General features: G+C 57.6%; 52 protein-coding genes (1 of these 52 running past the window's edge). 30 read left to right on the top strand and 22 right to left on the bottom strand.

The window, feature by feature from the left end; translation table 11 throughout:
- The 3 genes from ACR0MI_RS20630 to ACR0MI_RS20620 form a co-directional block, all read right to left on the bottom strand.
- Positions 1-333, bottom strand: partial view of a carbohydrate ABC transporter permease gene (locus ACR0MI_RS20630; RefSeq protein ID WP_170611510.1) — the beginning only. It extends 699 nt beyond the left edge of the window; only the first 333 of its 1,032 coding nucleotides appear in the window; its start codon is at positions 331-333; the stop codon falls past the left edge of the window.
- Between the two features lie 71 nt (positions 334-404).
- The gene (locus ACR0MI_RS20625; protein ID WP_170463833.1) at positions 405-1,649 is read right to left on the bottom strand and encodes an extracellular solute-binding protein; all 1,245 of its coding nucleotides are present in this window, start codon (positions 1,647-1,649) and stop codon (positions 405-407) included.
- Positions 1,650-1,747: 98 nt separating this feature from the next.
- Positions 1,748-2,794 carry an ABC transporter ATP-binding protein gene (locus ACR0MI_RS20620; RefSeq protein ID WP_170611512.1) on the bottom strand — a complete coding sequence of 349 codons (1,047 nt, stop codon included), beginning with the start codon at positions 2,792-2,794 and terminating at the stop codon, positions 1,748-1,750.
- Between the two features lie 162 nt (positions 2,795-2,956).
- On the opposite strand from ACR0MI_RS20620, the gene ACR0MI_RS20615 reads away from it, so the two are divergent.
- From ACR0MI_RS20615 to ACR0MI_RS20585, 7 genes are all read left to right on the top strand, one after another.
- Positions 2,957-3,958, top strand: a complete 1,002-nt coding sequence (locus ACR0MI_RS20615; protein ID WP_170817121.1) for an ester cyclase — start codon at positions 2,957-2,959, stop codon at positions 3,956-3,958.
- Positions 3,955-4,845: an amidohydrolase family protein gene (locus ACR0MI_RS20610; protein WP_170817120.1), complete on the top strand. Its 891-nt coding sequence runs from the start codon at positions 3,955-3,957 to the stop codon at positions 4,843-4,845. Before ACR0MI_RS20615 ends, ACR0MI_RS20610 begins: the two co-directional genes overlap by 4 nt.
- The gene (locus ACR0MI_RS20605) at positions 4,842-5,318 is read left to right on the top strand and encodes a thioesterase family protein (protein ID WP_170611517.1); all 477 of its coding nucleotides are present in this window, start codon (positions 4,842-4,844) and stop codon (positions 5,316-5,318) included. Before ACR0MI_RS20610 ends, ACR0MI_RS20605 begins: the two co-directional genes overlap by 4 nt.
- A gap of 502 nt (positions 5,319-5,820) precedes the next feature.
- On the top strand, positions 5,821-6,303 hold the full coding sequence (locus ACR0MI_RS20600; RefSeq protein WP_480492140.1) for a paraquat-inducible protein A: 483 nt from the start codon (positions 5,821-5,823) through the stop codon (positions 6,301-6,303).
- Positions 6,264-6,914 (top strand): paraquat-inducible protein A, encoded by a 651-nt coding sequence (locus tag ACR0MI_RS20595; RefSeq protein WP_170817119.1) that lies wholly within the window; start codon positions 6,264-6,266, stop codon positions 6,912-6,914. Before ACR0MI_RS20600 ends, ACR0MI_RS20595 begins: the two co-directional genes overlap by 40 nt.
- Entirely contained in the window at positions 6,911-8,992 is a 2,082-nt protein-coding gene (locus ACR0MI_RS20590; protein WP_170611521.1) for an MlaD family protein, read from the top strand. The genes ACR0MI_RS20595 and ACR0MI_RS20590 overlap by 4 nt, the downstream gene beginning before the upstream one ends.
- Before the next feature lie 2 nt (positions 8,993-8,994).
- Entirely contained in the window at positions 8,995-9,558 is a 564-nt protein-coding gene (locus tag ACR0MI_RS20585) for an ABC-type transport auxiliary lipoprotein family protein (protein ID WP_170611523.1), read from the top strand.
- A gap of 182 nt (positions 9,559-9,740) precedes the next feature.
- On the opposite strand, the gene ACR0MI_RS20580 is transcribed toward ACR0MI_RS20585, so the two are convergent.
- From ACR0MI_RS20580 to ACR0MI_RS20565, 4 genes are all read right to left on the bottom strand, one after another.
- A complete protein-coding gene (locus tag ACR0MI_RS20580; RefSeq protein ID WP_170611525.1) occupies positions 9,741-10,991 on the bottom strand; it encodes an aminotransferase class V-fold PLP-dependent enzyme in 1,251 nt (416 codons plus the stop codon).
- A gap of 211 nt (positions 10,992-11,202) precedes the next feature.
- Positions 11,203-11,790 (bottom strand): TetR/AcrR family transcriptional regulator, encoded by a 588-nt coding sequence (locus ACR0MI_RS20575; RefSeq protein WP_170611527.1) that lies wholly within the window; start codon positions 11,788-11,790, stop codon positions 11,203-11,205.
- Between the two features lie 304 nt (positions 11,791-12,094).
- Entirely contained in the window at positions 12,095-12,616 is a 522-nt protein-coding gene (locus ACR0MI_RS20570; protein ID WP_170619649.1) for a DUF2141 domain-containing protein, read from the bottom strand.
- Positions 12,617-12,620: 4 nt separating this feature from the next.
- The gene (locus ACR0MI_RS20565; protein ID WP_170611531.1) at positions 12,621-13,529 is read right to left on the bottom strand and encodes a sterol desaturase family protein; all 909 of its coding nucleotides are present in this window, start codon (positions 13,527-13,529) and stop codon (positions 12,621-12,623) included.
- A gap of 238 nt (positions 13,530-13,767) precedes the next feature.
- Between ACR0MI_RS20565 and ACR0MI_RS20560 the strand changes: the two genes are divergently transcribed.
- Positions 13,768-15,519 carry an adenylate/guanylate cyclase domain-containing protein gene (locus ACR0MI_RS20560; RefSeq protein WP_170611533.1) on the top strand — a complete coding sequence of 584 codons (1,752 nt, stop codon included), beginning with the start codon at positions 13,768-13,770 and terminating at the stop codon, positions 15,517-15,519.
- Between the two features lie 57 nt (positions 15,520-15,576).
- Here ACR0MI_RS20560 and ACR0MI_RS20555 read toward each other — a convergent pair whose 3' ends face one another.
- From ACR0MI_RS20555 to ACR0MI_RS20540, 4 genes are read right to left on the bottom strand one after another with little or no spacing between them, the layout of a single operon-like run.
- Entirely contained in the window at positions 15,577-16,557 is a 981-nt protein-coding gene (locus ACR0MI_RS20555; protein ID WP_170611535.1) for a C45 family autoproteolytic acyltransferase/hydrolase, read from the bottom strand.
- 5 nt (positions 16,558-16,562) lie between these two features.
- On the bottom strand, positions 16,563-18,014 hold the full coding sequence (locus ACR0MI_RS20550) for a biotin carboxylase (protein ID WP_170611537.1): 1,452 nt from the start codon (positions 18,012-18,014) through the stop codon (positions 16,563-16,565).
- Between the two features lie 18 nt (positions 18,015-18,032).
- Positions 18,033-20,777, bottom strand: a complete 2,745-nt coding sequence (locus tag ACR0MI_RS20545) for an aminotransferase class I/II-fold pyridoxal phosphate-dependent enzyme (protein WP_480492146.1) — start codon at positions 20,775-20,777, stop codon at positions 18,033-18,035.
- Between the two features lie 50 nt (positions 20,778-20,827).
- Entirely contained in the window at positions 20,828-21,796 is a 969-nt protein-coding gene (locus tag ACR0MI_RS20540; protein ID WP_170611539.1) for a carbon-nitrogen hydrolase family protein, read from the bottom strand.
- A 479-nt stretch (positions 21,797-22,275) separates the two neighbouring features.
- Between ACR0MI_RS20540 and ACR0MI_RS20535 the strand changes: the two genes are divergently transcribed.
- Positions 22,276-23,331: a tyrosine-type recombinase/integrase gene (locus ACR0MI_RS20535; protein ID WP_170817118.1), complete on the top strand. Its 1,056-nt coding sequence runs from the start codon at positions 22,276-22,278 to the stop codon at positions 23,329-23,331.
- A gap of 66 nt (positions 23,332-23,397) precedes the next feature.
- Here ACR0MI_RS20535 and ACR0MI_RS20530 read toward each other — a convergent pair whose 3' ends face one another.
- On the bottom strand, positions 23,398-24,504 hold the full coding sequence (locus tag ACR0MI_RS20530) for a ParB N-terminal domain-containing protein (RefSeq protein ID WP_170817117.1): 1,107 nt from the start codon (positions 24,502-24,504) through the stop codon (positions 23,398-23,400).
- A complete protein-coding gene (locus ACR0MI_RS20525) occupies positions 24,501-25,808 on the bottom strand; it encodes an AAA family ATPase (RefSeq protein ID WP_170611545.1) in 1,308 nt (435 codons plus the stop codon). Before ACR0MI_RS20525 ends, ACR0MI_RS20530 begins: the two co-directional genes overlap by 4 nt.
- 462 nt (positions 25,809-26,270) lie before the next feature.
- On the opposite strand from ACR0MI_RS20525, the gene ACR0MI_RS20520 reads away from it, so the two are divergent.
- The 6 genes from ACR0MI_RS20520 (at position 26,271) to ACR0MI_RS20495 (ending at position 32,302) form a co-directional block, all read left to right on the top strand.
- Positions 26,271-26,954: a DnaA N-terminal domain-containing protein gene (locus ACR0MI_RS20520; RefSeq protein WP_170611547.1), complete on the top strand. Its 684-nt coding sequence runs from the start codon at positions 26,271-26,273 to the stop codon at positions 26,952-26,954.
- Between the two features lie 714 nt (positions 26,955-27,668).
- Positions 27,669-28,760, top strand: coding sequence for an ABC transporter ATP-binding protein (locus ACR0MI_RS20515; RefSeq protein WP_480855456.1), 1,092 nt, complete (start codon positions 27,669-27,671; stop codon positions 28,758-28,760).
- Complete coding sequence (locus ACR0MI_RS20510) at positions 28,760-29,689, top strand: ABC transporter permease (RefSeq protein ID WP_170611550.1); 930 nt, start codon at positions 28,760-28,762, stop codon at positions 29,687-29,689. The genes ACR0MI_RS20515 and ACR0MI_RS20510 overlap by 1 nt, the downstream gene beginning before the upstream one ends.
- Before the next feature lie 3 nt (positions 29,690-29,692).
- The gene (locus ACR0MI_RS20505) at positions 29,693-30,502 is read left to right on the top strand and encodes an ABC transporter permease (protein ID WP_170611552.1); all 810 of its coding nucleotides are present in this window, start codon (positions 29,693-29,695) and stop codon (positions 30,500-30,502) included.
- Between the two features lie 19 nt (positions 30,503-30,521).
- On the top strand, positions 30,522-31,559 hold the full coding sequence (locus ACR0MI_RS20500) for an extracellular solute-binding protein (RefSeq protein ID WP_170817116.1): 1,038 nt from the start codon (positions 30,522-30,524) through the stop codon (positions 31,557-31,559).
- Positions 31,560-31,939: 380 nt separating this feature from the next.
- Positions 31,940-32,302 carry a cupin domain-containing protein gene (locus ACR0MI_RS20495; RefSeq protein ID WP_170817115.1) on the top strand — a complete coding sequence of 121 codons (363 nt, stop codon included), beginning with the start codon at positions 31,940-31,942 and terminating at the stop codon, positions 32,300-32,302.
- A 17-nt stretch (positions 32,303-32,319) separates the two neighbouring features.
- Here the strand turns inward: ACR0MI_RS20495 and ACR0MI_RS20490 are convergent, their stop codons facing one another.
- The 8 genes from ACR0MI_RS20490 to ACR0MI_RS20455 all read right to left on the bottom strand — a co-directional run bounded on the left by ACR0MI_RS20490 (position 32,320) and on the right by ACR0MI_RS20455 (position 39,906).
- On the bottom strand, positions 32,320-32,580 hold the full coding sequence (locus tag ACR0MI_RS20490) for a CBU_0592 family membrane protein (protein WP_170817114.1): 261 nt from the start codon (positions 32,578-32,580) through the stop codon (positions 32,320-32,322).
- A gap of 8 nt (positions 32,581-32,588) precedes the next feature.
- Positions 32,589-33,737 (bottom strand): acetylornithine deacetylase, encoded by a 1,149-nt coding sequence (gene argE / locus ACR0MI_RS20485; protein ID WP_170817113.1) that lies wholly within the window; start codon positions 33,735-33,737, stop codon positions 32,589-32,591.
- Between the two features lie 117 nt (positions 33,738-33,854).
- On the bottom strand, positions 33,855-34,793 hold the full coding sequence (locus tag ACR0MI_RS20480; protein WP_170611565.1) for a LysR substrate-binding domain-containing protein: 939 nt from the start codon (positions 34,791-34,793) through the stop codon (positions 33,855-33,857).
- Positions 34,794-34,818: 25 nt separating this feature from the next.
- A complete protein-coding gene (locus ACR0MI_RS20475) occupies positions 34,819-36,315 on the bottom strand; it encodes an aldehyde dehydrogenase (protein ID WP_170611566.1) in 1,497 nt (498 codons plus the stop codon).
- 15 nt (positions 36,316-36,330) lie between these two features.
- The gene (locus tag ACR0MI_RS20470) at positions 36,331-37,005 is read right to left on the bottom strand and encodes a DUF1028 domain-containing protein (RefSeq protein ID WP_170611568.1); all 675 of its coding nucleotides are present in this window, start codon (positions 37,003-37,005) and stop codon (positions 36,331-36,333) included.
- Positions 37,006-37,089: 84 nt separating this feature from the next.
- Entirely contained in the window at positions 37,090-37,506 is a 417-nt protein-coding gene (locus tag ACR0MI_RS20465; protein WP_170611570.1) for a RidA family protein, read from the bottom strand.
- Positions 37,507-37,523: 17 nt separating this feature from the next.
- Complete coding sequence (locus tag ACR0MI_RS20460; protein WP_170611572.1) at positions 37,524-38,801, bottom strand: flavin-containing monooxygenase; 1,278 nt, start codon at positions 38,799-38,801, stop codon at positions 37,524-37,526.
- Positions 38,802-39,102: 301 nt separating this feature from the next.
- Positions 39,103-39,906 carry a helix-turn-helix transcriptional regulator gene (locus ACR0MI_RS20455; RefSeq protein ID WP_480441542.1) on the bottom strand — a complete coding sequence of 268 codons (804 nt, stop codon included), beginning with the start codon at positions 39,904-39,906 and terminating at the stop codon, positions 39,103-39,105.
- 167 nt (positions 39,907-40,073) lie between these two features.
- On the opposite strand from ACR0MI_RS20455, the gene ACR0MI_RS20450 reads away from it, so the two are divergent.
- The 6 genes from ACR0MI_RS20450 (at position 40,074) to ACR0MI_RS20425 (ending at position 46,268) form a co-directional block, all read left to right on the top strand.
- Complete coding sequence (locus ACR0MI_RS20450) at positions 40,074-42,143, top strand: oxidoreductase (RefSeq protein ID WP_170611575.1); 2,070 nt, start codon at positions 40,074-40,076, stop codon at positions 42,141-42,143.
- Between the two features lie 195 nt (positions 42,144-42,338).
- Complete coding sequence (locus ACR0MI_RS20445) at positions 42,339-42,701, top strand: nuclear transport factor 2 family protein (RefSeq protein WP_170611577.1); 363 nt, start codon at positions 42,339-42,341, stop codon at positions 42,699-42,701.
- A gap of 343 nt (positions 42,702-43,044) precedes the next feature.
- Positions 43,045-44,529, top strand: a complete 1,485-nt coding sequence (locus ACR0MI_RS20440; RefSeq protein ID WP_170817111.1) for an FAD-binding oxidoreductase — start codon at positions 43,045-43,047, stop codon at positions 44,527-44,529.
- Complete coding sequence (locus tag ACR0MI_RS20435; protein WP_170817110.1) at positions 44,526-44,936, top strand: DUF4383 domain-containing protein; 411 nt, start codon at positions 44,526-44,528, stop codon at positions 44,934-44,936. Before ACR0MI_RS20440 ends, ACR0MI_RS20435 begins: the two co-directional genes overlap by 4 nt.
- The gene (locus ACR0MI_RS20430; protein ID WP_480855448.1) at positions 44,933-45,985 is read left to right on the top strand and encodes a hypothetical protein; all 1,053 of its coding nucleotides are present in this window, start codon (positions 44,933-44,935) and stop codon (positions 45,983-45,985) included. Before ACR0MI_RS20435 ends, ACR0MI_RS20430 begins: the two co-directional genes overlap by 4 nt.
- Positions 45,975-46,268, top strand: a complete 294-nt coding sequence (locus ACR0MI_RS20425) for a hypothetical protein (protein ID WP_170611585.1) — start codon at positions 45,975-45,977, stop codon at positions 46,266-46,268. The genes ACR0MI_RS20430 and ACR0MI_RS20425 overlap by 11 nt, the downstream gene beginning before the upstream one ends.
- Positions 46,269-46,321: 53 nt before the next feature.
- Here ACR0MI_RS20425 and ACR0MI_RS20420 read toward each other — a convergent pair whose 3' ends face one another.
- Positions 46,322-47,362: a LacI family DNA-binding transcriptional regulator gene (locus ACR0MI_RS20420; RefSeq protein ID WP_170611587.1), complete on the bottom strand. Its 1,041-nt coding sequence runs from the start codon at positions 47,360-47,362 to the stop codon at positions 46,322-46,324.
- Positions 47,363-47,475: 113 nt separating this feature from the next.
- Between ACR0MI_RS20420 and ACR0MI_RS20415 the strand changes: the two genes are divergently transcribed.
- The 9 genes from ACR0MI_RS20415 to ACR0MI_RS20375 all read left to right on the top strand — a co-directional run.
- Positions 47,476-48,987: a tripartite tricarboxylate transporter permease gene (locus tag ACR0MI_RS20415; protein ID WP_152459976.1), complete on the top strand. Its 1,512-nt coding sequence runs from the start codon at positions 47,476-47,478 to the stop codon at positions 48,985-48,987.
- Entirely contained in the window at positions 48,984-49,439 is a 456-nt protein-coding gene (locus tag ACR0MI_RS20410) for a tripartite tricarboxylate transporter TctB family protein (RefSeq protein WP_170611589.1), read from the top strand. The genes ACR0MI_RS20415 and ACR0MI_RS20410 overlap by 4 nt, the downstream gene beginning before the upstream one ends.
- 43 nt (positions 49,440-49,482) lie before the next feature.
- Positions 49,483-50,442, top strand: coding sequence for a Bug family tripartite tricarboxylate transporter substrate binding protein (locus ACR0MI_RS20405; RefSeq protein WP_152459978.1), 960 nt, complete (start codon positions 49,483-49,485; stop codon positions 50,440-50,442).
- A gap of 60 nt (positions 50,443-50,502) precedes the next feature.
- Positions 50,503-51,924: an acylating sulfoacetaldehyde dehydrogenase gene (gene sauS / locus ACR0MI_RS20400; protein WP_170611590.1), complete on the top strand. Its 1,422-nt coding sequence runs from the start codon at positions 50,503-50,505 to the stop codon at positions 51,922-51,924.
- Complete coding sequence (locus ACR0MI_RS20395) at positions 51,921-53,432, top strand: AMP-binding protein (RefSeq protein WP_170619641.1); 1,512 nt, start codon at positions 51,921-51,923, stop codon at positions 53,430-53,432. Before sauS ends, ACR0MI_RS20395 begins: the two co-directional genes overlap by 4 nt.
- Positions 53,433-53,727: 295 nt before the next feature.
- Positions 53,728-53,940 carry a hypothetical protein gene (locus ACR0MI_RS20390; RefSeq protein WP_170817108.1) on the top strand — a complete coding sequence of 71 codons (213 nt, stop codon included), beginning with the start codon at positions 53,728-53,730 and terminating at the stop codon, positions 53,938-53,940.
- Between the two features lie 251 nt (positions 53,941-54,191).
- Complete coding sequence (locus tag ACR0MI_RS20385) at positions 54,192-54,989, top strand: inositol monophosphatase family protein (protein WP_170611596.1); 798 nt, start codon at positions 54,192-54,194, stop codon at positions 54,987-54,989.
- Positions 54,990-54,993: 4 nt separating this feature from the next.
- Positions 54,994-56,694: a Na/Pi cotransporter family protein gene (locus ACR0MI_RS20380; protein WP_170611598.1), complete on the top strand. Its 1,701-nt coding sequence runs from the start codon at positions 54,994-54,996 to the stop codon at positions 56,692-56,694.
- 330 nt (positions 56,695-57,024) lie between these two features.
- Positions 57,025-57,671 (top strand): DeoR/GlpR family DNA-binding transcription regulator (locus ACR0MI_RS20375; protein WP_480855442.1); only part of this gene is annotated, 647 nt, incomplete at its 3' end.

The following is a 57,671-nucleotide window of genomic DNA, read 5'->3' as shown; positions in this document are numbered from 1 at the left end:
GTTATACACCTTAGCCCAAAAATCACCCAGGCTTTCAGAGCTTGCCCACGCTTCTCCGATCTCGGCAAAAGCCAGGTGTGAACGGTTGATGTAAGTGCCCAGACCGTTAAACCGCCCAAGGGGTTGTTCTGCGCGCAGCTTTGCAGTGGCTTCGGTGTCGACCGTGGTGGTCGGGGTACACCCAAATGGTCCGCAGCTTTCAGAAACCAGCAGAACCTGCTCATGCTCGACAAAGAGGGATTGGACGAAAACCGAGACGATCGGCAGAGCGATGAAAAGGATCATCGCGGAAAGCGTGGGCAGAATGAACCAGAAAAAGGTGCGGTGCTTCATGGCGTACGTCCCAGTCTTTAGTCCGGAAAAAGATGAGGGGGGCAGATTGCGCCCCCTCAAGTCGGGGAGTGTTACTTGAGAAAGCCGGCTTCCTTGGCCGACGTCCGGTAGGCGGCTTCGACATCCGCCAACGCCTGTTCAGCGCTTTCGTCACCCTTCAGAAAATCCGCCAGCTCCGCACCAAGTGCCGCATGCAGAAGGCCAATTTGCGGGATCATCGGATAGGGCTTCGCACCACCGCTAACGGTCTCTGCAACCCCTGCTGCAGCCGGTCCGGGCTGGAACCCGTCAAGCAGCCAGACGGCATCATCGTTGTTTGCTGCAACCATTTCCGGGGTCAGCGCGCTGATCAATGCCGCAAAGGATGCCTCGGCCTCTTCGTCCGACACGTTGGATGCGATGGTAATACCGTCCCACCACAGCGTGGCAGATGGAATCGATCCGCCGCCAACGGTTGGTGCAGCCGACAAAACTGTATTCGAGGTCACCTCTTCGGTGGACCCTTCATCGTCCAGAATTGGCGCGCCGCGCGAACCCCACATGACGGCCAGAGCCGCCTGACCGGATTCCCAGAGACCCTGCGTTTCGTTTGACGCGTGGGTCAGGTGGTCGGGATGGGCGTATTCCGCCAGAGCCTTCATGACTTCCAGTGCGGCCACGCCTTTTTCGTTGTTGATCGACGGCTCGGCCGACCCGGGTACAAAGAACTCACCGCCATGACCGAGATAGATCATGTTGAACACCTCGGCCAGGTTCCATCCGGTCTGAAGGTTCATTGCGATCGGATGTTCCATGATACCGGCAGCACGGATTTTCTCAGCGGCTTCAAGAACCTCTTCATAGGTGGCCGGGATGCCGTCGAAACCAGCTTGTTCCAGGATATCCTTGCGCGAGAACAGGTGCTGCGAGTTCGCCATGAAGGCCACAGCCATGACATTGCCATCGATGGTGATCAGCAGGTTCGGCGGGATGCTGTCTTTGTATTTTTCGACCAGATCGTTCAGCGGCCGCACCAGACCGTCGTTCATCAGCTGGGTCAAAGTCGAGTTGGCCAGGATCACCGATGTATATTCCGACGGGTTCGGGGTCAGAGCGGCGTTCATGATCGAGCGCGCTTCGGTGGTGTGGTTGGTGTTGAATTCAGCCGCGGCCCCACCACAATTGGCTTCGGCGGCTCCCGCGACGGCGTGGATTGCCGGAAAGTCACTGGCCAGAATGCGGATCGATTGCCCCTCGGGGCCGCAATTGGCGGCATAAGCTGCCGAGCCCATCAGGCCCACAAAGGCGGTTGCTGTAGCGATTTTTCTTAGGAACATTTCTGTCTCCCTGTTGTTTTGAGAATTTGAGCGCGAGGCCCGTTCGCGCATGAAGTTTTGTTGCCGGGGTTCGCCCCGATCATTGAGCAGGGCCGTGTTCAGATCCGGGCGCCGGTCTTGCCATCAAACAGATGGCAGATTTCGGCCGGAACCGAGATTGAAACCATGTCGTCGATCTCTGCCCGGAAATTCTTGTCTGCCTTCACCGAAATGAGGGCACCGCCAACGCGAACCGAAATCATAGTGGCGTCCCCCAGCAATTCCTGCGTGTAGATCGGGGCGTTGATCTGCCCCTGCCCTTCGGCAGCAAGGCTGGCATCTTCGGCACGGAAGCCCAATGTCAGCGGGCCGTCCGGAGCGTTCAGCCCCGAAATTTCAACGTTTTTGGCCGTGAAGGTGCCGCCCCGTGCCTCGCCTTCCATCAGGTTCATCGCAGGGTTGCCGATGAAGCTGGCGACAAAAGTGTTGGCCGGAGTGTCGTAAATGTCGGTCGGGCTACCAACCTGCTGCACCACGCCCTGTTTCATGACCACAACACGATCGGCCAGCGTCATCGCTTCGATCTGGTCGTGGGTCACATAGATCGTGGTCACCGCCAGTTCGTGGCTGAGGTTCTTGATCTGTGCCCGGGTAGACACGCGCAGCTTGGCGTCAAGGTTGGACAGCGGCTCGTCCATCAGGAATACGTTCGGCTCGCGCACGATGGCGCGGGCAAGCGCGACGCGCTGACGCTGACCACCGGACAATTCCGCAGGCTTGCGATGCAGGAAGTCGTCCAGTTCCACCATTGCCGATGCACGGCGTACTTTTTCGTCATGCGTGGACGGGTCGATTCCGCGGACCTTCAGCGGGAACCGGATGTTCTCGTAGACGTTCATGTTCGGGTACAGTGCATAGGACTGGAACACCATCGCCACGTCACGATCCTTGGGCTCCATGTCGTTCACGCGAGTCCCGTCGATCAGGATGTCACCCTCGCTGGCATCTTCCAGACCGGCGATCATGCGCATGGTTGTCGTCTTGCCGCAGCCTGACGGGCCAAGAAGAACCAGAAACTCCTTGTCGGAAATCGTCAGGTCAAAATTATCAACCCCCACAAAAGAACCCCAACGCTTTCCAACATTGCGAAGTTGAATTTCGGCCATTCTGCCCTCCCAGCTGGACCTAGCGTGCATACGTTTGCAAAAAGCATAGACAGCAAAAGAAACATCTGGCAAGTTTTTTTTGCATGCGCATGCAAAATCGCCCCTTGCCATCCGTGGCATACAGCTCCATCCCAGCGCTTAGAGCACTGAAAGAAATTGAAAATGTCCTACGAAGCCCAAAAAGCCGTCGTCGTCGAGTACTACGAAGCACTCAGCATGAACGGAGAATCGGCCGCCGCTGACGCGATGTCCGAGTTCTGTGCCGAAGACTACTTGTGGCGCGGATTCCATCCGTTTGATGAATTGCGTGGCACCGACGCAGTGGCACAGAGATTCTGGCAACCTCTAAGGCACAGCCTGCGGCATATGCAGCGACGGATGGACGTGTTCATGGCCGGCCGAAACGAGATGGACGGATTTTCCTCGGTTTGGGTTGTTTCCATGGGCCATCTGATGGGGCTGTTCGACAATGCGTGGCTGGGCATCGCCCCCACAGGCAAGATGGCTTTTCTGCGATATTGCGAGTTCAACAAGGTCGAGAACGGCAAGATCACCGAGACGGCGATGTATTTCGATATTCCTCATCTCATGATGCAGGCCGGGTTGCAGCCATTCCCGCCGCAGACCGCAGCTCAGCTTGTCCAGCCGGGGCCGATGACTCACGACGGTCTGATGTTCGGACCCCAACCCGCCGAGGAAGGAGAACGGACCCTGGCGGCCATCAACGCCATGATTTCCGATCTGGGCCAATGGGATAGCGGTCTCAGCCTTGAGGACGAGCTGCGGCGTACATGGTGCGAAGACATGATCTGGTGGGGTCCGTCCGGTATTGGTGCAACCTACACGATCGAGCGCTACGCACAGCAGCATTCAGGCCCCTTCCGCGCAGGCTTCGCGGACCGGTCGAAAACCAAGCACATTTGTCGGATGGCGGAAGGGTGTTATGGCGGGTTTTTCGGATGGCCGAATTTCACGGCCCGTCCCACCGGCGGGTTTATGGGGATGCCTGCCACCGACAAAGCTGCCGAGTTCCGGGTGATCGACATCTATCGCCGCAAGGGGGATAAACTTGCCGAGAACTGGATTTTCATCGACCTTCTGCATTTCTGGAAACAACAGGGTGTCGACATTCTGGGGCGCATGGCAAAGGTGCCGCGAACATGACCGGCTGGATTGACGCGCATCACCACCTTTGGGATCTTACCGCGGTGCATTACCCATGGCTTATGGCGCGCGGGGTGGACAGGTTCTTTGGTGACCCGGCACCCATTCAGCGGGATTACCAGTTGAACGAATTTCGCGCAGACGCTGCAGCCTGCGGCATCCGCGCTTCGGTGCATATCCAGGTGGGGGCCGAGAACGGTCTGGACGAAGCCAGATGGGTTCAATCCGTCGCCGACGCCTCCCCGGACTGGCCGATGGCGCAGGTAGTTTTCTGCGACCTGACGTCGTCCGATCTGTCCGACCGACTTGACACATTTCAGACCCTGCCGACTGTGCGTGGCGTGCGCCAGATCGTCGGTCGCGCGCCCGGAGAGGACGCGCAAACCGGCACCAATGCTTTGCTGGACGATCCACATTTTCTGGCTGGTTTGCAGGAAGCCGGACGACGAAAGCTCAGCTTCGATCTGCAACTTATTCCTGAATTGATGGAGAAGACCGCCCGCGTTCTTGCGCAGGCGCCGGAGACGCCGATTGCGCTCTGCCATGCCGGGTCGCCCCATGACCGCAGCCCAACGGGCCTGAAAGACTGGGCCTTACAATTACGCCGCCTGTCCGACTTGCCACATGTAACCTGCAAGCTGTCCGGTCTGGGCATGTTCGATCACACCTGGACCACCGACAGTATTCGCCCCATCGTGGAAGTCTGTCTTGAACAATTCGGACCGGAGCGGGTCATGTTCGGCTCGAACTTCCCGGTCGACAAACTCTACAGCGATTACGCAACTCTGGTGCAGGCTTACTGTGATCTGATTCCGGCTGAGGTTCAGGCGGCCGTATTCCATGATTCTGCCGCGCGGTTTTATGACCTGAAGGCCCCAGCGGCATGAAATTCACCTTTGAAACTACCGTGAAACCCGAGTGGATCGACTACAACAGCCACATGCGGGATGCCTATTACGGGCTGGTCTTCAGCCTTGCCGTCGATGCAATGCAGGATGAGGTCGGCTTCGATGCCGATTATCGCGCGCGCACCGGATGTACGATCTACCTGCTGGAAGATCACAAGTTTTACCTGCGGGAAGTCAAGGAAGCGGACCGGCTTCGCATTGAAACCCGAGTTTTGGACTGTGATGAAAAACGCTTTCATCTGCACATGCAGATGCTGAACAAAGCTGAGCTATCGGCCGTTTGCGAGTTCATGGAGCTTCACGTCCGGCAACAACCAAGCCCTCATGCTGCACCGATTCCGGCAGACATCCTGCAGCGATTGCAGAAGGCGAAATTGCCAGGTCGGGAAGCGGCAGAGCTTGAGTTCCGTTCACGCCCGATGACAACTGGGCGCATCCCCCGATCAACATGACTGCAACATCAGTAAATCAGCCCACAGAAAACTGAGGATTGGCGAACGACCCCGATCCTAATGAACGAGCACGCATAGTCATATCCGCGGACCTGCGCAAGTCGTCCCGAAGAGAACAGCGGGAAGACGCCGCTCGATTGACAAGACAGGCGCATGGGCCTCATGACAAAGGCATCAGCATATCCACGCAGCCGTGTTCAAAGACGGCTCCGCGAAATCTGACAAAGTGATTTAAGTTGACCGATTTCAAAAAACATCTGTCAGGATAAATCAATATGATCTAAAGCACATCCTAGGTGCACCTTTTTTGGTCCGTCCCAAGGCAAGCATTGGGGGAGAAGGTCAGATAACAAACGCGTCTCATGAACCTGTCACCCCGACGGATGTGATCGTGTGCCCGAACTGTGATGCCGCATTTCGGCTAGTTAAGCCCGAATTCGCCGAGCGTGCCAGATGCGCCAGATGTCACACTGTGCTCATTACTCCGAAGCGGAAGGCCGGTATGCAGATCATTGCCCTGGCTATTTCGGTCGCTGTACTTGTGGTCGCTGCAATGTTCTTTCCGTTTCTCACCGTCAGGGCGGGTGGCGTTCACAACTCGGTGTCGATCATGAGCACCGCGCTGGCGTTCCGGGGCGGCATTTACGGCCCTCTCGTGTTGGCCATGATCCTGCTGATCGTTCTGATCCCGCTGGCCCGCGCAGTCCTCAGCATCTATGTACTTCTGCCGATCGTGCTGGAACGCCCCTTGCTGCCCGGGGCAAAGCCCGCGTTTCGATGGGTCGAAGCGCTGCGCCCCTGGTCCATGGCCGAAATCTTTGTGCTGGGCTGCGCCGTTGCGCTGACCAAAGTTGCTGACGTCGCCGAAATTCAGTTCGGCGCCGCCTTCTGGATGTTCACCGCACTTGTCCTGCTCGTCATCGTGCAGGACAGTCTTCTGTGTAGATGGTCTGTATGGAACTCTCTGATTCATCCCAGAAAATAGTCAGCGCGCGCGAGCTTGGGCTGGTCGCCTGCCGATCCTGCACAAAGGTGCATCGCGTGGGCGAGAGCCGCACCTGTCAAAGATGCGGGCGAAAGCTCCGGTCGCGTGATGAATTGGCGATCCAGCGTGTTTGGGCATGGTGGTTGGTCGGCGTCATGGCGTACATCCCGGCCAATCTGTACCCGATGCTGGAAACACGCACGCTTTTCACCCGGCAAGCAGACACCATCGTGGGTGGGGCCGTGGATCTGATCCATCACGGAGCATTCGGAATTGCGGCCATAATCCTGCTGGCCAGCGTCGCCATTCCGTTGGGCAAGTTTGCCGCTATCGCCCTATTGGCGCTCAGCCTATCCCGCCGGTCTTCACTCTCCATGACGCAGCTCCGACTGGTGCACGAGGTCGTGGAATATGTGGGGCGCTGGTCGATGATCGACATTTTTGTAGTTGCAATCCTGTCCTCTCTGGTTCAGCTCAGCAGCCTGGCATCGATCAGACCCGGCACCGCCAGTCTCTTTTTTGCACTCTCGGTGATATTCACCATGGTCTCCGCCCAAAACTTTGATTCAAGGTTGATCTGGGATTCACGCCAACGTCAGGAAGCCAAATGAACGATGTTCCCGATGTACCGATCGAACGGCAACCGCGCCGGATATGGGACCGTGTATCGCTGATATGGGTCATCCCGATTGCGGCGGTTGCGGTCGCGCTGGCGGTTGCCTGGCAGTCTCTTTCCAGTCAGGGCCGGGTAATTCATGTCACATTCGAGGACGGCGCGGGCCTTGTCGCAAACTCGACCGAGCTGCGCTTTCGCGATGTGGCTGTCGGGTTGGTCGAAAAGGTCGGCCTGACCGAAGGGCTTAAGGCCGTCGAGGCACAAATCCGTCTGAGCAAAGAGATTTCGCCATATGTCGATGCTTCTGCCCAGTTCTGGGTGGTTCGGCCTGAACTCACCACCCAAGGCGTGTCTGGACTCGAAACGGTTCTAAGCGGCGTCTACATCGAAGGCAGCTGGGATGCGAATCCGGGCGAACCGACCAAACTCTTCAAAGGCAGACCGCAGCCGCCATTGTTCCGGGCAGACAAGCCCGGATTGCAGCTGACCTTGCGCAGCTCGGCCCGTGGCCAGTTGACGGATGATGCGCCCATTCTTTTTCGTGGCATCGAGGTTGGGCGGGTCGGCAAAGCCTCGATCGATCCGCGCGGAAACTTTGCCGTGGCCGAGGCGATCATCTACAATCCGCACCAACGTCTCATCAATGACACGACGCGGTTTTGGGATACGTCCGGCTTCAGCATTTCCGTCGGCGCCGCCGGGGCATCTGTTGATTTCACTTCCATAGCCAGTCTCGTGGCAGGAGGCATCACCTTCGACACGTTCGTGTCAGGAGGCTCGGCCGTATCTGACGGTACGTTGTTCCAGGTCTATGAAGACTCCGAAGCCGCACGGGACAGCATCTTCAACCAGTCCCAGGTCGATGAACTGTTTGTCAGTGTGATCTTTGACGACAACATCTCAGGCCTCAGTGTGGACGCCCCCGTTGAACTGGCGGGTCTGAGGATTGGAACGGTGAACAGCGTCATCGGTCTTATTGATGAGGAGGCCTTCGGGGACAACCGGGTGCGCCTGAATGCGGTCCTGGCCATACAACCGACGCGTCTTGGCTTGCCAGATGAAGTTTCACCCGCTGCCGCGCTTGAGTTTCTGAAAACACGGGCCGACGAGGGGATGCGCGCGCAACTGGCTTCTGCCAGCCTGCTTTCCGGTGGCTTGAAGGTGCAATTTGTCGACAACACCGATGATGATCCGTTCGACTGGAATGAAACCGCCGAAGGGATAACAATCCTACCTACCACCCAGAGCGAAATCCAGTCGGGGGAAGCCTCGGTCGAGCGTGTTCTGACGCGTATCCAGGCCCTTCCGGTCGAAGAGTTGATGTCCAGTGCCGTCGCGTTTCTTGACACTGCCCGCGCTTTTGTGGCCAGCGACGCGATCCGGGAAACGCCCGAAGACCTGCGTAAGCTGCTGGCGGCGGCCACGGCGGTGGTTGAATCTGACGACGTTCGCTCGGTCGCGGGGAATATCAACAAACTGCTGGATCAGGTCGATGCAATGTTGACCGAACTCAGGACCGAGCAGGTCACACAGCGCCTGCTCGGCGCCGTGGATGCGGCGACAAACGCCATGGAATCCGTGGACACATCCATTGCCGGCCTTCCAGAGCTGTTGTCGAGCCTGAACACTCTGGCTTCAAGGGCCAGTGCTTTGCCCCTGGACCAGTTGGTCACCGAACTGACCGGGATTGTCGCAACATTGGATGAGCTCATTCAAACCGAAGGCGTTCAGGACCTGCCTGTGCAACTGAATGCGACACTGGCCGAAGTAAACGCCGCTTTGGTCGATTTGCGCGAGGGTGGCGCGGTCGACAACGTAAACGCAACCCTGGCCTCGGCGCGCAATGCCGCCGACGCGATTGCCAGCTCGACCAGCGAACTGCCCGCTCTGGCCGAGAGAGCCAGCAGACTGATGGACGAGGCATCAGCCACCATCAGTGGATTCAACAAGGGTGAAGCACTCAGCCGCGATGCACGAGCGGCGCTGCGCGACATTCAGCAGGCGGCCAATGCCCTTGCGGCGCTGCTTCGAACGCTGGAACGCGATCCTAGCATATTGATCAAGGGACGATAGACATGCCGCTACAAAAATTCCTCACGTGCCTGAGCCTGGTGCTGTTGGCGGGCTGCGGCGGGCTGAACGACCGGGTTTCAGTCAATGAACCAACTTTGGAAGGCCGTGTCAGAATAGGCGTTTCATCGCTTGAGATCAAAGAGCCATCGCTGCCCGGTTACGCCGTGGCGGACGAGATTTCGATCGAGGTCGAAGGCGGTCTGCTGGTTACCGAAGGGTCGGTTCTCTGGGCGGACAAACCACCACGCGCGATTGCGCTGGAACTGACCCGTCATCTTACTGGCCTGACCAGAACTCGGATTGCATCCTCACCGTGGCCATTCGAGGAACCGCCTGCAGGAATTCTGGACCTGCGGTTTGAATCCTTCGTGGCACGGGCCGACGGCACCTTTTTTGTCTCAGGGCAGTATTTCCTGGGTCGGCTCGACGGGGGGCGAGAACGTTCGGGGCTGTTTGAGTTGGTTGAGCCAATCGGCGAACCGCTGAACAGCACCAACATCGCCAAGGCCCGGGGACGAGCCGTCGCAAACCTTGCCCGGTTCCTGGCAAGCAATGCACTGAAATAGTCCTTTGGCCGGGCTGTTGCCCATGGGACAAAGGGAACGCGCAAAGGGGTGAAGGCAGGTCAGATACGGGCGTTTTGAGGGCTTCATTCCAGCGCACCGCGCTCCAAACGAGCGCAAACCAGGCCTGCCCCGATCACTGCTGCCCAGGCATGCGTTTTCAAAGGGCGTTCACGCCTGCGGATTCAGGCGGCGATGGATTTCATTGCGCCCAGGAACTGGGCGACTTCGGCAACGCTGTTGTAATGGCACATTGACACGCGCACACAGCTGTCCATGCCAAGCGGCGTCAGGATATTGCCAGAGTAGTGATCTGCCTTGCGCAGATGCGTTCGGATACCCTGCTCGTTCAGCATTCGCACCACATCGACTGAAGGCACACCCTCGACCCGCAGCGACACCAGACCTTCGCGCGCCGGGTTGTCGATGCCGCCCAGAATGGTCACCTTCTCCATCTCGGCCAGACCCGGCAGGTTGCCGGTGCCGTGGATCATCGCATCCGTCAGCGCCTTTTCTTGCGCGTGGATCGCCTCGCCCGCCGCAACGAACTTGGCCCGCCGGTCGGTGGCGTCGCTGACCTGCTCGCCCAGCCACTCGAAATAGCTGACCACGTCGGACATGGTGGCGTAAGATCCGGTGTCGCGGGTCCCCATCTCCCAGTTGTCGGCAGGGCCATCCAGCAGGCTGTTATGCGGCAGCGCCGTCAGCCGGTCCGAGATCCAGGCAACCCCATAGCCATGGCGCGAAAACACCTTGTAGGGCGAAATCACATAGCCATCCACACCATAGGCCGTCAGGTCGATCCGACCATGCGCGGCGTGCTGGATGCCGTCGACGATGATGTAGCATTCGGGCGCAACCGCCCGGATGGCTGCGGCCACGGCCGCCACGTCGACACCCATGCCGGTGACGGGTGAAGTATGTACGATGGTTGCAACCTTGGTGTCGGGTGTGACTTTTGCGGCATAAGCCTCGGCAGTCACGGTACCAGTGGCATTGTCATGCGCGACCAGTACATGGTTCTGCCCGGCGATACGCGCCCAGCGGTCACAGGCGCTGCGGGTGGCCGGGTGTTCCAAGGTCGTCCCCAGAACCTGACCCGCGCCGGTGCCCAGACAGGCGTTCATGATCAGGCGGAACAGCAATTCGGTGCCACTTTCGCCCACAAAGAACTGCCCGCCCGGCGCATTCATGAACACGGCCATATCTTCCTTGGCCGTGTTAATCACGCGCACCAGCTCATGGCTGCCCGGGTTGTCACGCCCCTGATTGTCGGGAATGGCCGCATAGTCCTGCGAGGTTTTCACCACTGAGTTCAACGTCAGCGCGCCGCCAGCGTTTTCGAAGAAAATCCGGGGTCCCTGTTGCGGGCAATGGTCGATCTGGGCAAAGCGATCGCGGATCTGCTCAAGCAGCGGTGTGTTGATCTCGGGCATGGGGACTCATTCGTGTAAATACTTCTGTCTGACATATATTGTTCGCGGGCCCAGTTTTCTCACAAAAAATGAATGGGCAATGCCTTTGCATTTTTCATGCTTTATCGGACGATCAGGTATCAGCAGCCCCGACCAACGAATACGGTGCCTGACTTTGGTAAGCTGGCACCCGAATTCCCGTGATCCTCCCTTTATTTCGATGCTGTCCCTCTCAAGGGCTTCCAAGCGACTGCGCCAACTTCACAGCCCCCAGATAGGCCGATCGACGCCAATCGGGCGGGGGGTTCAGCGGCGACAAGGCATCGGCCGTAAGATAAAGGTCGACGACTCCGTGCGCCACTGTCTGGACATCCTCCGGGTCCGCCGACGGATACTCTTTCTGGACAATTTGGCGGGCAAGCGCGTAGAACTCAGCCATAACACCCGTCAGAATTTGTCTGAGGTCCGGGTACTGTTCCACGACCATAACCAAAGCCTGATAAGCGTTGTTCAGACGTGTATCAGTTTCGCTGTCCTCGCTGAACAGGGCGTCCACAAAGTTCATTAGCCCCGGATAATCCTGCAAAGCTGTTCGCAAATTCTCCAAAGAGATGCGCTGTTCTTCCACAACATGCAGGGCCAAGGCGCGTACCATCTCATCCCTGTTTCCAAGATGGTGCCTTATCAACGGCCGCTTAAGTCCGGATTCCTCCGCAATTCTCTCAAGCGTTGCACCCTCAACCCCGAAACGGGCCACCAGCGTCATGAACGCATCCAGCACTTCGGCTTTACGCTGTTTCTGAACCGAGGGACGCCCCATTGGTATTTCTCCGTCTCTTCAATTTCGAACCGGGCGGATCCGTCCAAACAGACCGTCAACTATTCTGAACTGCCCAGTGTCTGGCATACCGGAACTATGCTTTTTCCAGCTATTTTTCATCAAGCGCAAAGCTGGCGTATGTGCATTTTGCCGCCCGCCTTTAGGCATTTGCAAACCCCGCAGATACCCGAGGGAAGTGAGTAGCGCCCTGACCCGCTGATTGGCAGCCCAACCCCGGGGCAAAGCGGCGTCACCACACCGAAATGCCCCGGTTCGAGACAACCATAACCTACCGGCAGGATGATCAGAACCAACCCGTCAAATACTGATCCGGCCAGTAAAAGAACGCCAGATCCACCGGAATACCCGGGCTGATCAGTGAGTACTCGAATACAGGGTCATCGTAGAGATCATTCAACCCGGAAACCGCATAGCCCTCCGTTGGCGTCCAACTCTCATCGAGACCCATCTGATAGTCACTGTCTTCGTCATGAAAAGCCACCACGCTGTAGTAGTTGTCATTCAGGTCCGGGAAATCGACGCGCTGCGGTTCCGTGCTGGCGGGAAGCGTGACGTAGCCAGCCGCCGTGTTGAAATCAAATGCGTCAAAAGAAGCCGCGTTGTCAAAGGCCATGACAACAAACTGGCCTCTGTCGTTACGAGCACTGTGCAGGTTAATCACCAACCCATTGTCCGAAGACGCACCGGTCGAGGATGCCGATGTCCGGGGGATGTCCGTACCAAATCCCGAGGCCATCCAGGCTCCGCCGACGAACAGGGCCGTTGTGACCAGCGCCGCGACTATTCGCTGTGAATTTGAAGGCATGGCTTTATCCCTGTTTATGGTTTGCGGAAGCGTTGGCGCCTTGTTTTTGGGGTCGCCAGCCGGGCGGACCGAACAGAACCCCCAGCTTGTTTCGGAACCCCGGCATTCGCCAGGCGTCGCCAAAGGCACGGGCAAAGCCATGAAAAAAGGCTACAAACGGATTGACCGAATTGATCGGCGTAACCAGACCGTAAGTGACCTCTTCTTTTTCTTCTTCGAACGTGCCGAACATGCGGTCCCAGATGATGAAGATTCCGGCGTAATTCTTGTCCAGATACTTGCGGTTGGACCCGTGATGCACACGGTGATGCGACGGCGTGTTCATTATGTATTCAATGGGTTTCCAAAGCTTGCCGATAACTTCGGTGTGCAAAGCGGTCTGGTAGAGTTGCACCAGCAATTCCGCAACCAGGACAACAAATGGATTGAAGCCCAAAAGCACCAGGGGAATATGAAAGAACAAGGGCCAAAACCCATCCAGCGGACCATGCCGGTAGGCTACCGAAATGTTAAAGAAGGGTGAGCTGTGGTGCACCGAATGTGTGGCCCACAAGATGTTTATCCGATGCAGGATACGATGCTCCCAATAATAGGCCAGATCTGCGAGGATCAGCACAATCAGGAACGAAGCCCATGTGGTGGGGATGTCAAAGAACGCATATTGCGACGCCCAGACATAGGCTCCGACGTAGAAGCCCGCCATCAAAACAAAGGTGATCGCAAGGAAGAAGCCAAGCGTGATGAAGTTGGTGACGGTATCGCCAACCATCTCGAAGGTCAGCTTTTTGCCAATCGCGTAACGCGCAAGTTCAAACACCAGAAAACCGATCGCAAAGACGAAAAACCAGTCGTCGATCATCGTCTCCCAATAGCTGATCTGGAAGTCGCTGACATACGTGTTGAGGAAGTCCATTTAGGTAGATCCTGTTAAATTGTCTTTTTTGACAATTAAAGAGTTTTAGCCCCGTGTCAAGTGGCCCTCACGCCAACGCTCGACCTTGATGCCGACACAGCCCTATCCATTGCGCTGTCTTGCGATCATGCTCGACATCGGTAATTCCTGAAAGAAACCGTTCGTCAAAACAGACACCTACCCATTACAAGTTTAGCAAATGCCCAAAGCTGGCCCGCAATCAAAAGTCCGAATTGGAATGTCAACGCTTCTGGCGCTGGCCATAGGCGGGTTGGTGGCGCTTTCGGTCAGTACGGTGCTTCTGGTATCAACCTACGCCAATGTTCAAAACACGACTGAATTGTGGAACACCTCAGCGTCGATGATCGTCGAGTCAATTGAGGACAGGGTCGTTAGCCTGACGACCCCTATCGAGGAATTGGCGAACTCTCTTCAGAAAGATGCAAGTTCGGGCGACGTCGAATTGTCCAACACTGACTTTCTGAAGGCATATTTCAAGGGCGTCGCAGCCTCCGCCCCCTATCTGACGGACCTTGCCGTTGTTTACCCGGACGGCAGCCTTTTTGTGACCAGTCAAATCGCCGATTCAGACGGAATTTCCTTTTTCACCATCACAGAGCCCCCGGTGGATGGGCGATTGCGGTATCTTGAAGATATCAAAAATTATGAGAACCTGTTCTGGAACGAACCGTTTTTTGAAGAAGGCAGGACGCATATTTCGGCCACCGTACCGGCCTATCGGGACGATGTGTTCCTGGGTGCCATATTTGTGTCTTCAACCGTGCATCATTTCTCGGACATCATCGATGAGTTGGGCAGCAAATTCGGCGCGACCGGTTTCATTCTCTATGGCGACAACCGCGTCCTGGCACATCCGAAGCTGCTGAACCTGTCCGGAAGTTCCTTAAGTCCGGACACGCCTTTGCATTCAATCGCTGCGCTCGATGACGCGGTGATCTCGCAAGTGCTAAAACAAGACCCCGAGTTTCAGGGGGGCGACAGCTCTTTTGACGGCTACGTAGTGGAGAACGCAACCGGTGAGTACTTGGTTCTGACCAGTACTTTGGATGAGTACGGTTTGGAACCATGGGTCATTGGCCAGTACTCCCCGCTAAGCGATTGGAGCAGTCAATGGAAGCGCCTCAGCTACACTGCCTTTGTCAGCATTGGGTTCCTAATAGCGTCAATGATTGCGGCGATTGTGCTGGCCAGAAAGCTTTCGGCCCCAATCAAAAAATCAACCGAAGAAGCCATCAAGATCAGCGAACTCAATCTGGATCAGATCGACTATCTTCCCCCCTCTCGCGTTGAGGAGGTAAACCTGCAGGCCGTGGCATTCAACAAGATGCTCGATGGGCTGCGCTGGTTTGAAACCTATCTGCCCCGCACTCTGGTGCGGCAATTGTTGAATTCCGGAGACCCTGATGTTGTCAGGCCTCGCGAGGTCGAGCTGACTGTCATGTTCGCCGATATTGTGGGCTTTACGGCTGCGTCAGAAACGATGACACCGCAGGCCACGGCCGACATGTTGAACAGCCATTTCGCGATTTTGAACCGTTGCATCCAGGCCGAGGGTGGAACGCTCGACAAGTATATCGGCGACGCCGTGATGGCGTTTTGGGGCGCTCCTCAGGAACAAGTCGACCACGCCGAGCGGGCCTGCCGTGCAGCGGTGGCCATCAAGCACGCCCTGGCTGAGGCGAAAGTTGGCTATGGACTGAAGATTGCGATTCACACCGGTCCGCTCATCGTCGGGAACATCGGAGCGGTCGAGCGGATGAATTACACCGTGATCGGAGATACGGTTAACACCTGCGCGAGGATTGAGACTTTGGCCGGTGATCTTGCCACAGAAGAGCCAACCAACATCCTGGTCAGCGACGCAACTGCGCGACGTCTCAGCGCGTCGTTCCAGCTGGAACATGTCGGCGATTTCCATGTGAAAGGCCGGTCGAAACAGGTGACCGTCTACCGGGTCAAAACTGAATAGATGATGGGATCAGTGGTACTGTATTGGAACTGCCCGCCCTGTCCGATCTGTCAAGTTTCAGACCGGATCCCGTGGGTAAATGACCTGCAGGCTGTCCGTGTGAAATTGACCAATGCTCTTTTTCCATCTCCGGCCCGGCCACAGCAGTTCGGCTGTCAGATCGTGGGGATGGTAGGCTGCGGTGTAAAGGGTTCCGAACCCCTGATCGAAAGCCAGCGAATACAGCGGCGGCTTCAGAAAAGACCCGACAAAAACCTCTTTCGTCTCTGGGTGCAAAGTCAGGCGATGCAGCAGGAAACGCTCACGCTCGACAGTGGCGGTAAGGCGTGCATGGCTTTTCCATTCCACGCGCTCCTGATGGTTGGTGGAAACAGCAGCATGGGTGAAAAGCGTCGGCCGGTCCGGTGCAAGAAACGCCGTAAAGAACTGCCGGTCCCGGTTCAGGACCGTAACGTTGTAGCTCATGTGGCACGGGACCCGTAGCAGAACCTCTTTCGCCTCTTCCAGCGTCGAACATGTCTGCAACAGGTATCGCAGGATCAGGGGAACCCCAAAGCCTTCGCCGACCGCGCGGCGGCCACCGAATGTCAGGGAAACGGTTAGCCCTGCATCATTCATGCCATCCAGCAATCCAAACAAGCCATCCGAGGTGCCCATGACCTGACGCCCGTTCCATCCGGTCTTCAGGAATATTCCATCAAAGGCCGACGGGTTGTAGTCGTAGTTCCGCACCATCAACGGTTCTGGCCCCTGCCAAATCGCCTGGCTGCACCCCGCCAGATAGCGCGGCGGGCAAAAGAAGCTCAGGAACCGCGCCTCCAGATCGCCGGCGCCAAAGGCGGCGCACAGCATATCATACGGCTCGAGCATTTCCGGCATATATGTTTTCAGCGCATGACGGCACTCGGAATATGTCGGGCGTGATGACAACCCTTCGCTTGCCCACCATTTAAGGTAGGCATTTCGATATTCGGAGAAAATCCCGGACAGTTTCTGTCCGGGTTTCTTTTCTTCTACGGCGCGAAAGGTTAGTTTCATGCACTCTACATAATCTTAAACGCCGGATCCTCAAATGCCTGAGCCGATGGCAGCGGACGTGCCGAGAACGCGTTCTTGATGCCATTGATCCAATGCTTCGACTTTGCCGTAAGCTGAAAACCCTTGGTCATCGACCGGCCGCGTGTGACCAGGATGCCCAGATCGGCCCCTTCGTACCGGTAGTCGCCAACATTCGATATCCGCAAAAAGAACGCTTCGTCTTCGCTTTCCACCGCGCGCCGGTGATAGTCGAACCGGTCGAACACCACCCGCCCGTCCGGCAACATCTTGTAGATCCCGGATTCCGGGGCATTGGTGATGATATCGACCGTGTCCTCGGTGTGCTTGATCACCATTTGCGACCAGGAATCGATCATGTCGGGATCGGCCCAGCGTGCGTTCAGTTCCTCGACACCCAGGTTGAACGGCTTTTTCGAGAACTCCAGCAGGTGAAACAGGAACAGCGGCGCATCTGCATGCGCAAAAGCCGCGTGGTTGGTCATCGAGGACGCGCCCGTGATCCGGGGGTTGAGTTCGCCCAACCAGATGTCGCCGGTCTTTTTGTCGATCAGGAAATCCAGTTCGAAATAGCCGCGATATCCTTCCTTGCGAAGTTGTTCGCCAAATTTGAACGTCAGTTCCCGCGCTTTCTCGCGCGTCTTCGGCGGGAACGCGGTCGAGAAAATCTCGTTTCCGCACCAGCCTCCGCGATAGGGCGTCAATTCCTTGAACCCGACTAGTTCCGTCATCAGTGGGCCGACAATCGTGCCTTCCGACGTGGCGCAGGCTTCGATCGCCGAACCCCGGCAATCGATGCGTTTCATGATTTTGATTTCGCCCTGGCCCACGATCTCATGTTCGTGTTTGCGGAAATCGGCCTCGGACTTGATGAAAAAGGTGGTGTGGCCCGAGTCTCCAAACGCACTTTGCAGGACAAGATCGTCGCCAAGCCCTGCCTTCTTGCAGACCTTTTTCAACTGGTCATAGCTATCGACCTTGGACAGCGTGTTGGGAACCGACGGGACACCCGCCTTGTTGCCGACCCGGACAGTTTCGATCTTGTTGTCCATCTTGGTACGCAGCTTCGCCTTGGGGAACCAGACCTCGCCGCCCAGTTCCTTGACCAGTTTTTCCGTCTTTTCGTCGAACATCAGGAAAACGAATTTCGGCTTGCCGCCGCGCGCCTTGACGTAATCGACAACTTCCTTGTGCTGAAGCAGATAGTTGTTGATGTCTTCGATTGACTGAAACTCGTCATGGGGAAGTTCGGAAGGAACCAGAACGTTGGGATGGCGTCCGTCAAAGCAATCCATGTAGCAGATGTACTTGAAATTCTTGACCCATTCATCCAGACCGAGCAGGTTGAAATTGGTCGCCGAGACAAAGTAGATCGGGTCCGAATTCGTGTGAAAGTAACGGCGGATTTCCGAAATGTTCTTGAGTACCTTCTTGGGCATTTAACCTCTCCCCTGATATTATTTTTTGACGGACTCCAAGGCCTCTTGGGTAAACACGCGCAGACCCAGGTCTTCGCGGAAACCATGAATTTCACTGACGTCCAGCGCCCGCATGAATGACAGGATTTCCGGACTGATGACCTGACCGGGCACCAGAATCGGGAAGCCTGGCGGATAGGGAATAATGAAGCTGGACGAGACAAGCTCCTCACCCGCTTCAAGCCGCGCCATCAGCTTGTCATCGGTCGGAATATAGTCGCAGTTGTCCTCGTCATAAGCGAGGAAAAACGCGGTCCGGATATCTCCTTCGGGCGTATCTGATCCATCCCTGAAGGCATCGTGGAACCGGCTGAAATCCGGCAACGGCGGCACGTCTTCAACCAAAGCCTGGACCCGGTTTTCAAATGACCTGCGTTCCATTTTCGAGGCATCGTCCAAAAGCTCGTCCAGGTCATTGGCAATTTCGACCAGCACTTCGATCAGGTAGGCGACCGAGGATCGGGTTGTCCCGATATTGGTCATGAACAGCACGGTGTTCCGCGACGTCTTGTTGATCTGGATGCCATATTTGTCCATCAGGATCTTGGTCTTGAACGTGTCGCCGTCCCAGCCTGTTCCACCCACGGCCAGCGTAATGCGCGTCGGGTCCAGTACAAATTCGTCCTGACTCCACATCGTCCATTTATCGACCCAGCCGTGATCGGGATCGTAATAGGCCTGCACGCCGCTTTCCCGGTATTCTTCCGGGATCATTTCTCCGGCAGTCACCACCTTGAAATACTTCTGCAAAACCGGATGGTCCGAGATGGCGCGCCGGATCGACATGGCTGTCTCGATCTGCTTTTGCACAAATTCGAACCCTTCCAGTTCGACCTGTCGGCGCCCCACGTCCAGGGAAGCGATGATCTGGTAGTTCGGTGAAGTCGAGGTGTGGGTCATGTAGGCCTCGTGGAAAGCCTGCTCCACCTCGCCTTTGAAATCCTGATCGTTGACGTGAATCATCGACCCCTGCCGCAATGACGTCAGGGTCTTGTGGGTCGATTGCGTGGCATAGACGCGGACGCGGGCATCGGGTGGCGGAACCAGCCGGGTCCCGAGCAGCTTTTCATGGCTCGCACCCTCAAGCTTTTCCTGCTGGGCCGCCCAGGCGCTGGCCGCTTCCGGCGTGCGCAGCGTTTGCCGCAACACGTTGGCCACCCCCATGGCGGTACGCTGGCGGTAGGTCGGGTCAAACCGCGCAAAACCGAACCAGGCTTCGTCCCACAGAAAGATCAAGTCCTTCTTGATGGCCAGACACTCTTCCATGACACGCTGAACATTGTAGACAACCCCGTCGAAGGTGCAGTTGGTCAACAGCACCATCCGGACGCGATCCAGCTTTCCGGCATCTTTCAGCTTCAACAAGGTGTGCTTGATCTCTTTCAGCGGCACGGCACCGTACATCGAATGCTCGTGCAGCGGATAGCTGTCCATATAAACGACGCTCGCCCCGGCGAGAACCATGCCGTAGTGGTGCGATTTGTGGCAATCCCGGTCGACCAGAACGATATCACCTGGTCGAACGACCGACTGAACAACGATCTTGTTGCACGTCGAAGTGCCGTTAGTGGCAAAGAACGTGTGTTTCGCCCCAAAAGCGCGGGCGGCCATGTCCTGCGCTTCCTTGATCGGGCCGCGCGGTTCCAGCAGGCTGTCCAACCCGCCCGAGGTCGCGGATGTTTCAGCCAGAAAGATGTTCGACCCGTAGAATGCCCCCATGTCCTGAATCCAGTGCGAACGGCTGATCGATTTTCCACGGCTGATCGGCATGGCGTGGAAAACACCCGTTGGCTGTTTCGAGTATTCCTTGAGGGCCGAGAAAAAAGGGGTTTTGAATCTGCGATCGACGCCGCGAAGGATGTTGAGGTGCAGTTCCTGAAAATCCTCCTGATTGTAAAAGACCCGTCGGCAGCGGCCCAGGTCCAGCCCGGCAATATCTTCGGCAGAACGGTCTGTGACAAGATACGCGTCCAGTTCGGGTCGGATTTTTTCAATAAGCCGACAGGCTTCCGGTCCGTATTCATGCGGGTCGAGGCCGTCAACATCCTCGTCCTCGCTGACACGCGTCAGGTACTGATTCAGGATCGGAAGATCGATCTTCGACTTGAGCGACAAGCCCGGCCGGATCACCACGGCCTGAACGTTGTAGTTGAACAGAACCCCGATCAGGGCGTCCTCCAGCGACGGAACAATGACCGGTTCATAAATGAAGGAATCTTCCAGCCGACGCATGCGCAGCAGGTTTTGCCGCAGGAACCTTTCCTGATGTTCAGTGACATCGTCGACGATCAGCACCTCAAAATAGGGCCGCCCCAATGCACGGGCTTCTGGCGCAAGCGAGGCTTCGTCTTCATAATCTTCATTGTCTATTTCATCGGAAGACAGCGGAATCGACCGCCGCCGGTAAGCGCCCGACGTCAGCGCCCGCGCAATACGACGAACGCAGATCGACAGATCCTGAACATTGCCATTTTGCAGAAGACGCCGCAGATGCTCGAACGCGTGGATTCCGGGGAACGCCCAGTAAAGCTCGATCGGTTCCAGAACATCAAACAGATGCTCCGCCGTCGACATCAGCTTCTGGCTTTGGCGTTTTTCCCGGCCATGAAGGGCGAGGCCTTCAGCGGCCTCTCGTAAGGCGCTCCATCGATCAGCCCGAAGTTGCGTGGCGCTGTAATAATCTCGTAGGGACGGCAACTTCTTCTTCTGCGAGTGCAAGTTCAATACCTGCCTCCTTTCTGTCGCGTCCGGATCAGTGCCGCCTCCTGATCCGATTAATCCGAACCTGTCTTTCCGTGTAAGACAGAAAGGTTAGGCGGCGTCAGCAAATCTCTTTCCGCTTCTTCAATCGAAGTTCTGGGGTCGGATGCCAGCAAACCGCGATCCGATCCCTGCCGGGGAATTTCCAGCGGCCCGAGCGTGTTCAGGTAAGCATCGGCACCGCTTGTGCGATCATAAACCGTGAAATCCGCGTCGCGATCCCGGAAGCTCTTGAGAACTTGCCCAAGTCCCTTGAGACCGGTTTCCCGTTGACGCCGTACCTGGTCCAGATCGATTTCGATCGGGAACATGTCTTCCTGTCCGGCGGACTGATGCAACACTGTTGCTGATGGGTCGACCACCAGCGAACGACCGACACCACCGGCCCCCAGGCCATTCACGTCAATGACGTAACACTGAAACTGCGCCGCCGTCGCCCTTGCAATGGCAAGTTCCGCTTCGCGGTCAGTGGTCCCGGTCAGGACCGGGTGAAGCAGAACTTCGACGCCCTGACTGGTCAGTTGCCGCGTCGTTTCCGGAAACCAAATGTCATAGCAGATGGAAAGGCCGAAGCGCCCGACATTCGGAACATCAAAAACACAGAAATCAGTCCCGGCCGAAATCCCGGCCTCATACGGGCGGAAGGGAAACATCTTCGAATACTTGGCGACAATTTCGCCGTCGGGATTGATGACGACAGACGTGTTCAGAATACGCCCATCTTCGGTCTTTTCGAACATCGACCCGGGGATCAGCCAAATTCCGAAGCGGCGCGCATCCTCCTGAAACTGCAATATAGCGTCATTCGGGAAGGGCTGCGCGAAACGGTCCAGTGGCCCATAGGGCGCAAGTTCGGAAAACAGAACCATCTGAGTCCATGGAAACCGGGCCATCAGAATTTCAATACGATGGCGCATCGCCTCTACGTTCGAATGAAGCGCTGCGACGTGCATCTGAACGCCGGCGACCGCAAATGGAGTCATATTGGGCATCTCTCCCGAGTAAGCTGTCTGATCACCTTATTTTCAGGTGAACCCCGTTACCAGCCTGTTTTTTTGAGCACCCCAGATTTCTATCGTAAACTGTTTGATCGCTGGCACTCGTGAACTTAGCCGATGAGTGATTTAGGGAATTGGCAAGGTGCCAGTCTGTTCGTGTCTTGCGTCCATGCTAGGGCTTGTCGCCAATCTGCCCGCCCTGCCCCGGTCGGAATGGCAGCGCGATGATCGACAATTTTCCGGTCATTCATGTCGTATCACCCGATTGGCAAAATAGTCGTCTCGCTCCAATACATCGGCTTTTGAATACTTCTTGATCCGATTTCCATCTTCTCACCATATGTGCGAAATTTTCAAATTTTGCTCACTACTTCGAGCGTGACTCTAAATGACCTTTTATAACCGATAAGTATCGGTTATCGAGTCAATTGAAAAGCGAACTGAATTGACGCAGAATACGCGCTATGAGTACCCCTGCCCCATATCTCCCAGCCTCTTCTCCTGCACTGTCCTCAGCAGATCAGGACGCGCTGACCGATCTCTATGTCCGCGGCACGCCGGAAAACACATTACGAGCGTACGAGCGTGACCTGGTCTACATCACGGCCTGGAAGGCCGCTCGGATGGCCTCGATCCTCAACTGGCCCGAGAATGAAGAAGCCGCCCTCGCCTTCATCCTCGATCATGCCCGGGATCTGAACGACGCGCCGGAAACGGATGTCGCCCGCCAGACGGCAGAAGCGCTGATTGCACAAGGGTTGCGCAAGTCACTGGCCTGCCCGGCCCCCTCAACGCTGGACCGGCGTATCGCCTCCTGGCTGGCCTTCCACCGGATGAAGAACCTTCCCAGCCCGTTTGAGGCGCCGCAGGTGAAGCAAGCGCGGGCCAAGGCACGCCGCGCAGCAGCCCGCCCCCCTGCCCCAAAATCCGCCCACCCCATCACCCGCGATGTGCTCGAACAACTGTTGGCGACCTGCCGTGGCAGTCGTCGCGATTGCCGCGACCGGGCGATCCTGATGCTGGGCTGGGCCAGCGGCGGGCGCCGCCGCTCGGAAATCACGGCGTTGATGCGCGAGGATGTTTCCCTGAAGGAGTTCGCCAAGAGTGGCGTCATCTGGCTGTCCCTGCTGGAAACCAAGACCACCCAGAAGGGAGAAACCCCCAGACTGGTGCTGAAAGGCCGAGCAGCGCAGGCTTTAGTGAATTGGATCGAAGTTGGGCAGATCAACGACGGCCCCCTCTTCCGCCCGATCTCGAAAGCTGATCGGGTGCTGAACCGCCGCCTTTCCCCCGACGCGGTAGCGCAGATCGTCAAACATCGATTGAAGCTGGCCGGCCTGCCCGAAGACTTTGCCTCTGCCCACGGTCTTCGTTCGGGCTTTCTGACCCAGGCCGCATTGGACGGCGCCCCGATTCAGGCAGCCATGCGACTGTCCCTGCACCGCTCGGTCGCGCAGGCGCAGAAGTACTACGACGACGTCGATATCGCAGAAAATCCCGCTACGGACCTTTTGGGCTAACACGAAAAAGGGTGTTGGATTTTAGTCCAACACCCCACGGATGCTTCACATGATTTCTGGAGATTCTTACCCGTGGGTAAGATCATCCTCCTCTCGCAGGTATTCAATCATCGTTGCAATGGCGGCCTCCAGCCTAGCACGATCAACACGCGTAAAGTCCAGATCGTGCCTGATCTCCAACCGTCCACTCGAGGCCGAACACTTCGCAATCCCAGCGCGGCCAGACACCTGAAACGTCGTCTTCGCCCGGCGCGGCTTTCCGGGACTGTTCGGTTTCGGCCTGGCAACAGCTTCCGAGGCCTGTCCCAAAAAAGACCGGAGAATCGCAACCTCTCGTGCGTTGTCCCTGTCGGGTTCGCTCATCAACGCAGTGCTGACTGCGCGGATCAAACCCGGGTCAGAATCAAGCTTGCGCTTCAGTTCGACCCCCACATTTCGCGGGATTTCATTTGGGTGATTCAGAACCTTGTCCAGCCTGGTCAGCAGGCTCGCGAATGCCCGAATATAACTTCGCTTTGTGTAGCTTGCTGATTTGAAAAGAATCGAAACCGCCTTGTCCACATCCGCACAGTCATTGGCCGGATCCTCTGCGTAGGCCCGGGCCAACGCACCCATTTCCGCAAAGGAGATGTCCTTTCGGATCAGGTTTTCATCCACCATACGCCGATAGCTGCTGTCCAGATCAGCGGCGTCCGAAATGCCGGCCGGAATTTTTGCGTAGATGGAATCGCCGGTTTCTTCCAGCAACAAACGATAAGCGAAAAGGCGGCGCATCCCCTGAATCAGGTCAAATCGCCCGTCTGCGCGACGCTCCAGCCGGATCGGGTTGGAAAGACCGATTTCCCTGATCGACGCTTTCAACTCCTCCAATTCCGGATCCGAACCGGGTTTGCGATCGCGCGTCAGTTTTTCTGTAACGACGTCTGACAGGGCTACACGTTCCGTCACCAGTCCTTCGGCCCGCAGGCTCACCAGTTCATGCGCAAGCCTGTCATTTTCCGCGCGAATGGCATCCTCGGTTGACTGCTGATCGCGCAGAGCACCAGCATTCTCCGAGATTGCTGCGGCCATCGGACCCCGCCGCTTCTCCAGAACTTGGTCCGGAACCTTACCCACGGGTATGTCTTCCATGGCAGGCATATCAATGTCGAACATTCTGCGTTTGCGGGTCATGCGTCATCCTCCAGCTTATCCCAGGCCGACAGCATGACGCCCCGAAACTCTTCATATACGTTGTCAAAGGTCGATCGTGCGCGGCGCCAGGTTTCCCGGGTCATCTCTCGGTAATCCATCTCGTAGACCGAACTGAGGAAACGACCGGATTGTTCAACCGCGCGGGTCATCTCGACCGGGTGCTCGGCCACGTGTTCCCCGAACACCTTTCGAAATGCGTCGAACATGGCGTGGTGCAGGGCGTTGCCGGGCTCATATCGCGTCAGCAGAAAGCGCAACTCACAGAAGGTCTTGGGAAGCCCGATCTTACCCGTGGGTAATGTTTTGTCGAACCCATAAGCGAGGTCCTCCAGAGCTTCAGCAAGCTGGCCAATGAACGAGGTCGTGGAGTCGTATTCCCAGTAACCCGGGCCGGATGGGACATACAGCATGTCCGCCGCAAACACTGCGTTCATCGACTGGTAGCCAATGGCAGGCGGGCAGTCGAACAGGATCAGGTCGTAAGAGTCATCGGGGATCTGGTCCAGATAACGCGATACTGCCGCAAAGAACGACCATTCCGGATTCAAGTGCCGGTACTGAGCCGAGGCAAACTCGACAAAAGCGGCGTTGGCGCAGGACGGGATGGCGTCGATGCTGGACCAGGACGTCTGCTTGATAAAGTCACCGATCCGCAGATCACCGAGCCCCATGTCCGTAATCGATGGCGGCAACTCGCGGCGGGGCAGGGCGGTCCCGGATTCGGCGGCGGCGGGGCGGTTGTTCATCCGTTGGGTCTCGCGGATAAGATCACGCGCCATAATGCCCCAGACCGTAAAGTCTTCGGCAACATCCGTCAGGCCCATCGAATGGCTCAGTGTCGCCTGCGGGTCGAAATCCACCACCAACACCCGGTAGCCATCCAGTGCCGCGGCATGGGCCAGATGCAACGCCACCGTAGACTTGCCCGCGCCACCTTTGAAGTTGGCTACAGCGGCACGGATGGCACGCTTGCCGGCCGGGCGGGGCGGCATCAGGGTCTTGCGGTTCACCTTCAACCGCCGACGCAGCTCGTTGACTTCTTCCAGGCTGAACCATCTCTGCCGGCCATCTGGCTCCACCTCACCACTGGGCAGGGTCGGGTCCGAGGCCAGCTTGCCCCGAAATGTGGATTGGTTGACCTTAAAGATCAGCTCCGACACTTCCCAGCTTGAGAACCGGCGGAGGGTCTTCTCCATCTCAGGGCTAAAGGTCTGCTGGCGAATCCAGCCCTGCAATTTGAGCGACTGATTACGCAATGCATTCAGGTCTTCGTGCGTGTACATGCCTCGGGTCTCGTTTCTTAGGACGTTAAATTTTGTGGTTTTCATATTTACGCTTGATTTGCAGCTTTGGCAAAAGAAATTATGATGGGATGACAATCTTACCCACGGGTAAGAAAACAAGGGCCATCGGCACGTGGGCCGATTCGATTCGCGACGCTGACGAGGAAAGGCGCTCGCTAGGGCGAACGCTCCAGAATTAGGGGGTCAATAAGTTCGAATATACAGCATTTAGGGGGACAAAATACCCAAATAAGGGGACAGACAGGGTGTCCCCTATCACCAATACTTCACCAATTTCTTTTCTTTTTTGATTGCCGGAAATAAATCCCCAACCGCCCAAAACAAGACAGCTCTTGACAGAATCGATGCACTGGACGCTAATTGGGACATCATCACGAAAAGCGTTGGAAAAGCGCGAGGCGGTAAGCAACCGCGTGAGGCAGATAGAGCGGTGAGGGACAAATGCAGGTTGCAAAACCGGTCGGGCGCAATGCCTCGGCCCTGAAATATGACATTCTATCGGCGCTGTCTGTCCACGCGCTGTCTGGCGACAAGCATCGCCAGCGCAGCATTCTTCGCATAATGGTTCTGATCACCACCCGCTACAACTGGCGCAACAACGAACTGTCAATCGGGCGCGAGGAAATTGCGCGCCTGTGGTCCGTGGATGAACGGACCGTCAAACGCGAGATGGCCAAGCTGCGCGGCAGGGGGTGGATTTCAGTCAAGCGACCGGCAGCACGGGGGCGGGTTGCGGTCTATGAACTGGATCTGAAGCAGATCATGATCGACACCGAAGAGATCTGGCCCACTATTGGCAGGGATTTTCAGGACAGGATGGGGCAGGCCCCGGCCGAAGAAACCAACATCATACCGTTCAAATCCAAACCTCCGGCTCCGGAAACAGGCGACGATGACGTCTGGCGGTCGGTCCAGGCGTTTCTGTATGAACGCGACCCAGAGCTTTGGTCCAGTTGGTTCCAGCATCTGGTCGAGGCTGGCAGGGCAGGGGGGGTGGCCACCCTGATTGCGCCTAGCCGTTTCATGGCGGATTACATTTCGCAAAAATGGACAACCCGCGTTTTGGCCGCGTATGCGCGTGTGGACCCTTCTGTCCGAACCCTGCGGATCGACGCTGCGGAATAAGTCAGCGAGGGCAGGCAAGACCAGCTGATAACCATACGGGTCACCGGCGTCGCCTCTGATTGCGCCAAACGAAGGTTTTCTGAACATCGCGGTTGCGATGCTGAGCATTTGAGGAGATGTAATCAAATATGGGTGGTGCGCAAAATGCCTGATTTTTGCGTATCAGTATCTGACTGAAGCTGTAACGCATGTTTCCGGAAAGACCTGGAAGTTCCGTAGTACGTGGCCCGTCTCAGCCAACATGGTCCAAGATGGCCAAATCACGCCGGGCTTTTCTACTTTATACAGTTGATCCAAATGGCCGGCTTCCGTCACGATACTACGCGAAGAAAATGTCGGGCGTTGTCTTCAAGGCGATGGCCGCGTGCCCGGTGGTCAACGGATCCTTGCACTCGTAAGAAAAACGGTCTTGTCCATTTAGCTGGTGTCTTGTGGAACGCTGTGTCGCAATTCGTCTGCCCCACACGCGACGAGGGTCTTCCGCCCTCGGCTGTACAAAACCAAGCGGCAATCCAAGGTGCATTTCTGGCAGGTGAGGGGCCACGCGAACCACGGGGCAACGACCAGGCATTCCATTGGTAAATGCCTGCGTCGCATCAGGAAACAATAAATGATTAGGTTTAGCCTAATGTTTGGTGAGGAACTCAATTCTTCAGAGGTTCCGCCGCTCCGTATATACCTGTGCCAAATTTCGCGGTACTTAGGGAGGCGGATGTGTCTGACAGTGGAAATGTCGCGATTGACGTGCGGGATGCGGTCAAGCGCTACGGCGACTTTACGGCGCTGAAAAGGATCTCACTGTCGATCATGGACAATGAGTTCTTTACGCTTCTGGGGCCGTCGGGCTGCGGCAAGACCACTTTGCTGCGGATGATTGCCGGGTTCGAGGACGTGACCGAAGGCGCCATTTTCCTGTATGGCGATGAGATTGAAAACCTGCCACCGAACAAGCGCCCGGTGAATACGGTGTTCCAGAACTATGCGCTGTTTCCGCATATGACCATTCTGGACAACGTGGCTTTTGGGCTTGAGATGCGCGGTGCGTCGAAGTCTCAGGCGCGCACGAAAGCCGGTGAAATGCTGGAACTGGTGCAGCTCAGCCAGTTTTCGGCGCGCAAACCAAGCCAGCTTTCGGGCGGCCAGCAACAGCGGGTCGCGTTGGCGCGTGCATTGGCGCCACAGCCCAAAGTGCTGTTGCTGGACGAGCCGCTATCCGCCCTGGACCTTAAACTGCGCAAGGCCATGCAGCTTGAACTGAAGCACCTGCAGCGGGAAACCGGGATTACCTTTATCTTCGTGACGCACGATCAGGAAGAGGCGCTGACCATGTCCGATCGCATTGCGGTGATGTCAGCAGGTGAAATGCAGCAACTGGGCGCGCCGACGGATATCTATGAGCGACCGCGCAACATGTTTGTTGCCGATTTCATCGGCGAGACGAACCTGCTGGAAGTATCCGTCGACGGGCTCCGGGACGGTCGCGCGATCTGTCATCTGGGCGGCGGGCACGAACTGACCTGTGATCAGGTCGAAGGTGTCGGGGTGGGGTCAAAGGTTCACATGTCGATCCGACCCGAGCGTCTGTACATGTCCGACAAACCGGTCGAAAGCGAAAGCCTCAAGGGGCGCGTGAAGGACAACATATTTGTCGGCACCGACATCACCACGATCGTGGATCTGCAGGACGGACCCGATTTCGTGGTGCGCACGTCGAACTCTGATCGCGGCAACAAGCGCATCTTCGAGCCGGGCACCGAGATGTTCGTCAACATGGAGGTGGGGGCCGCGCGCCTCCTGGTGGACTGATGGCCGCCGGTGCAGCAAGCGGCGGCAGCGCAACGACCGACACCTATAAGGAGGCCCGCACTTGGCTGCTGTTGCCTGCATGGGTGACGCTGAGCATTTTGGTCCTGGCACCGGTGTTCATGATGCTGGTCTACTCGTTCCTGACGAAAGAGTTCCGCGGCGGCGTGATCTGGGAGTTTTCGCTGGCCGCTTATGATCAGTTCTTCTTTGACCGTGGTCTGTTCGGGGATGAACCGCCCAAGATCGAATGGACCTACCTCACCATCTTCTGGCGTTCGATCTGGCAGGCGGGCGCGGCGACGGTGCTTAGCCTGGTGATCGGCTTTCCGACGGCCTATTTCATTGCCACCCGGCCCGAAAACATGCGGCCCGTCTGGGTGTTCCTGATCACGATCCCGTACTGGGTGAACCTGCTGATCCGGACCGTGTCGATGAAATTCCTGCTGCGCGACCAGGGTCCGCTGAATGATTTTTTGATCAGCATCGGTTTGATCGACAGCCCCCTGCATATCGTCAATACCAACTTCGCGGTGCAACTGGGCCTGTTCTATTCCTATCTGCCCTTCATGGTGCTGCCGATCTACGCGGCGGTGGAACGCTACAACTTCGCGCTGAGCGAGGCGGCAGCGGATCTGTATGCAACCAAGTGGACGACTTTGCGGCGCATTCTCCTTCCGGCGGTGAAGCCCGGCGTGATCGCCGGATGCATCCTTGTGTTCGTTCCCTCAATGGGTTCCTTCCTTGCCCCCGACCTGCTGGGCGGCGCCAAGAACTTTATGATCGGCTCGCTGATCGAGGAACAGTTCAAGGGCAATGCCGGTAACTGGCCGTTTGGCGCGGCTGCGTCGATGATCCTGCTGACCATGGTTCTGATCCTGCTGATGCTGTTTGCACGGCAACAGGCCAAAGCCGAGAAAGCGGAGGGCTGACCGATGGCAAGCAAGCAATTCGACATCAAGTCCTATCGCGGCTTCAAAGGTATCACCCTGTTGTGTCTGATCGTTCTGTATGCGCCGCTGCTGGTCGTGACGATCTACAGCTTCAATGCCTCGCAATCACTGACAAACTGGGAAGGTCTGTCGCTGCGCTGGTATGCGGACGTGTTCACCGGACCGGAAAGCGATAAGTTCAAGCAGGCCGCCAAGAACAGTTTTATCATCGCCATCGTTGCAGCCACAGTGTCGACGTCAATTGCGACACTGGCGGCGACCGGAATGGTCCGGGGCGGCAGGTTCAAGCTGCGCACCCTGTCATTCGGCCTGATCAGCCTGCCACTGATGGTGCCCGAGATTGTGACGGCCGTTGCAACCCTGATCTTTTTCAATTCGATCGGATTTGAACGCGGCATCATGACCATCCTGCTGGCTCATATCGCGTTCTGCATTCCCTTTGCCTATTTGCCGATCTCGGCCCGGATGCAGGGGATCGAGGACAGCTATGAACAGGCCGCGCAGGACCTTTATGCCACCAAGCGGCAGGCATTTACCAAGATTCTGCTGCCGCTGATGATGCCCGGTATCATCTCGGGCTTCCTGCTGGCTTTCATCGTCAGCCTGGATGACTTCATCATCACCAACTTTGTCAAAGGCGCGGGTGTCGAAACCCTTCCGACGGCGATCTTCGGTTCGGTCAAACAGGGGCTCAAACCCAATATCATGGCGATTTCGACCATGCTGCTGGCCGTGTCCGTCATCATGGTCACGATCAGCTACTTCGTCAGCAAAACTGACAACACGAAATAACCAACAGAGGGAGAACACAATGAAACATATGATGAAAAGCGGCGTCGCCGTGCTGGCCCTGACTTTGGGCGCAAATGCAGCGGCAGCCGAGGGCGAACTGGTTGTCTATCACTGGTTCGAATACATCCCGCAGGAGCTGATCGACAAATTCTCTGACGAAACCGGTATCGAGGTGACCATGGACACCTACGATTCAAACGAGGCGATGCTCGCCTCGCTCAAGGCTGGCGGGATCGGTACCTATGACGTTTCGGTGCCGGGCGATTACATGGTGTCGATCATGGCAGGCGAGGGCATGCTGGACACGATCGAAGACGGCGAACTGAAGAACAAGGGCAATATCGAACCAGAATGGGCCGATCCCAGCTTTGACCCTGGCCGCAAACATTCGATCCCGTATCAGTGGGGCTCGACCAGCTTTGCCGTGAACCGCGACGTCTATTCCGGCGACATCCAGACCACCGACATCCTGTTCAACCCGCCGGCCGAGTTGCAGGGGCGGATCAACATGCTGGACAGCCAGGGTGAGGTCATGGCCATGGCGGCGCTGCACATGGGCATCCCGCAGTGTTCCACCGACCGCGAACAGCTCAAGGCGCTGAACGCCATGCTGCAAGAGGCCAAGCAGCACTGGTCATCCTTCAACTCGGACACCGCCAAAGAGGTTTTGGTCTCGGGCGATGCGGCGGTCGGCCAGATCTATGACGGGTTCTCGGCCAAGGCGCGCGAGGAAGGCGCAAATGTCGAATATGCCTATCCGACCCAGGGCTATATCGCGTGGATGGACAATGTCGTTCTGCTGAAGGATGCGCCGAACCGTGACAACGCTCTGAAATTCATGGACTTCCTGCTGGAGCCGGAAAACATCGCCGCTGTCACCAACTTTGCTCGCTATAACGCGGGGGTCGCAGGCGTCGAAGAGTTCCTGGACCCCGCGCTTGCGACGCAACCGGAAAAGAACCCGCACGACAAGGTCGGCCCCGGTGTCTTTATCGAGGTTTGTTCGCAGGAAGTTCAGGCCGTCTATGACCAGATCTGGACAAATCTGAAGAAGTAAACTCTCCCCGTGCAATAAGCACCAATTTACCGGGCGGCCAGGCCGCCCGGTCTTTTACTCTATCGGTACTGCGACGAGTTTGAGCAGCAGCAGGAAAAGCGCACGCTCGGTGATGATGTCCAGCTTGCGATAGGCGCTTTTTGAGTTTGCGCAACGCTGCATCCATGGTGGTGCAGGTTCGGCGCTGCCGTTGGGTACGGCTGTTGTGCTGACGTCAAAAAAACCCGAAGATCACGTCTATCAGAACCTGATTGTGTGCGGGGACGAGTGGGAGGCGCAGGCGTCCATGCCGGACACCGCTGGGCACGGGACCTGGATAGCAGCGAGAGGCCGGTGCCGAAAATTCTGCCGATGCCACTGCGTTAAAAAAGGAGGAAAGCATGACCAAACCTATCCGCTTGCTGGCCGATGGCCACCCCGAATCCGGCTTTGTCCCGTCTTCCCTAGTGGCTGACGGTGATTTCACCACCTCGGACAAGACCGAGACCATAAGCAGCTTTTTCGAAAGCCGGGATGAGAAGATTTCGGTAGGGGTATGGGAATGCGCGCCCTGTCGCGAGGATATCGAGGCTTATCCGGTGGATGAGATGATGACCGTGATCTCGGGTTCGGTCACGCTGACCGGATCGGACGGGGTGGCGCAGGTTTTTGGGGCCGGAGACACCTTTTTTGTACCCAAAGGCACGCCCTGTACGTGGGAAATCACGCAGACATTGCGCAAGTTTTACATGATTGCGGAATGACAGGCGCGCGGCGCTGGTTACCGTGCGCCGCGCAAGTTTCGCAAGACCGCCAGAACGGCGATGAAAATGAACATGACCTCGATCACGATTGCGCCCGGATTTGGCCGATGGATCAGGGAAATCATGACCAGTGATCCGCCCAGAATGTTCCAGGCATTGAAGGGTATCTTGTTTGCGGGAAGGACATTGCATGTCGCCAGATAGTAGACGCACACGATAACTGCCGACCCCAACAGGCCGATTCCGTCAACAAGAGTGAGGTCCTGCAGCAATTCCATATCCGATCTCAGTGGCTGATATCGGCCAGGATACGGTCCATCATCGCGTCACAGGCGCTGAGTTGCCCGAGGTCCAGATATTCGTCCGGCTTGTGTCCTTGCCTTTCCATTGATCCCGGCCCGCAAACGACGGTGGGGATGCCCAACTCGCTGAAAAACCCGGCCTCGGTGCCAAACGCGACCTTGGTGGTCGCGTTGCTTTGCGACAGCTTCAGGGCATAGCCGATGACGGCATCCGTGTCGGGCACGTCCAGACCGGGATAGGCGTTATATTGTTCGACCTCGACGCGCGCCTCGGGGCATAGGTTCTGATACGCCGCACCAACTCTGTGGGCCGCACCCTGTATCTGGTCGAGGATATCTTTGCCGCGGTCTGATGCCAGATGCCGGTATTCAAAGGTCAGCTCGGCGCGGTCCGCCACGATGTTCAAAGCCTTGCCGCCGGACATCATGCCGACGTGAAAGGTTGTGTAGGGAATGGAATATTCCGGGTCGATGTTTCCACTTGCGGCATAGGTTTTTTGCAGGGCGCGCAACTCATTCACGAAATCAGTCGCCAGGTGCAGCGCGTTGACGAATTTCGGCGCCAACGCCGAATGACCACTTTGCCCGTGGCACACAGCCCGCAATGCGGCTTTGCCCTTGTGTCCGACAGCGACCTGCATCTCGGTGGGCTCGCCCACAAAGCAGGCGCGGGGCTGACCCAGCATCGGCGCCAGCCGGTCCAGCATGTGCTGAATGCCAACGCAGCCGACTTCTTCGTCATAAGACAATGCAATCCTGAGCGGCTCGCGCAGGTTCGAGGTGCCCGTGCGGTCGGCCAAAGCCATGACCGAGGCCACATAGCCCTTCATGTCCGTTGTGCCGCGCCCGTAAAGCCGGTCACCTTCGCGGGTCAGCCGGAAGGGATCCCTGGTCCAGCTTTGCCCTTCGACCGGAACGACATCGGTGTGCGCGGACAGCAAAACGCCATCTCCGTCCGGTCCCTTTTCGGCATAAAGCCCGGTTTTTTCCCCGCCGGGGTCGGTGATGCGGTGAACAGCAAAACCGCGCGCCTCAAGAAACGCTTCGACATAGCTGGCCAGCTCAAGGTTCGAGTTCTTGCTGACCGTATCGAAGCCGACCAGCTTTTCCAGAATTTCCAGCGAAGACGTCATACGCTTTGTGCCTGTGATTTGGATGAAAATACCCGTGTTGTGCACAGCCTATACGACCTGCAAAAAACATAAATCCGGGATTGGCGAACCAGAGGTTAGGATAAAACGAAGCTGATATCAGCCCGCTTTCTGATTGCAGAGACCCGGGAGCGTGCCGGACTTCTCGGCTTGTTCACAATGCTCGACAAAGGCCTTCACCGTGTTGGTCTCATTCTCGGCCCGTGCTGTGAGCAACCCAAGATGCATCGGTCTGAGATCCCCTGCCAAAGGAACGAAGATCAGCTTTTTGCCATCGGGCGACAGCACATTCAGGGGGCGGATATTTGCGATCGAAAATCCGAAGCCATTGGCCACGAGGGACCGCATCACGGACATGTCGGCAGTTCGTTCCCCGATATTCGGTTTGATATTGGCATCCCGGAAGAAGGACAGGAAATACTCACCACTGAACGGCAGGTCCAATAGCACCATTGGGCTGTCCTGAAGATCGGGGATCGTCAGCTCTGTCCGGTCGGCCAGCGGGTGGCCTTCACCCAGGACAACATATGGCGGCAGCTTGTGAAGGGGCCGGAATTCCAGATCGGCAGGTATATCCAGATCATAGGTCAGCGCGATATCCAGTTCTGCCCGGCGCAACTGGCTGAAGATTTCCGCCTGATTGAGTTCGCGCTGCTCGATGCGGACGTCGGGGTATGTGATCTCGAATTCCCGCCGCAATCCGGGCAGGACGATCTGCGCAAAGGTCATTAGACAACCCACAGAAAGGATGCCCTGAACCTTGCCGGTGATTTCACCTGCCAGCGTCGCCAGAAGTTCGGCCTCGCGCAGAACGAATTCGGTGCGTTCCATGAACTTGTGCCCGGCCTTGGTCAGTGACAGGCCCCGTGCGTGTTCACGCACGAACAGATTGACGCCGAACTCAAGCTCAAGCTGGGTGATCGCCGCCGAGATCGACGGCGACGAGACATTCAGTTTGTCGCTGGCAGCGGCGATGCTGCCTGCCTTTCCAACGGCCACAAAGTATTCCAGCTGCCGCAGCGTGTATCTGAAAGGCAATGGCGCATCCCCGCGTGGTTGCGGATCAAGCCGTGTACTTGATCCACGTGGTCTTCAAAGCAGTATACTTTTCAAGCGAGTGCAATGACAAATCCCGTCCGAAGCCCGATTGTTTCATGCCGCCAAATGGCGTTTGGGCAGACAGGGCGTCAACGGTGTTGACCGAAACAGTGCCGACCATCAACTTGTCGGACACCCGGCAGGCGCGGCTGAGGTTGTCGGTCCAGACCGAGGCCGCCAGACCGTAGATCGAGTCATTCGCCATGGCGACGACCTCATCCTCGCTGTCAAAGGGAATGACCGACAGGACGGGACCAAAGATTTCATCGCGGGCCAGAGGGTTGTCGTGGCTCACGTCGTCAAAGATGGTGGGCTGAACAAAGCAGCCTTTGCCGTCTACGGTGACACGCTCGCCGCCTGTCACCAGATTGGCCGATTTCTTGCCTTCTTCGACGAAACGGATAATGCCTTGCGTCTGCTTTTCGTCGACGATGGCACCCATTTTCGAGGCCGGGTCCAGCGGGTCGCCCGGCTGCGTCGCCTGCGCCCGTGCGATCAGCTTTTCGACGAAGGCATCCTTGATCGAGCGTTCGACATAAAGCCGCGAGTTGGCCGAGCAGACCTCGCCCTGATTGAAGAATATTCCAAAGGCGGCCATGTCGGCGGCGGTGTCCAGATCCTCGCAATCGGCAAAGACCAGATTGGGGCTTTTGCCGCCGGTTTCCGGCCAGATCTGTTTCAGGTTCGACTGCCCCGAATACTGCATGAACATCTTGCCGATGGCGGTCGAGCCGGTGAAGGCCAGACAATCCACATCCATATGCAGACCCAGCGCGCGACCGGCCGTCGCGCCATAGCCCGGCACGACGTTGAAGACCCCGTCCGGGACACCGGCCTCGGCGGCCAGTTCGGCCAGGCGCAATGCCGAAAGTGGCGATTGCTCGGCCGGTTTCAACACAACCGAGTTTCCTGCGGCCAGCGCGGCGGCGGCTTTCCACGTGGCCATGTCCAGTGGGAAGTTCCATGGGGTAACGGCGCCAACGACGCCAAGGGGGACGCGACGGACCAGTGCCAGATCGCCGGGACCGGTGGGGGCAACCTCGTCATAGACCTTGTCAATGGCCTCGGCATACCACTGGAAGAAATGCGCGGACCCCGGCGCGTCGATGGTGGCGGCATCAGTGACCAGCTTGCCCATGTCGAGGCTGTCCAGCAGCGCCATCTCTTCCAGATTGTCCCGGATCAGATCGGCCAGTTTCAGCATCACCGCCTTGCGGTCCCCCGGTGCCATACGTGACCAGCGGCCATCTTCGAACGCAGCGCGTCCCGCGGCAACGGCCCGGTTGACGTCCTCTTCGTCACATTCCGCAACTTTGGTCAGAACCGCGCCGGTGGCCGGATTGACGCTGTCAAAGGTCTTGCCTGAGGCCGCATCGACGAACGAGCCATTGATGAAGGCCTGCCCCCGGAACGACAGACCGGCGGCACGGGCTTTCCAGTCTTCGTGTGAATAGTCCAACATTCTGTCTCTCCCTGATTACTGGTCGCCGGGAACGCCGTAGGACGGCGCCTCGCGCGGGTCGAGTGCGCGCTGGATGTAGGCGTCCAGTTGTGGCTTGTAGATATTCCAAGCGGTTGCAACAGCCTCGATGGGACAATCCTCGGTCCAGTCGCAGCGCAGATCGGCCACCGGCCAGCTAACTTTGTCGACAATCTTCAGGCCTGCGGAATGCACCGGACCTGCCTCGCCACCCGCAGCAAGTCCCGCGCGCATCGCGGCAATCAGGCGGTCGCCGATATGGCCCGAGGCCGAAAGGAACCCATCGACGATGGCCTGCGGAATGCCGTCATTGTCCAGCAGGTTCCCGCCCGATGCGACGTTCTCGGCCTGCGCCTGTGTCCAGATACCAAGGCTGTTCGGGCCGGAGTGAATTGCGGTGCGCCCGGCCGTATCTACAGCCAGCACCTGACGGTATTCGATGAATTTTGCGCCGGCCTTCATGGCCTCGATAGCCTCGGGTGCGGTCTTGCCCTGTTCCATCAGGTCCAGCGTCAGCGGACCAAGGCTGGGGTCGGTCACGTTCTGCGTTGCGACCGCCCCGACTCCGGCGCGGGCAAAGGAACAGCGGGCCGCCACGGCGGGCGACGAGGAGGAAATCGCTAAGCCAAACATTCCGGTTTCAGCGCAACGGGCAACCAATGAAAAAGTCATTCAGGTCTCCTTGAATCACAGCAACCGGACCGCGCGTGAGAGCAAGAAAGGGACGCGGTCCGGTCTGTCGACTGATCGAAACGATCAGTCAGGGATAACGGCGGTGCCGTCGATTTCGACCAGCCATTCCGGACGTGCCAGCGCCTGAACCACCAGACCGGTCGAGACCGGGTGAACGCCTTTGATGTATTCGCCCATGGTGCGATAGACGGCCTCGCGGTGGCGGACATCGGTGATGTAGACGACGACCTTGACCAGATGCTCCATCGAGCCGCCGCATTCCTCGATCAGCTGCTTGATGTTCTGCATCACTTTGTGGGTCTGCTCGACCGGGTCGTGACTTTCGATGTTGACCGCATCGTCCAGGTTCTGCGGGCACTGGCCACGCAGGTAGACGGTCTTGCCACCCTGAGTCACAACGGCCTGGCAAAGGTCGTTGTCGAGGTTTTGCTCGGGGTAGGTGTCGGAGGTATTGAATTTGCGGATACGTGTATGCGCCATGTCGGGGTCCTGTCTTCTTACTCTGCTGCGGGGGCAATGATGGCTGCTTCGCCGTCATAATCGGCATAGGCCCGCTGGATCGCGATCTGATCGGCAATGTATTTCGCATCGTGCCAGACGCCCCACAGGAAGGTCGAGCCGCGGCGCGACTGCCAGGGCAGGCCAAGGAAATACACGTCCGGTTCAACCGAAACCCCGCGCTGATGGATCGGCGCGCCTTTGTTGTCGAAGGCATTGGCCTTGATCCAGCTGAAATCCTGACGGAAGCCCGTGGCCCAGATGATCGTGGTAATGCCTTCCTTGGTGAAATCGACCGAACCGAGCGGATTGGTCAGGCTGTCGGGATCGGCGAAGGCTTCGCGGGCCTCGGGTTCTTCCGGAAGATCAAGCCCGGTGCGGTCCACATAGGCGTCCGCCAAATCCAGCATTTCGTGATAATTGGCATCGCCAGCGGCCACATTGCGCTGCAAATCGTCGGCAAAGCTCAGAACGCCGTTCTCGAAGCTTTTTGTCATGCCAACCAGGGTAACGCCTTCGTTGCCAAGACGACGGAAATCCATTGTGTGTCCGCCATATGCGCCGCTGACCGAGATGGTCACGTGTTCGGTTCCCGGCTTCATCGCGGCCACGTCCCACAGGCCCAGAACGCCCAACCACCAGACGAAATCCCGGCCTCGGTAGCGGCGCGGCGGGCGGTCATGCGGTCCAACCGACAGAAACACCTTGCGGCCGGCCCGGTTCAGCTCATCCGCGATCTGTGCGCCGGATGATCCGGCACCGACGACCATCACGGCACCTTCGGCCAACTGGCCGGGGTTCTTGTAGAAAAACGAGTGAATCTGGTCGACACCTTCCGTTTCCGGCACAATCGGCGGGATCACCGGATGCTGGAAAGCGCCCGTAGCGGCAACAATGCGCTTGGCATGGATTTCACCGGCCGAAGTTTCGACACGGAAGCCGCCCTCGCCGGGCATACGCTCGGCCCTGAGCGCCTCGACGCCTTCGCGGATGGGCGCGTTCACCATTTCGGCATATTCGACAAGATAGTTGGCCACCCGGTCTTTCGAGACAAAGGCATCCGGATCGTCGCCCTTGAACAGCAGGCTCGGGAAACGATCGTGCCAGGCCGGGCCGTTGGCGACCAGAGCATCCCAGCGACCGGTACGCCATGCCTCGGCCGTCCGGTTCTTTTCCAGAATGATATGCGGAACATTGTTGTTTCCCAAATGCTCGCTGAGCGCGATACCGGCTTGACCGCCACCAACAACCAGTGTGTCCGTTTTCTCGATGGGCATGTTTCGTTTCCCTTTGACTGTATCTCGGTCCGACACAAATGGCCGGGCAAACTCATGGCTGAACTGGATAGGGTCTGTCAGACGGCTCCAAATATGGAGGCCCCTGTAATCACCGATTTCGGAGGACGGCGTGCAGTCGTAAAAGTGACCATTGTTCGGGCGACGGTCACTTCGCGATTACAGCTTTCCGTGCCGATCCAGCACGCCTTGCGCGTTTCGTGAGGAACGTTCCACAAGTTGGAATTGGGCGAAATTACTGTCTAGCTTACCCTTAGTTAGGTTTTGGCTAATCTGGCAGGATTTACGCTTGTTTTGATTGCAGTTGGCCGTGATCGGACAGGTACGGTGCGATCAGATAAAACAGCTCTCCCTGCGAAGAGATCTGGCATTTCCTGTAAAGCTGCTTGCGTATGACTTTGACGGTTTGCGGGCTGATCCCAAGCGTGAGGCCGATGGAAACCGATGAATGCCCCTGCAGGATCAAAAGTGCGATCTCAGCTTGCCTTGCGCTCAAGCTGATCTCGAGTTCCGAGGACAGTCGGTGACGCAAAAGATCGACGACATCTTCCGGCGTGTCTGAGCCCTGCGGTCTGAGGTCCGACCAGTTCTGCCTGACCAGCGCATTTACAACCGGGGCCAATTGCCTTGCCTGTTCAAGATCACGGGATGAAAACCGTGATGCGGTGGTCGCATCCCGCCCCAGACAGACGGTCATCGACACGCCCTGCGTCGGAGACGAGAAGAATGCGATCTCATCGGCGAGCGTGGTGCGTTGATAATAGGATTTGTAGTACTCGTTGCGATGAAACTGGTCCGGGGCAATGTCGCTTAGCCGATACATCCCATCTGCCGCGTCTGCCGCGTGCAGGGAATAGAACGGGTCCAGCAGGTAGGCGCCTGTTACATAGTGGCTGTTCATACGTTCAAAAACGCGCTTCTCGCTGGCTTGGGTCAGAAAGACCTCTGGTTGTTGGCTTTTGAAGAAAGCGACGATGGTCATGTTATCGATACGCAGGCAGGCGCCGAGCCAGTTTTGCAATCGCTGGGCAAACCCGGTGGTACCTATGGACAGGATTGTGTCCGCCAGAAGCTCTGGCTTGGGCATGTGGTCCACGGCGCTATACCTCTTTGGGGGTATATACCCCCTCATGATCCATGATCTACCATGATTGTCGAAATAAGGGGGTATATCCAGCGCGAAATACGCTCTGACCATCAGAATTTCGGCCCGCCACAGGGCGATACCGCCAGATGCCTAAGGGAGATCCAGCAATGCGCGATCCACGCTATGATGTTCTGTTCGAACCGATGAAGATTGGCCCGCTGACCGCCAAGAACCGCTTCTATCAGGTGCCGCACTGCAATGGCGGCGGCTATCGTGATCCTTCGGCTGCTGCTGCGATGCGGGGTATCAAGGCCGAGGGCGGCTGGGGCGTGATCTTTACCGAACAGTGCGAGATGCACCATACCTCGGAGATCACGCCGTTCATCGAATTGCGTTTGTGGGAAGACAAGGACATTCCGCAACTGCGCAAGATGTCCGAGAAAATGAAAGAACATGGCGCGCTGGCCGGGATCCAATTGGCCTATTCGGGCATCAACGGGCCGAACCTTTACACGAAAGAGGTACCGCTGGCACCGACCGCATTGCCGATCCGTACGTTCACCAACGATCCGGTTCAGGCGCGCGCACTGGACAAGCAGGACATCCGGGACCTGCGCCGTTGGTTCGTGAATGCGGCCAAACGGTCGCAGGATGCCGGATTTGACCTGATCTGCCTGTATGGCGCACACGGGTTCGGGATTTTTCAGCACTTCCTGAGCCGGGCCACCAACCAGCGCAGCGATGAATATGGCGGTTCTCTGGAAAACCGGGCCCGGTTCAGTCAGGAAGTCATCGCTGACATGCGCGACGCTGTGGGCGACAAGATGGCGATCACGCTGCGGGTGTCGCTGGACGAAACCATCGGCGAACTTGGGTTCTCGAACGCCGAGGTGCGCGACTATGTCGAGATGAACAAGGATCTGCCCGATCTCTGGGATCTGGCGCAGGGCACCTGGGAAGATTGCTCGGGCCCGTCGCGGTTCAAGGAAGAGGCGGCGCAGGAACATCTTGTGCGCGGCATTCATGAACTTACAGACAAGCCCATCGTCGGGGTAGGGCGGTTCACTTCACCGGATGTGATGGCCAGGATGATCAAGTCCGGAACGCTGGATTTCATCGGCTGCGCCCGCCCATCCATTGCCGACCCGTTCCTGCCGAAGAAGATCGAGGAAGGCCGGATCGACGACATTCGCGAATGCATCGGCTGCAATATCTGCATCACCGGCGACATGACCATGTCGATCAGCCGCTGTACACAGAACCCGACCTTCATGGAGGAATGGCGCAAGGGCTGGCACCCCGAGAAGATGAACGAAAAGGGCGACAGCTCGAACGTGCTGATTGTTGGCTCTGGTCCTGCGGGACTTGAAGCGGCATGGGCGCTGTGCCGCCGCGGGTATGATGTGGCCGTGGCCGAAGCGCGGGACGTGATCGGAGGACGTGTCACCCGCGAACGCGCGTTGCCGGGGCTCAGTGCCTGGGGGCGTGTCGTGGACTACCGGGAGTACCAGTTGCAACAGCGCCCGAACGTGGAGATCTACCGAGAGAGTGAGCTGGATGCCGACAGCATTCTTGAGTTCGGATTCGAAAACGTCTGTATCGCGACCGGATCCACATGGCGTCGCGACGGTGTTGCCCGTCAGCATGTCGTGCCAATGCCGATTGCAGATGGCGCCAAGGTCTATACGCCTGACGACCTGATGGATGGTACGATCCCTTCGGGCCGCGTGGTGGTGTATGACGACGACCACTACTACATGGGCGGCGTGCTGGCCGAGTTGCTGGCGAGAAACGGGGCGCAGGTGACGCTCGTCACGCCGTCAGCCTATGTCAGCGACTGGACGAACAACACGCTGGAACAGATCGCAATCCACCCGCGACTGGTCGAAGCCGGGGTCGAAATCGTGCTCAATCAGGGTGTGGCGGAAATCCACGCCGATCACGTGGTATCGAACTGTGTGTATACGGACCGCACCTGGAAGATCGAAACCGATGCCTTCGTAATGGTCGCATCCCGGCTTGAGAACAACGGCGTCTACAACGCCCTTAAGGCGAAAGAGACCTATTGGGCCGAGGCAGGCATCAAGTCCGTCAAGCTGATCGGAGACGCCAATGCGCCGGGGCCGATTGCATGGGCAACCTATGCCGGGCATCGATACGCCCGCGAGCTGGACGGGCCGGATATCGGAGACGCCTTGCCTTTCCGCCGCGAGATCACGGAACTGGCAGCGGATTGAGATTGGCGTGGGCTTGTTTGCCGCCGCTAATCGGGCGATGGAGGACCAGAGGCAAAGCGACCTAAGCTGAGCCGATTGGCCTTCGTCGCCTTCCGCTTTTCCCGGGGCTTACCCGGTCCTGGCATCGCAGATGTGAAGCGACTCGGGCAACTGTGGTAGTCTGTGATCATCTGCGGGAAAACTCGGGAGGAGAAGATGTCAGTTCTGGACACCGTTAAAGCGCTCGATGCGGCAATCATTGAAGGGATCAACGCAAAGGATGCCAGCAAGGCAACCGCACCCTATGCCGAAGACGGCGCGATCATGCCGCCGGGCGCACCGACCATGTCGGGTCACTCCGCGATCCGCGAGTATTGGCAGGCCGCAATTGACGGAGGTCTAAGCAACGTCGTGGCCAACCCGACCGGGGCGCATGTCAGCGGAGACTTTGCCGTTACCATGGGAACGTTGACGGGCTCGATGGGAGGGCAGGACCTCTCAGGGAAGTACATTCTCTACTTCCAGAAAGGCAACGACGGCTGGAAGGTTCAGCGCGACATCTGGAACTTCGACGCCTGAACCAAGCAGAGCGGGTATTTTTCGTCACTTGCATCAAGCTGTCGTGATGTTCGTCGGTCGGCTTTGATCACTGGTTTCGAGGCGGTCTGAATATCCGCGCAGAAAGCTGCCACCGGCGGGTTCGAAAACGCGAGAGACCGATGCAGAGCTTCCTGTCATCGGGCGGAATGGCGTGTTTCCTTCCAGGCATTTCGCACACGGAAATTGCCACTTGGTTTCATTTCTCTGCGGTGCCTTCCCTGCGGCCATGACTTTGTGAGATAACTCCTCCAAAACACGGTATTAGCTCAGCTGATTTCAGTATTGTTTTGGGTTTCCGCACCGACTGTGGGAGGAAGACATAATGAAGAATTTTACACGCCGTGCCGCGCTGGTCGGTGCCGGTGGTTTGGCGGGATGGGGATTGGCAGGCCTGTTTCGGGCGGAGTTGCCCACCTATGCCGGTGCAAACCGCATCGTTGCGCCGACCGGGGAGAACTATCTGAACGATGCAAGCGGTCTGTCGGCGACGCCGATCCAAAAGCATCTGCGGATTTCAGAGAGCGATAAGGAACTGGTTGCGGTGATCCGGCGAGAAATGTCACAGGCGCGTGCGGAAGGACGGCCCCTGAACGTCGGCGCGGCGCGTCATTCCATGGGAGGGCAAGCGATCCCGCGTGACGGCACGGCCATGACTTTTGACAATGCGCGTGTCGAACTGGACACGGCCAATCAAAGCTATCGGGCCCATGCGGGCGCGCGGTGGTCGGATGTCATTGCGGCGCTCGACCCCCAGGGATGGTCGCCCAAAGTGATGCAATCCAACAATGACTTCGGCCTCGCTGCGACCTATTCGGTCAATGCGCATGGTTGGCCGGTGCCGTTCGGACCGATGGGATCCACTGTGCGGTCCCTCCGGATGGTGTTGCCGTCCGGCGATCTGGTGACCTGTTCACCAACCGAAAACACCGACCTGTTCAACCTTGCGATGGGGGGATACGGCCTTATCGGAGTCATCGTGGACATGGAGATCGAGATGGTCAGAAATGCCCGGCTGTCTCCGGCATTTGAGGTGATGGAAACCGGCGAATTTGCCGACCGTTTCAAGGCGGCAATCATGGATCCGACAGTGACGATGGCCTACGGGCGGCTGAATGTGGAACGCGAGTCGTTCTTTCAAATGGCGCTGCTGATCACATATCGCGAGACAGAAGATCAAGACGATCTGCCGGCGGCCTCCGGTTCCGGATGGATGGCCCATGCGGCCAGCCGGATTTATCGCGCCCAGCTTGGCAATGAGACGTTCAAATCCTTCCGCTGGTGGAATGAAACCAGAGTTGGCCCCGCTCTGGGGTCAGGTGAGGTGACGCGCAACTCGCTGATCAATGAACCGGTGGTGACACTGGATGATCGCAACCCCGACCGGACGGACATTTTGCACGAGCATTTCGTCGGGTTTGACGCCTTCGACAGCTTTGTCGAGGCCTGCCGCGAGGTAATCCCGGCCTCGTATCAGGAGTTCCTGAATGTGACCCTTCGGTATGTGGCGCAGGACGATCAATCTGTGCTGTCCTTTGCCCGTGTACCGCGGATTGCTGCCGTCATGTCCTTCAGTCAGGAGCTGACCCAACGCGGTGAAGCGGATATGGCGCGCATGACCCGCGCGCTGATTGACCGGATTGTCGAGATTGGCGGGGCCTATTACCTGCCTTACCGCCCGCACGCCACAATCGGACAGTTGACCGGTGCCTACCCACGGGCAGAGGAATTTGCGAAAGCAAAGCGGGAACTGGACCCCGATCTGGTGCTGCGCAACAATCTTTGGGATCAGTATCTGGGGCAGCTATGAGCAATCTGCAAAAACTGTGTTTGGGGTATTTCGTGGCGCTCATGATCGCGGCGTCGCTGAACTATATCCCGGGCCTGACGGATGAAGATGGGTTGGTTTTTGGCATCTTTGCGCTGGATATCTACGACGATGCACTGCATGTGGCTTCGGCCCTGTGGGCGCTGATCGCGGGGCTACTTTCCCATCGGGCGGCGCGGACATTCCTGATCCTGTTCGGGCTGGCCTATCTGGGGGATGGGATATTCGGCATCTTCACCGGCTACGGGTTCCTTGATCTTGGAATATTCACCAACGCATCGCTGGGCGCCGATTGGTCGCTGCCGCGGTTCCTTGCGAACCTGCCGCATCTGGCATTGGGCGGAATCGGCGTCTGGGCCGGGTTTCGCGGCGGAGCCGAGCACGGGTGAGGCGGCTGTGGCGATACTGCAAATGGCTGTTTCTGGTGGTAGTGATCTGCGTTGCGGGATTGCTGTCGCCGATTGCCTATGTGGAAATCATGTGCCGGGGGTCGGGCCAGCCTGCCGCCTATGAGGCGCTGATCGATCCCGCCTTTCACCGACCCGAAACCCGGACCCTGATGACCTATCCGGAATGGCACATCGTTCATGCTTACGAGGATTACGCCACGGTCATCCAATCCGGTGATCCGCATGAGTACGGATATTTTCGCGCTGTCGGAGGGTTCTGGTCTTCGCTTTGCGCGCTGAGTGCTGCTGCAAGTTCCCATGGCGCGGTTGATGGCGCGAACAAGCAAATGGTCTATGTGATCGGGGTCAGTTTTTCCGCCGAATTGCTGCTCAAAGCCGCCTATGAGGAAACCTTTGGCCGGGTTTTCGCGGCGCTGCGCGGACAGACACGGGCGCCTTTGGATGATCTCTCGGCCAGCCAAGCCGCTGGCTATGCCAGGTTTTTGCAGCAGGTTCCGTGGTACAAATGGCGGTTTCGCGAGGATCGGGCTGATTTGAACGAACAGGCCACGGACAATTTGCGGGACCGTGAGCGGCGGATCGCCCTGGGGATCGAATACGGGGTCAAGGCCGCCTATGCGGATGTGATCGCCGATGCGGTGGCGCAGGTGGGTCAGGATGAACCGACCCTGCGGATGATTGTTGAAAATGCGGACCGTTCCCTGCTGGACAAAGAGGAGGGTGTTCATGTTCTGGCGGAGCATCCGCAGGGGATCGAAGTGGAAACTCCCCGATACCGCGCGTTGACCCTTCTGCTGCAACGCTGGGCGCGTGAGGGAGTGGATTTTATGGAGATCGCAGGGAATGACGACATCCTGTTCACAGTCCTGTCCGGTGATCCGGACATGGACGGTGCTATCTACAGTCGTTTACGGCAAGGGTCTGGCGATTACCGGCATCTGATGGTGGTGAAAGTTTCCGAATTGGCCGACCGGATCCGTGCATTAGATATAGGAGAGCAGAAGCTGGAGCATATCCATGACTACTAGGTCTGTCCTGATTGCATTACCTTCAATGCTGATCGGCTGGCTGGTCATCATGCTGGTGACGGCCCTGTTGACGGACGAGGCCCCGGCCTATGTCGTCTTGTTCCCGACCGACGGGTTTCTGCAGTCCCTTCCGAACGAAATATCGATGATCTCAGCTTCAGTTGTCAGCGTTACACTCACGTCCGAGCAGGATGGCTTCGTGCCACTATTGTATCGGTCGGGGGCCTGGATGGTGCTGCCTGCGGGATTGACAGGCTGCTTGCCCATGCCGAAGGCAGATTGAGCAAGGCCCGCCTGGGATCACGCGGTCGTCTTGTCTTACTGGGCAAGAACCATTCAAACAGTTCGGGAAAAACGAGTGCTGGCAGTTGTTCCCCTGACAATGCACTCCAGTTCACAGCAGAGCCTGAAAGGCTCTGGTTCGTCCGAGGTTATGTAGTCGGTGAACCTTTCACCGGCGAGCTTGCCGATGGTTTCGGCGGGGATGCGAATGGTGGTGAGCCCCGGTTCGACATCTGCGGATCCCTTGAAATCCCCGATACCGATGATCGAGAGGTCATCGGGAACCTTCAAACCTAGGCTCTGGGCCGCAAACAAAGCGCCCTGCGCGATGACGTCATTTCCGCAAAGCAGGGCCGTGGGACGAGATTGTTCCGTCAAAAGGGTCAGGGCGGCCTGTTTGGCCTGAGACACACTGTACGGAGCTTCCGACTCATGCTCGCTCGGGATGGATACGCCCATTTCCTCAAGTGCATCATGCACGGCGGACAGCCGGTTTTGCGCACGGTCATTGCCGGTCGTTTTGGGGAAGATCAATCCAATGTCCCGGTGCCCCAAGGCCAGCAGGTGCTCGGTCGCAAGACGTCCTGCCAGTCGATTGTCTGCCCCAACACAGGGAAGGGCGGAATCCTCGGAATAGTTCCAGATCGCAAGCGCCGGGATTTTCTGCTGTTCGATCAGTCGGGCGGTGGCATCGGAATGTTCCAACCCAACCAGTGCCACGCCGTCGACGCGATGTTCCAGCAGCTTGCGAACCATGGCGTATTCCCGATCCAGGTCATACCCGTGCGACGCCAGCAAGAGACTGAAGCCGGCCTTGTCGATTGAATCCGAAAAAGCCTGAATGACTTCGGCAAAAATGGCGTGATTGATTGTTGGCACCACCAGGCCGATCGTGCCCGACCGTTTTCCATGCATCGTCTGAGCCGCGCGGTTGCGGATGTAGCCCAATCGCTGAACGGCCCGGTTGATCTTTTTCCGAGTCGCAGGGTTGACCAGATTGGGGTGGTTGAAGGTGCGGGAAACGGTCGAGGGTGAAACTTTTGCGGCCTTTGCAACGGCCACGATATCCACCTTATCCTTCTGAAATTTAGCCATAAAACCCTCTCGCACAGTCGATTTTATGAAAACATTTGCAATACTATTTTCATCGCCTAACCTGATTTGTCAACAAAAGTAAAAGTGTGAACCGACGGGTTGGGAGGCCCTGAATGGAATTCATTTACTACTTCGGAGATGTGTTCACGCCGCTCTCGTTCCTGTTGCTTTTGGGTGGCACGATCGGCGGGTTGATCCTTGGGGCGACGCCGGGCCTGTCACCCACGATGGCGGTTGCGTTGCTGATCCCGTTCACCTTCCAGCTTGAGGCCGCGCAGGGCCTGATCCTGCTGGGCGCTGCCTATACCTCGACCGTCGCGGGCGGCGCGGTCAGCGCCATTTTGCTGAAAATCCCCGGAGCGCCTGCCAATATCGCCACGACGCTGGACGGGCACACCATGGCGAAACAGGGACAGGGTGCGCGGGCGCTGCAATTGTCCTTTCTCGCCTCGGCCGTCGGCGGGATATTTGGCGTTTTGCTTCTGATCTTCCTGACCCCGGTTCTGGCGAAATGGGCGCTGGCCTTTGGTCCGTCGCACCTGTTCTGGCTGGCCATTCTGGGTGTCACGGTGATCGGAACGCTGGATTCCGCGTCGGTTGTCAAAGGGTTGCTGTCGGGTTGCATCGGGCTGTGGCTTGCGACCATCGGCTTCGACGACATCATGGGCGCGCAGAGGTTCATTTTTCATCCCGCCTTGGGTGGCGGCATCAACATCATTGCCGCCCTGATCGGACTTTTCGCAATCCCGCAGGTTCTGACGATGTTCGCCAAAGGGCGCCACAATGCCGGAGCCGAGGTCATCGAGGTGCAGCGCCACTCGATAATGGCCGCCTTCCGGGAGCTGTTCAGCCGCACGCGGGCCCTAAGCATCGGAACCCTGACAGGTTCGATCATCGGCCTGATCCCGGGTGTCGGTGGGCAGATCGCGGGCCTTGTGGCCTATGACCAGACCAAGAAGTTCTCATCCGAAAAAGACAAGTTCGGCACCGGTCATTCCGAGGGCGTCATTGCCGCGGAATCCGCCAACAATGCCATGGTCGGCCCGTCTCTGGTGCCGCTGCTGACCCTTTCGATCCCCGGAAGCCCCACCGCTGCGGTTCTGCTGGGCGGATTGCTGATCCACGGCATCTTCCCGGGGTCGGACCTGTTCGACAACCACCCGGACGTGGCATGGACCTTCATCAACTCGATGCTGATCGGGCAGGTGCTGATGTGCATCTTTGGCCTTTACGTTGCCGGTCTTGCAGCCCGTGTCGCGCAGGTGCCGCAATCGGTGATGGCTGCAATCGTCCTGGCGCTGTCCGTTTTCGGAGCATACTCGGTTCAGGGTTCGATGGGTGACGTCTATGTCATGGCTTGCCTGGGGATAGGCATGTTCTTTCTGGAACGGTTTGGTTTTTCGGCGGCGCCACTGGTTTTGGGCCTGATCCTGGGACCCATCGCCGAAGCCAACTTCATTCAGGGCGGAATGATTGCTGACGCCACCGTGGGCAAGGCCGCATACTTCCTGAGTGGCGGTTTGAACCTGTTCCTGATCGCCATTGTGCTGGCGTCGGTCGCTTATTCGGTTTGGATGGAATTGCGCCACCGTCGCTACACCACCAAAGAGGAGGCACAGGCATGAACCGTTCGCAGCATGTATTCGGATCAGGTCTTGTCTTTTCGGTCGGCCTTTGGGTGACCTGGGTCAGCTACACCCAGCAACCGGCCGAGGCGTTCCTGTTCCCGCGTCTGATCGCAACCGTTTTTGTGGTTCTGGCCGGATGGACGTTTGGCAAGGCAGTCATGGGATTGTCCAAGGTTGGCAACGGCGTCACGCGCACGATGTTTGTCAACATGCTGCCGGGTCTGATCGTGACGCTGATCTATGTGTTCTGGGCGGCCAAGTCGCTGGGTTTTTACACCGCGACAACAATCGCCTTCTTCATCCTGCTGTCGATCTATGACCCGGCGCCGCATTCGGACGTCAAAAGCTGGATCCGGCGCGGGATCATCACGGGCGTCTTCGTGGCGGTGATGTACGGCCTCTTTTCCATGCTTCTGAACGTCCACACGCCAAGGGAAATTCTGTTCTGACCGCGCAAACAGCGGAAGAACCAAATCAGGGAGGAAACGCAAAATGAAACGATTGATTGCCGGGGCGGCTTTGGCCCTCATGAGCCTGACGGGTGCGGCGGCGGCCGAGGACTATCCCGAACGGCCGATCATGATGATGGTCAGCTACGGGGCTGGCGGCGCGACAGACTTTCAGGCGCGGATCGTGACCATGACCGCCGGAAACGAGGACGCGCTGGGAATGCCCATCGCCATCATCAACAAGCCCGGCGCGGGTGGCCGCGTGGGCTGGAACTGGTTCGCCACGCAGGCGGATGCAGACGGCTATACGCTGGCGGCCTACAATGTTCCGCATTTCATCGCCCAGTCGATCAAGGGTGGCGTGGAGTATTCGACCGACAGTTTCGAACCTATCGCGAACTGGGGTGCGGATCCGGCGGTATTTGTCGTGGGCGCCGACAGCCCGTTCAACTCGATGCAGGATGTCATTGCCTATGCCAAGGAAAACCCGGGCAAGCTGACGGTATCCGGTGCCGGATTGTTTGTGGGCCACCACATCGCGGCGCTGCAAATCGACAAAGCAGCCGGAACCAAGATGGCTTATATCCCGACCAAGGGTGGCGGCGCGGCGGCCATGAAGGCCGTGATTGCCGGTGAGGTCATGGGCGGCATCAACAACCTGTCCGACGCATTCCGCGCGCAGGAAGCGGGCAATGTCAAAATTCTGGGTGTCGCCGATCTTGAACGCAACGCGTTCCTGCCGGATGTTCCAACGATGATGGAACAGGGGCTGGACGTGGACAACTCGTCGGTCAATTTCCGGGGTGTGATGGTGCCAAAAGGAACACCGCCCGAAGTGATTGAAAAGCTGGCCGCGACAGTACCTGAGATGTTCGCCAATTCGCGCGTCGCCAAGAAGATGGAGGCCGGCGGGTCGCCGATGCACATCATGACCCGTGACGAGGTGATAGAGATGTGGGGCCAGCGTCAACAAACACTGAACGAACTGCTGGCCGGTCTCTGACCCGGACATTCTAAAACGGGGCGGAACAGGTCCGCCCCGGTCAATCTATCGAGGACCAAGATGAACGCTCAGGACGGGATTGCCCCCGAAATTGCCGAAGTGGACCGGATCGTCGAACGGGCGCGTGCCGCTCAGTCTGCTTTCGAAGCCAGTGGTAGTCAGGCGCTATATGACAAAGCGGCACTTGCAGCGGGATGGGCCATCATGGAACCGGAACGCAACCGGGCCCTTGCCGAACTGGCCGTGGAAACCACCGGCCTGGGTAACGTGCCCGACAAGATCACCAAGAACCACCGCAAGACGCTCGGGTTACTGCGCGATATAGCCGACGCCAATACGCACGGGATTATCAGCGATGATCCGGCAACAGGTATCACCGAGATCGCGCGCGCCATCGGCGTGATTGGTGCGGTTGTGCCGTCGACCAACCCTGCCGCGACGCCGGCCAACAACATCATCAATGCACTCAAGGGCGGCAATGCCATCGTGGTCGCGCCGTCCCCCAAAGGTGTTGCGTCCTGTGAATTGCTGCTTGGCTACATACATGCCGAATTCGACAAGCTTGGGCTTAATCGCGATCTGGTGCAGATGCTGCCTGCGCCCGGGTCAAAGGCCAAGACACAACGGTTGATGGAGGCTGTTGACCGGGTGATCTGCACCGGCAGCCAAAACAATGTTCATCGCGCACAATCCTGCGGCACGCCGGCGGTGGCTGTTGGGGCTGGCAATGTCACGGTTATTGTCGACGAGACGGCCGATCTGCAGGCCGCAGCGGCAAAGATTGCCGCTTCGAAGTGTTTCGACAACGCGACCTCCTGTTCGTCCGAGAATGCTGTGGTCGTGGTGGATGCGGTCTACGACGCTTTCGTTGCGGCGATGGCCGCCGAGGGTGGTGCCCTGGTCCGTTCTTCCAAAGCAGGTGATATCATCGCCCGGCTCTGGCCCGATGGTCATCTCAACCGTTCGGTCATCGCGCAGGACGCGGAAAGGATGCTTGAAGCGCTGGGCATGGCGGGCAAGGTGCCCGAGGGAACCCGATATTTGGCGGTTGAGACTGACGGGATCGGCCCGGATCATCCCCTGTCCGGAGAAAAGCTCAGCCGGGTTCTGGCGCTCTATCGCGCGGCAGACTTCGAAGAGGCCCGGACAATCACCGCCCGCATTCTGGCACATCAGGGGGCAGGGCATTCGGTTGGAATTCATACAAAGGACGACGCGCGCGCGATCGGGTTGGGTCGGGATCTGCCGACCTGTCGTGTTATCGTAAACCAGGCGCATACCTTTGCCACCGGCGGTAGCTTTACCAACGGGATGCCTTTTTCCCTGTCGATGGGCTGTGGCAGTTGGGGGGGAAACTCCATCGACACAAACCTGCATTGGCGGCATTTCATCCAGACCACCAAAGTCGTGCGTGAAACTCCGCCGCGGGAGCCCGCGCTGGGAGAGATTTTCGGAAAGTACTGGTCGGAGGCCGGGCAATGATCGACCCGCCCAAAGGAACCCTCCGTGACTGGCTGGACAAACGGGCAGCCGAGGGCGGAACCGGTTTCGTTTTTCCGGATGGCGCAAGCGACCTGAGCTGGCCCGAGCTGCGCGAAACTGCGCAGAGAATTGCGGTCATGTTGACCGGGTCAGGTGTCGAAAAAGGAGAGAGCATCGCCATCCTTTATCCCAATTGCCGCGAAGCGCTGGAGGTCCTTTTCGGCGTCCTTTACGGCGGGTTCCGGGCGACGATGATAAACCTCGTCGCGGGGGACAGCGCGGTGGCCTATGCGCTGGACCACAGCGGTGCGCGCTATGGTTTTGTGCACCCCGAACAGGTGGATTTGTTTGAACGTACGGCCGACCCAGCGAAAATAACCGTGTTGAGAATTTCAGATGCGAAAGATGCCGATGGCGATCTGCACGACCTTTCGCCGGGCGATCACGCGCTTCTGATGTACACGTCCGGAACAACAGGGCGCCCAAAAGGCGTCGTTCACACCCATTCCAGCCTGTTGGCGGGCGGCTGGACCACGGTGGTTGCACATGAGCTGTCCGAAGCTGATCGCGGGTTTTGCGTTCTGCCAATCTACCACATCAACGGCCTGTGCGTGACGGTTATGGGAACGCTTGTCTCTGGCGGATCATTGGCCATGTGTGAACGATTTTCCGCCAGCCGGTTCTGGGAAAACCTTGGGAAGGCCGAGGCGACATGGTTTTCGGTTGTCCCGACCATCATTTCCCACCTGCTGCATTCCGATACAAAACCGGATGCGCCGACCCGCCATCGTGTGCGTTTTGGCCGCTCTGCATCTTCCGCTTTGGCGCCGGACGTGCAGCGTGCTTTTGAAAACCGTTTCGAAATCCCGATTGTCGAGACCATGGGGCTTACGGAAACCGCCGCGCAGATACTGTCCAATCCGTTGCCGCCCGGCATTCGCAAAATCGGATCACCGGGCATCCCTTTTGGGAATGAGGCGGATATCTTTGACAAGAACCTCCGGCCCGTACCACGCGGAGCAGAAGGTGAACTGGTCATACGCGGTCCGAATGTCATGCTGGAATATCTCCAGAACCCCGACGCAACCGAAGGCACATTTACATCCGATGGCTGGCTGCGGACCGGAGACCTCGCCCGTATGGATGAGGATGGTTATGTCTATGTCACCGGCAGGCTGAAGGAACTTATCATCAAAGGGGGCGAAAACATTGCGCCGCGCGAGATTGACGAGGTGCTTTATTCTCATCCCGATGTTGTCGAAGCGGCCGCATTCGCCCGACCTTGTGCCAGTTATGGTGAGACTGTCGAGGCAGCGGTGAAAATTCGCGAAGGCTCCTCTTTGACGCCACTGGAATTGTCCAGGCTTTGCAATGCTCAACTGGGCCATTTCAAGTCGCCCGATGAAGTTCATGTTTTGCAGGACCTGCCAAAGGGGCCATCCGGAAAAATCCAGCGAAACAAGATCCTCGAGATGATCGATGAAAAGGCCAGCAAAAGGTCTGTTTGACATGCAGGTCGGGTGGTCGAGTTTCACGCCGCTACCGGCCAACTCTGTTCCCAGATCGTGCTGCCGGCGCGTGGGCGCCAGCAGATCGGAAAATTCGAGCTCTGAAAAGTAAACTAGCGCCAGCTCGTTGGCGCACTTTCGGCGTAATCTTCGCGGTCACGGCTTGTGAAGCGTTGTTATACCGTTCGCTTTCGGTAATGAGTTGTCCGACCCGGCCAATATGGGGACCGGCTTCGGGTAAAAAGAGCGCCGGATCTTACGCGTCAAAGAAGCGTGGAGCTTGCGACGTATCGGTGTGGCCGACGGTGCGGGCGTTGTTTACACCCCATTTTCTACGCAAGCTGTTTCAGCCGGTTGGAAAGAGGCCTGTGAAATCCCCAAACACCCACACAGTTGTCCGGAAAACAAACAAAAACAGTACTATTCACTTGTGTTGGAGAGAATTTGTGGGTTTATTGTGGGGATTGATCGCGAAATGTGGGATTTTGATGCCGCAAATACGCTATAGTCATAACCTTCGGGAGCGGAGGGTTTGTTTGCCCGGATCACTGCAAAGCCATGGTTTCTTCGAAGGGTCTGGCGTTGTGCGTGGCACAAGATGGTGCGCCGAACAACAGGACCCTATCAGCAATCGGGCAAAGATTGCGGCTCCGGTAGTGAAAAACGCTCCAAGTAGCGTGGGATGGGACCTTCGGCGGGTTCATTCGCAGTTGTTGTTGCACTGAGCCAAGACTCCATAAGTAAACAGGACAGAAACGGATGCTGAATCCAAAGAACTCTCAAACGTTCGAAACGGCCGAATTGGTGTCACACGCGGTGAAGATTGCCGAATTGGCCAACAAGGCGGCACGGGGGTACTTTCGCGGCAGACTTGGTGTTGAGTTCAAGTCCGACGAGAGCCCGGTGACGCAGGCCGACAAGGGTGTCGAGGCGCAGGTTCGGGCCTACCTGGAACAACACTTTCCGGATCACGGCATCTTTGGAGAAGAACATGGGTTTGAAGGGCAGAACCGCCGCGAAGTCTGGATAATTGATCCGATCGACGGCACCCGGTCTTTCCTTTCGGGGCATCCGCTTTTTGGCTTTCTGCTTGGGCATCTGATCGATGGTAAGCCGGATATCGGAGTGATCGGCATGCCTGCGATAGATGAAGTTTTCATTGGTGTATCCGGTCAGGGCGCGACAATGAACGGCAAGGAGATCGCGACTTCGAACCAGACGCGGTTGGATCAGTCCATCCTGTTTGTGAATGAAGGGGATAAGATCTATCGTGATCATCCGGCGTTATTCGCCAAGCTGATGCAGTCCGGTCAGACCAGACGGTTTGCCTATGACTGCTATCCGCACGCGCTTCTTGCGGCGGGGCATGTGGATGCAGTGATAGACTATGATCTGCAACCTTATGATTTTCTGCCGGTGCTGGCCGTGATCGAGGCCGCAGGTGGGGTGATGACGGACTGGGATGGTAAACCACTCGACCTGAATTCGGATGGTTGTGTGATTTCGGCGGCGACGCCCGAGCTGCATGCTGAAATGCTGGAAATGGTGAACGGATAGGATCATGGCGATTGTAAGCTTCCTCATCAGTCTGGCCGGAGCCACGATGTTGCTGCTTTACGCGGTGCGAATGGTGCGCACCGGGATCGAGCGCAGCTACGGAGCCTCTTTCCAGCGGGTCATGACAGGCCAGCGCAGCTATGTGCAGGCATCAATGGTCGGTCTTGCAATGGCGGTGGTTCTGCAAAGTTCGGCCGCAGTTGCATTGTTGACATCCGGTTTTGCCGCAGGCGGTTTTCTGGCTTTTCCCACCGGCCTCGCGATTGTGCTGGGGGCCGATCTTGGGTCGGCGCTGATTATCCAGGTCCTGTCCTTCAAATTGGACTGGCTGGTGCCGCTGCTGCTGGCGATTGGCGGGTATCTCTTCGTCAAGACCGAGTCCAAAAAGCCCCGGCAACTGGGTCGCATCCTGATGGGTGTTGCGTTCATTCTGATCTCATTGCGCTTTCTGCGCGAGGCGATGGATCCGATCCGGGACAGTGCTTTTCTGCCTGCCGTCGCAGAATATCTGGCCCGAGATTACATAACCGCATTCTTGGTCGGCGGAGCGCTGGCCTTTGTCATGCATTCATCGGTTGCGGCGATCCTGATGTGTGTGACACTGGTTCAGATTGGCGCAATTCCGTTTGCCGCCGGACTGTCGTTGGTGTTGGGGGCTAATTTCGGCTCGGCCTTCATACCGGTTTGGCTGACCCGGGGGATGGAAATGCCAGCCAGGCGCATTCCGTTCGCCAATCTCGCGTTGCGTGGCAGTTGGGCCGTGGTCACCCTGTTTGCAGCTACTGCGGCTTTGCGTGCGGGTGTTTTGGGGGATCTGCAAGGCGGGCAGATGCTGGTCAATGCGCATCTGGCGTTCAACGCCTCGTTGCTGGTGTTGGCTTTGCCGTTCTGCGGACGTTTGCGTGCACCATTCGAGCGGCTTTTTCCGGAGCCGAAATCAGCCGAGGCGATGGTCCAGCCGGGCCGTCCGACCAGCGCGCTGGATATGCGCAATAGCGGCAGCCCCAGCCAGGCGCTTTCAAGTCTCAAGCGCGAGCTGTTGCGGATGAGCGATCTGGTCGAGTCGATGTTCAGGCCGTCGCTGGAGTTGTACCGCAGCGGTGACAAGGAGCAGATACGTGCTGTTCGGCTGGTGGATGAAGACGTGAACGACTGCCTGTCGGGTATCCGGAAATACGTGGCCGCCATTTCAGCCGAAGAGTTCGGCAGGCAAAACGCCAAGGTGGCCCGGGATCTGATGGAATACGCAATCCGTCTGGAAACCGCAGGCGATGTCGTTGCCAAGCGACTGACCGTTCTGGCCGCCGACATGCGCAAAAAAGGGGCCTCATTTTCGAAAGAGGGATGGTCGGAACTGGTCGAAATGCACGAAGGTATCCTGGCCAATCTGAAATTGGCCTCAAATGTGTTGATCTCGGACGATCTGGAAAGCGCCCGCCTGTTGAGCCTTGAAAAAACCGAGATCAAGCGGGCCGAGCGTGACAGTCGCAAACGCCACCTCAGACGTTTGCAGCATGGCAGCACGGAAAGTTTTGAGACCAGCGACATCCATCTGGAGACATTGCGCGCGTTCCGGGAGTTCAACAGTCACATCGCGGCCGTGGCTTATCCGATCCTGTATCGGAACGGACAATTGCTTGAAACGCGCCTGATCGAAGAAATGCCGCGGATGGAAAAGGATGCGGACACAGAGGCCGATGGATGACAGCACCGGTCGATGGCGGCTTCCGCGCCTTTTGCAGGACCTCAACGACAGCCCCGGCGGAAACGCCATCAATCTCACAAACCTCTTCAAAGCCGCGTTGTGATCTGAATCGGACCCCGCACGTTTGTTTCGGATCAATAGGCGCGTAACAACGAAACAGAGCCGAACCAAAGGGCGGTCAAGCTGACACTCGACTTGAAGCTAAAAAACAAAGCCCGGCCCAGTGAACGAATTTGTTGGAAAATGAGGGTGCCCGACCCAAAAGGCGGAAATTGTCACAGAACAATTGCCTGCGACGTGGAACTTTAGGCTAAACTATGGTGAAATTTGATGATGGCTGACGACAGCGAAAACATCCCCCACCGCGGCCGAGAGCTGCTTGATGTGCTGGCGCGGCTGGGAGGCTCGGCACGCAATACACAGATTGCGCAGGTCATGGACGTATCGGAAGAAACCGTTCGCCGACTGGTCAAGGGCCTGGCAAAGAAAAACATGGTTGAAAGGGTGCACGGCGGGACCTTTCTGTCGCGTGCGCAGGATACACCCATGTTTTCCGGGGCGCTGGAACTCAACGCGGAAGAAAAGACGCTTATCGCGAAAAAAGTCAGTCAGATTGTCGAGGACGGCATGGTGTTGTTCCTTACGGTGGGGTCAACCATGACGCATGTCGCCGAGCAATTGCGCGACCGGAAAAATTTGACCGTGGTCAGCAATTCGCTGTCGGTTGTCGCATCGCTGGCTGATCACAACGGAACCCGTGCGGTTCTGGCCGGGGGAGAGGTCATTCGATCCGAACGCGGCAGTTTCGGTCGTGCCGCCGAGCAGCTTGCCTGCCAGTACAGCTATGACGCGGTAATATGTGGCGCGGATGCCCTGTCGCTTTCCGGAGGGGTTCTTGCGCTAAACCCGCGGGAGGCTGAACTGACGCGCGCGTTACATAACAACATCCGGCGCATGATCGTAGCGGTGGATCACAC

The organism is Ruegeria sp. D4 (genome assembly GCF_056534475.1).
Note: the sequence above shows the minus strand (reverse complement) of the source record. Positions and strands in the feature narration are given on the sequence as shown.

What these genes read in the sequence shown, in the direction of transcription:
- argE (WP_170817113.1), bottom strand. Translation starts at nt 33,737, where the DNA reads ATGACGTCTTCGCTGGAAATTCTGGAAAAGCTGGTCGGCTTCGATACG.
- ACR0MI_RS20530 (WP_170817117.1), bottom strand. Translation starts at nt 24,504, where the DNA reads ATGACCCGCAAACGCAGAATGTTCGACATTGATATGCCTGCCATGGAA.
- ACR0MI_RS20520 (WP_170611547.1), top strand. Translation starts at nt 26,271, where the DNA reads ATGCAGGTTGCAAAACCGGTCGGGCGCAATGCCTCGGCCCTGAAATAT.
- ACR0MI_RS20490 (WP_170817114.1), bottom strand. Translation starts at nt 32,580, where the DNA reads ATGGAATTGCTGCAGGACCTCACTCTTGTTGACGGAATCGGCCTGTTG.
- ACR0MI_RS20615 (WP_170817121.1), top strand. Translation starts at nt 2,957, where the DNA reads ATGTCCTACGAAGCCCAAAAAGCCGTCGTCGTCGAGTACTACGAAGCA.
- ACR0MI_RS20470 (WP_170611568.1), bottom strand. Translation starts at nt 37,005, where the DNA reads ATGACTTTTTCATTGGTTGCCCGTTGCGCTGAAACCGGAATGTTTGGC.
- ACR0MI_RS20620 (WP_170611512.1), bottom strand. Translation starts at nt 2,794, where the DNA reads ATGGCCGAAATTCAACTTCGCAATGTTGGAAAGCGTTGGGGTTCTTTT.
- ACR0MI_RS20595 (WP_170817119.1), top strand. Translation starts at nt 6,264, where the DNA reads ATGGTCTGTATGGAACTCTCTGATTCATCCCAGAAAATAGTCAGCGCG.
- ACR0MI_RS20535 (WP_170817118.1), top strand. Translation starts at nt 22,276, where the DNA reads ATGAGTACCCCTGCCCCATATCTCCCAGCCTCTTCTCCTGCACTGTCC.
- ACR0MI_RS20420 (WP_170611587.1), bottom strand. Translation starts at nt 47,362, where the DNA reads ATGGCTAAATTTCAGAAGGATAAGGTGGATATCGTGGCCGTTGCAAAG.
- ACR0MI_RS20395 (WP_170619641.1), top strand. Translation starts at nt 51,921, where the DNA reads ATGATCGACCCGCCCAAAGGAACCCTCCGTGACTGGCTGGACAAACGG.
- ACR0MI_RS20435 (WP_170817110.1), top strand. Translation starts at nt 44,526, where the DNA reads ATGAGCAATCTGCAAAAACTGTGTTTGGGGTATTTCGTGGCGCTCATG.
- ACR0MI_RS20575 (WP_170611527.1), bottom strand. Translation starts at nt 11,790, where the DNA reads ATGGGGCGTCCCTCGGTTCAGAAACAGCGTAAAGCCGAAGTGCTGGAT.
- ACR0MI_RS20425 (WP_170611585.1), top strand. Translation starts at nt 45,975, where the DNA reads ATGACTACTAGGTCTGTCCTGATTGCATTACCTTCAATGCTGATCGGC.
- ACR0MI_RS20495 (WP_170817115.1), top strand. Translation starts at nt 31,940, where the DNA reads ATGACCAAACCTATCCGCTTGCTGGCCGATGGCCACCCCGAATCCGGC.
- ACR0MI_RS20550 (WP_170611537.1), bottom strand. Translation starts at nt 18,014, where the DNA reads ATGCCCAAGAAGGTACTCAAGAACATTTCGGAAATCCGCCGTTACTTT.
- ACR0MI_RS20610 (WP_170817120.1), top strand. Translation starts at nt 3,955, where the DNA reads ATGACCGGCTGGATTGACGCGCATCACCACCTTTGGGATCTTACCGCG.
- ACR0MI_RS20445 (WP_170611577.1), top strand. Translation starts at nt 42,339, where the DNA reads ATGTCAGTTCTGGACACCGTTAAAGCGCTCGATGCGGCAATCATTGAA.
- ACR0MI_RS20455 (WP_480441542.1), bottom strand. Translation starts at nt 39,906, where the DNA reads ATGCCCAAGCCAGAGCTTCTGGCGGACACAATCCTGTCCATAGGTACC.
- ACR0MI_RS20585 (WP_170611523.1), top strand. Translation starts at nt 8,995, where the DNA reads ATGCCGCTACAAAAATTCCTCACGTGCCTGAGCCTGGTGCTGTTGGCG.
- ACR0MI_RS20510 (WP_170611550.1), top strand. Translation starts at nt 28,760, where the DNA reads ATGGCCGCCGGTGCAGCAAGCGGCGGCAGCGCAACGACCGACACCTAT.
- ACR0MI_RS20600 (WP_480492140.1), top strand. Translation starts at nt 5,821, where the DNA reads ATGCAGATCATTGCCCTGGCTATTTCGGTCGCTGTACTTGTGGTCGCT.
- ACR0MI_RS20415 (WP_152459976.1), top strand. Translation starts at nt 47,476, where the DNA reads ATGGAATTCATTTACTACTTCGGAGATGTGTTCACGCCGCTCTCGTTC.
- ACR0MI_RS20465 (WP_170611570.1), bottom strand. Translation starts at nt 37,506, where the DNA reads ATGGCGCATACACGTATCCGCAAATTCAATACCTCCGACACCTACCCC.
- ACR0MI_RS20625 (WP_170463833.1), bottom strand. Translation starts at nt 1,649, where the DNA reads ATGTTCCTAAGAAAAATCGCTACAGCAACCGCCTTTGTGGGCCTGATG.
- ACR0MI_RS20500 (WP_170817116.1), top strand. Translation starts at nt 30,522, where the DNA reads ATGAAACATATGATGAAAAGCGGCGTCGCCGTGCTGGCCCTGACTTTG.
- ACR0MI_RS20405 (WP_152459978.1), top strand. Translation starts at nt 49,483, where the DNA reads ATGAAACGATTGATTGCCGGGGCGGCTTTGGCCCTCATGAGCCTGACG.
- ACR0MI_RS20450 (WP_170611575.1), top strand. Translation starts at nt 40,074, where the DNA reads ATGCGCGATCCACGCTATGATGTTCTGTTCGAACCGATGAAGATTGGC.
- ACR0MI_RS20460 (WP_170611572.1), bottom strand. Translation starts at nt 38,801, where the DNA reads ATGCCCATCGAGAAAACGGACACACTGGTTGTTGGTGGCGGTCAAGCC.
- ACR0MI_RS20605 (WP_170611517.1), top strand. Translation starts at nt 4,842, where the DNA reads ATGAAATTCACCTTTGAAACTACCGTGAAACCCGAGTGGATCGACTAC.
- ACR0MI_RS20410 (WP_170611589.1), top strand. Translation starts at nt 48,984, where the DNA reads ATGAACCGTTCGCAGCATGTATTCGGATCAGGTCTTGTCTTTTCGGTC.
- ACR0MI_RS20555 (WP_170611535.1), bottom strand. Translation starts at nt 16,557, where the DNA reads ATGAAACTAACCTTTCGCGCCGTAGAAGAAAAGAAACCCGGACAGAAA.
- sauS (WP_170611590.1), top strand. Translation starts at nt 50,503, where the DNA reads ATGAACGCTCAGGACGGGATTGCCCCCGAAATTGCCGAAGTGGACCGG.
- ACR0MI_RS20380 (WP_170611598.1), top strand. Translation starts at nt 54,994, where the DNA reads ATGGCGATTGTAAGCTTCCTCATCAGTCTGGCCGGAGCCACGATGTTG.
- ACR0MI_RS20475 (WP_170611566.1), bottom strand. Translation starts at nt 36,315, where the DNA reads ATGTTGGACTATTCACACGAAGACTGGAAAGCCCGTGCCGCCGGTCTG.
- ACR0MI_RS20540 (WP_170611539.1), bottom strand. Translation starts at nt 21,796, where the DNA reads ATGACTCCATTTGCGGTCGCCGGCGTTCAGATGCACGTCGCAGCGCTT.
- ACR0MI_RS20580 (WP_170611525.1), bottom strand. Translation starts at nt 10,991, where the DNA reads ATGCCCGAGATCAACACACCGCTGCTTGAGCAGATCCGCGATCGCTTT.
- ACR0MI_RS20525 (WP_170611545.1), bottom strand. Translation starts at nt 25,808, where the DNA reads ATGTACACGCACGAAGACCTGAATGCATTGCGTAATCAGTCGCTCAAA.
- ACR0MI_RS20560 (WP_170611533.1), top strand. Translation starts at nt 13,768, where the DNA reads ATGTCAACGCTTCTGGCGCTGGCCATAGGCGGGTTGGTGGCGCTTTCG.
- ACR0MI_RS20570 (WP_170619649.1), bottom strand. Translation starts at nt 12,616, where the DNA reads ATGCCTTCAAATTCACAGCGAATAGTCGCGGCGCTGGTCACAACGGCC.
- ACR0MI_RS20440 (WP_170817111.1), top strand. Translation starts at nt 43,045, where the DNA reads ATGAAGAATTTTACACGCCGTGCCGCGCTGGTCGGTGCCGGTGGTTTG.
- ACR0MI_RS20505 (WP_170611552.1), top strand. Translation starts at nt 29,693, where the DNA reads ATGGCAAGCAAGCAATTCGACATCAAGTCCTATCGCGGCTTCAAAGGT.
- ACR0MI_RS20590 (WP_170611521.1), top strand. Translation starts at nt 6,911, where the DNA reads ATGAACGATGTTCCCGATGTACCGATCGAACGGCAACCGCGCCGGATA.
- ACR0MI_RS20565 (WP_170611531.1), bottom strand. Translation starts at nt 13,529, where the DNA reads ATGGACTTCCTCAACACGTATGTCAGCGACTTCCAGATCAGCTATTGG.
- ACR0MI_RS20385 (WP_170611596.1), top strand. Translation starts at nt 54,192, where the DNA reads ATGCTGAATCCAAAGAACTCTCAAACGTTCGAAACGGCCGAATTGGTG.